This window comes from Microbacterium sp. STF-2 (assembly GCF_034650155.1).
Taxonomy (GTDB): Bacteria; Actinomycetota; Actinomycetes; order Actinomycetales; family Microbacteriaceae; genus Microbacterium; species Microbacterium maritypicum_A.
The window spans coordinates 228457-285074 of the sequence record NZ_JARKMW010000001.1 but is presented as its reverse complement, the minus strand read 5'-3'; the positions used below and the strand labels follow the sequence as shown (position 1 = coordinate 285074).

Below are 56618 nucleotides of genomic sequence, written 5' to 3'. Positions count from 1 at the left end.
CGCGTCAGATTCCTCAGGGTGACGTGCTGATCATCGGCGGAGGGGATAGCGGTACCCAGGTCGCCGGCGAGCTCGCTCACTCCCACGTCGTCACTTTGTCGACCAGATCTCGCCACCGGCACGGCGGACGCACCGCGCTCCCGCCCAGGGGCACCGTCCGCTCGTCTTGGTTCCGACGCCAGTCACCGACACCTGCGAGCGACGAACGACTCGACAAGCTGCTTCGGAGCGGGGTCACGTTCGCACCTGGTTCGATCGGCGTTGACGGTCAAGATGTCTTGTTCGCGGACGGTACGCGAGTGAAACCTCAGTCGGTGATCTTCGCCACCGGCTACCTACCCGGCGACCAGTGGCTTCCGCAGAGCGTGCGTGACGGGGCGCATCGCCGCCTACGACGGGGCATGACGACTATGCCCGGTCTGTTCGTGGCCGGTCATCCCCGGCACGGAAGGCACGGATCCGACACGTTCATCGGCGCGCAGCGGGACGCATCCGCGATAGTACGTCGAATCATGAATCGTCCCTGACACACAAGGAGAAGCGTATGGGAGCCGAACACAGTCACACCCCGGCGAGCACGCCTCGGCGGCGACTGATCATCGCCTTCGCGATCACGTCGACCGTCTTCGTCACCGAGGTGGTCGGCGCCGCGATCACGGGAAGTCTCGCGCTGCTTGTCGACGCTGCGCACATGCTGACGGACGTCATCGGCCTCTCTCTTGCGGTGACCGCCGCGCATCTCATGAACCGACCGCCCTCGGCGCGCCACACCTGGGGTCTGCGACGAGCCGAGGTCCTGGGTGCGCTCGCCCAAGCGGCGTTGCTTCTCGGAGTCGGGATCTTCGCCCTCGTGGAAGGCATCAGGCGACTGTTCGAGCCTCCGGAGATCGCCTCTGGCAGCTTGTTGTTCTTCGGCATCGTCGGCTTGCTCGCCAACGTCGCCTCTCTTCTGGTTCTCATGAGCGGCCGCAAGGCCAACCTCAACATGCGTGCCGCCTTCCTCGAAGTCGTCAATGACGCTCTCGGATCCGTCGGCGTGATCACCAGCGCCATCCTGATCGCCACGCTCAACTGGTATCGCGCTGACGCCATCGCCGGCATCCTGATCGCCCTGCTAATCATCCCGCGTACATTCATCCTGCTGCGCGCGTCCGGGAGCGTTCTGCTGGAGTCCACGCCTCCCGGACTTGACCTGGACGCTGTGAGAAAGCACCTCGAGGAGTTACCGCACGTCGTCAGCGTCCATGACCTCCACGCCTCCCAGGTCTCGACAGACCTTCCCACCCTGACGGCGCACGTGGTGATCAAGGACCAGCTGTCACAAGAGGACTCCGCGGCACTGCTTCGCTCGCTCCAGGAGTGCGTTGCCGAGCACTTCCCCGTGAGCGTGGAGCACTCCACGTTCCAGATCGAACCGCAATCCCACCCCGAAGAGCACACGACTCACGCGTGACAGCCCCCGTCGCGCCGTCAACGATCATCTATCGAAGGAGAACCATCATGAAATGCCCCGTCGACGGGACCGCCCTGCTCATCACGGACCGCTCAGGCGTAGAGATCGACTACTGCCCTCAGTGCCGTGGCGTGTGGCTGGACCGAGGTGAACTGGACAAGATCATCGATCGTGCCGCTGGCGCGATGCCTGCGCCCTCGGACGACCGTGGATACTACCCGCCCAGCGGCGATCACAATCGTGATCGCGGGCATGACCGCGGCCACGGTCACGATCGCAATGGCCGCAACGGTCGACGGCGTCGGGAAGGGTTCCTGGGTGACCTGTTCGACTTCTGAGACCCTCAGATCCCCTGTATGGCCCCCCGTCGTGTCCCGACGACGACGAACCCTCCTCGCTCTCATCGTGGTTGCAACGCTCGGCGTTGCGGCCCTGTTGGCAGGAGTGGAAAGTGCAGCTGCCAGCACGACTGCACCAACCGGCGACGTCACGACAGTCGCACCGTCGCCGACCGCGACGCCGCCGACCACGGCCTCCCCGTCACCGACGCCATCGCCATCCGAGACCCCCGACCGGTCGCATGAGAAGCGGAACGGAGAACAGGGCGTGCAGCGGGACGACCTCGGCTTCGCGGGCCTCCTGGTGGTCATCGCCTTCGCGTTCATCTTGACCATGGGCGCCTCCGGCGTCCTCTTGGCCGGCCGTGCTCGCCGCCGCCGAGACCGGGCCGAGGCGGCGGCGGCCGAGAAGGAGACCGGCGATGCGTAGGACGATTCCCCGGTATGCGGTCGCGTTCGTGGTTGCCGGGCTCGTGGTGCTGATCGATCAGGCAAGCAAGGCTGCAGCTCTCGCCGGTCTGAGCGAGACAGAGCGTATCCCCGTGCTGGGCGACCTGCTCGGTCTGCAGCTCGCGTTCAATCCCGGCGCTATCCTCTCCTTCGGCTCGGAGGCGACCTGGGTGCTCACCGTAATCGGCGTGGCCGCGGTGGTCGTGCTGTTCATCGGTGCCCGTCGCTCGCGTACGACGTGGTGGGCGGTCGGGATCGGCTTCATCCTCGGAGGGGCAATCGGCAACGTGCTGGATCGTCTGCTCGCGCCTCCAGGATTTGGTCGAGGTCACGTAACCGATTTCCTCGCCTACGGGAACTGGTTCATCGGCAACCTCGCAGATGTCGCGCTCGGGATCGGCTTCGTGATCCTGGGGTGCGGGCTCTGGATCCGGAGGCGGAGGATGGCGCACAGAGACGTGGGAGAGGCCCAGAGCGCGGGGGCTGGGATGAGAGGATCATGACGCCGAAGAAGCGCACCCCCTCCGTCTATCAGCGCAATGCTCTCGCCCCGAGCCTGATCGCTGCCGCCGTGCTGTTCCTCGCACCGGTATTGCTGACCAGCAGCTGGTCAACGGTCGTGCTGTTCGTGACGGCGATCCTGGCGATCATTGTCGGCTGGTTCGCCTTCCAGGCGCGGCAGTGGTGGTGGATACCCGTGTTCGTCGCCGTCGCGGTGATCTGGAATCCCGTGCTCCCATTCCCCTTCATGGGCCCCGTCTGGATCGGGGTGCAGCCCGCCGCTGCGGTGCTCTTCCTCGTCGCGGGCAGCTCGATCAAGGTCCTGAGGTCGTGACAGCCGCAAACGTCGCCTGCCGCGTCGTGCTGCGCTCCGGGCAAGCTGCGCAACAAAAGGAGGCTGCGACACCGCGATGACTCTGGCTCGCCCGCCCGTGCACGTCGCCGGAGCTGTCCGCTCTGGTGGCGACGTTCACCGTGCCCGGCGACGTCCATCGACGATGCGCGCGGGGCTCGTCGACATCCAAGTCGTGGAGTCTGTTCGATGAGCCCCTGGATTCCGGATTCTCCTCCGACGTTCGCCGACTATGTCGCCGTGCTCCCGGGGCCGTTCCCAGTGTTGCCGGTGCTAGCGGCGGTCCTGGCGGTTGCATACCTGGCAGGTGCGATCCGCCTGTGGCGCCAGGGGCGGCGGTGGCCGGTGTGGCGCACAGTCAGCTTCCTCCTGGGATGCGTGCTGCTCGCCGGTACCACCGGCCTTGGCGTCGAGGCTTACGGGTATGCGCTGCTGTCGGTGTTCATGTTCCAGCAGTTGACGCTGATGATGGCGATCCCTCCTCTGCTGGTCCTCGGCTCCCCCGGGACCCTCCTTCTGCGCGCCACCCCTCACCGTGGGATGGGACGGGGTCTTCTCCGAACGGCACACGCAGGCTTGCGGAGCCGTGCAGCCAGGTGGGTGCTCAGCCCGTGGCTGGCCCTGCCGATCTATCTTGCGGCGTTCTACGGTCTGTACCTGGCAGGCCTCGCTGATCGCATCCTCGCCACCATCGAGGGTCACGTAGCCCTTGAGGTCGCATTCCTCGTCGCCGGGGTCCTTTTCACCCTCCCTGTGCTCAGCTCAGACCCGCTGCCGATGCGGCTCAGCCACGGCGGTCGGGCGATCGATGTCTTCGCTGAGGCCGCCCTGCACGCGTTCTTCGGCGTCTTCCTGATGATGGCGACGACCATGCTCGTCACCCAATTCGTTGCGCCCACCGAGGCTCTCGGTCTCGATCCGCTCGAGGACCAGCGCCTTGCCGGCGGACTGGCCTGGTCGTACGGGGAGGCTCCCACCCTCCTGATGCTCGTGTACGTGATGCACCGATGGTTCCGCGAGGATACAGCCCGTGCTGCGGCGGAGGATCGGTATGCGGATGTGCACGGCACGAGCGAACTGGATGCGTACAACGCCTATCTCGAGTCGCTGCGTAAGAAGGACGCCTGAGAATGATGACGACCGCTGCGCTCCCCCGGCCCAAGCCGCCCCGAGCATCTCCTACAGCCCACTCCTCGGGACTTCCCGACACGCCGATGCTGCGTCTGCGCACCGCGCTGCCCCTCGCCGTCGTCGCAGGTGTCCTTCTCGATCTGTCCACTCCCGATGTGGGATGGTGGCCGCTCGCATTCATCGGCGTCGGGCTCTCCCTGGCGACTCTGATCGGACGAAGCATCGGGGGCGCCCTTGCAGTCGGGCTCCTGTTCGGCGCCAGCTTCTACACCCTCCACCTCGCCTGGGTGGGCGAGTTCCTCGGGCCCGTCCCCCGTCTCGCCCTTTCCGGGTTGGAGACGCTCTTACTGGGACTCGGAGCCATCCCTCTCTCTTTCGCCTATCGATGGACACGCCGCCTCCCGCCCCGTGGCGCGATCCAGCTCGCCGTCGTGTCGGTGATGATCGGGGGGCTGTGGACTGCCCGGGAAGTCGCCGTCGGCTCCTGGCCGTACAGCGGGTTCCCGTGGGCCCGCCTGGGGATGACCCAGGTCAATGGTCCGTTTCCGGAGGCTGCGTCGTGGATCGGCGTCACAGGGCTCTCGTTCCTCGTTGCCGTGACATCTGCCGCGCTGGTGCAGTGGATTCGCGCCGGCGGGCTAGTCTTCCCGCAAGGATCCCTCTTCCCCGTCGTCATCATCGGCGTCCTCGCCGTGACACCCCAGTTCCCGACCACCAGCGCCGGGACCTTCACCGTCGGGTGGGTGCAGGGCAACGGCCCTTCCGGATACTTCGATGACAAGTCACCGGGAGATATCCTCCGTGCCTACTCCTCGGCGACCGCGTCGCTGTATGGGAAGCAGACGGATCTCGTCGTGTGGCCGGAGGGAGCCGTCGACTCCGATCCGCTCCGCGATCGCGACACCGCTACGACGCTGGATCAGATCGCTACTGCCGCGGGATCACCGCTCCTGGTCAACGCCGCAACCACCCGCGAAGAGAAGACCTTCAACACCTCGATCCTATGGACGCCCGGGGCTGATAAGCCTCAGCTTCACGACAAGGTGAACCCAGTGCCGTTCGGCGAGTACGTCCCAGATCGGTGGCTGTATGAGAAGATCGCACCGGATCTCGTGCGGCTCATCCAGCGCGAGTACACCCCCGGGACGAACCCTCCCATCATCACCGTTGGCACCACCCGTGTGGGCCTGGCGATCTGCTTCGACGTGATCTTCGACGACGTGATCCGCGCCGGCGTCGAGGGCGGAGCGGAGCTCTACGTGTTCCAGACCAACAACGCCGACTTCCGCGGCTCCGACGAGAACCTGCAGCAGCTCGCCTTCGCGCGAATGCGCGCGATCGAGACAGGAAGAACGGTGATCAACGTCTCCACCGTCGGCACCAGCCAGGTCATCGATCCCACGGGGACAACCATCCAGTCGATCGGCGTCGACGTCGCCGCCGCCGACATCACCGAGGTTCAGCTGCGGACCGGTCTGACGGCAGGCGTCATTCTCGCTCCGTGGCTGTCCGTGCTCATCCCCGTGGCGGCGCTCACGCTCGTTGCCGCCGCCGGAGTACTCGATCTTCGTCGACGCCAGCCCGATCGTCGACCCCGCCCGCTGAAGAGGAGAACCACCCCTTGACTGTGCCCCGCACCCACGACGCGGCTCCCGAAGTACGTCTGCGCCGAGACCGCATCGCCAAGCCGGAACCTCACGCCGCCTCCCTTGTCGATAAGAACCGACCGCTCACCCGCGCTGACCTGCGGCGACGACGAGCGGCATCATCCTCCGCCGTGAGCGAGCAATCCGTCCGCACCTCGGAGGAGGAACGGATCCGGACCGTCTCCATCCCGGCGAGCGAAGCCGTGACCGAGACCGAGACCGTATCGACGACCTCTGCATCCCACCCCGCCACCGTGAGATCGCCGCGCATGACGCTTTCTGCCCCCGCAGGCAACCATGCGCGCCGCGTCAGTCGGAAGCTGGCCGCCATCGGGGCTCTGGTTGTAGCAGGGACGTTCACCGTCGGGATGACCTTTCCCGCCGCCGTCGTCGGCGGCCAGGCTTTAGGCGCCGCGACCCGGTACAGCGCCCCTGCGCAGGCCGCTCAGGTGCCAGACGATCAGATCCAGGCCTTCGTCACTCCCGGCGAGGTCCGCACCGAAACGTTGGACAGGCAGAGCGGCTTCAGCGTCGCGTCCACGGCGGATATCGCGGCAGTGGCGGGTATCAGGCACTTCACCGGAAGCAACCCTGTCGACCCGGACGCCGCCGTGCAATGGCCATTCCCCGTCGGCGTCCCCACCTCTTCCAACTACGGCCCCCGTGGTGGCCGGCAGCACGAGGGCGCCGATTTCACCCCCGGGGAGGGAGCAGAGATCCAGGCTATCGCCGGTGGAGTGGTGCGCATCGCCACCGAACAAGGAGGCGCCTTCGGCGTGACCGTGTACATCGAGCACGTTGTCGACGGTCAGACCGTCTTCAGCCGATACGCCCACATGCAGTACGGATCGCTGAAGGTATTCGAAGGACAGAACATCGGCGCTGGCCAAAAGCTCGGTCTCGTCGGCAACACGGGCAGAAGCTTCGGGGCGCACCTGCACCTCGAGATCACGACCGATGACGGGAAGGTCAACCCTGTGGCATGGCTGCAGGAAAAGACGCGCGACTAGTTGTAGTGTCCAGGGACGTTGTTTGATCTGGTTGCCGTGACATGACGAGAACCTCCGGTCAGAGTCGAGCTGCTTAGACACCCGCTCAAGTCCCGGAGGTTCTCGTGTCTCTCGGTAATGCGGCGCTGACGCCGCGCCAACGTCTGAGTATCGCGCAGTTGATCATCGACGAGGGATGGACGGTCGCGGCGGCGGCCGACTACTTTCGCGTCGGATGGCCGACCGCTCAGAAATGGGCGCGACGATATGTCGAGCTCGGTGACGCCGGCATGGCGGATCGGTCCTCCCGACCTCACTCGCATCCGTACCTGGTCAAGAAGATCGTCCACTTGCGCATTCGTAAACGATTCGGCCCTGTTCAGATCGCCGGTCGACTCGAGATGTCGCGCTCCACCGTTCACGCTGTCCTCACCCATTGCCACCTCAACCGCCTTACGCACGTCGATGTGAAGACCGGTGAGCCCGCCCGACGTTACGAGCATGACCACCCGGTCTCGCTGATCCACGTCGACGTGAAGAAGCTCGGCAACATCCCCAACGGCGGCGGCTGGCGCTTCGTCGGCAAGCAGCAAGGCGCCAGGAACCGTCAATCCACACCTGGTCTGGCTCGAAACACGCGCCGTCACGAGATCCTCGGCTACGCGTTCATCCACACCGTCATCGACGACCACTCCCGCGTTGCCTATGCGGAGATCCACGACGACGAACGCGCCGAGACAGCCATCGGCGTTCTCCGACGCGCGGTCTCCTGGTTTGCCGACCACGGTGTCCGCGTCGAGCGCGTCCTGTCCGATAACGGCTCGGCCTACCGATCCCACGCCTGGAAACGCGCCTGCGCGGACCTCGGCATCGCACCAAAGTTCACTCGCCCACGCCGTCCACAGACCAACGCAAAGATCGGGCGCTTCCACCGCACCCTCGCCGACGGCTGGGCCTACGTGAAGCACTACAACTCCGAATCAGCCCGCCGCGCAGCCCTCCCACAATGGCTGCACTTCTACAATCATCACAGGCCCCACACTGCCATCGGAAAGCTCCCACCGATCACCCGGCTCTCAAACAACCTGCCTGGACACTACAACTAGTCGGCACCTCTTCGGACGCCGCTGTGCCAACACTCCGACCCTGCCTCCGTCCCCGCCTGTGGCCAAATTCTCATCCACCGAGTTCCCCTCGACCGGACGACGTTCGCGGGTCGACGCCGTCGGTACTGGCTCCCGGAAGGTTGGCGAGGATTCCGGAAGGCGATGACGGACTGTTGGACGACAAAGATCACCGCGCCGATCGCAAGAACGACGAAGCCGTCTTTCCGTGATCAGGGCCGCTGCGATGCTCCCCGCAATGATGCACAACGCATACGCGGATGGTGAGGGGCCGATCTGGAAGCTTGCCCAACTCGGGTCGGGACTGGGGATGCTGGCAGGCAGATGCATGGAGACTCTCATCGTCGGCGGGTGCGACCGCCTAAGCCGTGGAGTGATTTCTCCACCGCTCCGTAGCCATCGGCCCCCAATTCGCCGGTGCAGATGCAGCCCGTTTCATCCATGACGCGCGGGTATGTGCCACGTCCACTCAGTCTGCGACTGTCCTAGCCGCTTCGCCGGAACACGCTCATCTCATGTCCAGGTATGCTTAGAGAGATGCTCTCGATGTCGCCCGATTCCCGACACGAGAGCAGCCGTCGACGCGCATCGATAACGAGTCTCATTATCAGCGTCTGCGTTGCGCTTCTCTTCGTACTGGGCGTCGCGTGCTCGAGCTCCCCCAGTGTTGAAGGCGCTGGCGCTTCCCTCTCTAACCTTCTCTTCCAAGTCGAGCAGACGGATGCGGATCTGGTGTCCGCCTCGAAGGTGACAGAGACAGATAGCATCCTAAGCACATCGGGCGGGTTTGGTCCGCTCATGACACCGATGATGTGCATCCTCGGCGTCATGTGTGGTCTACTTTTCACAGTCCTCGCGATTCGCTTGTACCGACGCCCAGCCCTCCCCGATCGAAGACTGGCCGCGATTCTCGCACTGTCGCTAGTTGTACTTCCCCGTGAGGTTGTGAACGCGTTCTGAGGGGGTCTGCCCGCCGATGCCGGTGTGGGGTCGGTGGTGATTGTAGTGATGCAGCCAGGTCTCGTATGCGGCGGCGCGCTCGTCTTCGCTGGTGTAAGTGGCTGCGTAGGCCCATTCGGCTGCGAGAGTGCGGTTGAAGCGCTCGACCTTCCCGTTCGTCTGCGGTCGGTAGGGCCTGGTCCACTTGTGCTTCACTCCCTCGCCGAGAGCGTCCGCGAAGACGTGCGAGCGGTAGCACGCACCGTTGTCAGTCATCACCGCGGTGACCGTCACCCCGAGGTCCTGGAAGAACGCGTTGGCGCGGACCCAGAATCCCGCGGCGGTCTCCTTGCGTTCATCGTCGAGGATCTCCGAGTACGCCACCCGGGAATGGTCGTCGACCGCGTGATGGAGGTACCGGTAGCCACGGGAGCCTGCTGCTCCCTGCCTGGCTGCCTTGTCCCGGACCGAACCCGCAGCGCGGTCTTGGGTAGATCCTCGGCCGTGTGCGCGCCAGCCGCCGCCGTCGGGGATGCGACCCTGCTTCTTGATGTCGACATGCACCAGCTGGCCAGGGGCTGCGACTTCGTACCGCTTCGGCTTCGGTCTGCGCACCGGCAGCCCGGTGGCCTGGTCGATGTTCGCCAGCTTCGGCATGCCGTAGCGGGCCAGCACCCGACCCACCGTCGCCCGTGCCAGGTGCAGGTGATACGCGATCCGGTGCGGGCCCCACCGGCGGGTGAACCGCAGCGCGACGATCCGGTGCTCTGTCTTCCGTGGCAGCCGGTTCGGAGACGAGACCGGCCTCGAGCTACGGTCAACCAGCGGCTGTCCGGCCCGATACCGATCTACCCATCGCTTCACCGTTGCAGGCGAGCACTGGAACCGTTCTGCCGCCCGCCGCAACGACCACCGTTCATCAACGACGAGAACAACAAGACGACGACGACCCTCCGGCGTCAAAGGCGCGTTAGCGTGGGACACGAAGACCTCCGCGGTCAGGATGCGAGTGTGGTAACCCACATCCTGCCCGGAGGTCTTCGCTACCTCAGCCGTTCACAACCTGTCGGGGAAGTACAGCTAGATGCCGGCGTCGGTGAGCCGGGAGAAGGCGCGATCGAGGATCTGAGCCGCTTCCGGGTCGACTTCTTTGAGTTCGTGGATGTAGTGCTTCTTGGTGATGCGCGAGTCCGTGTGACCGAGCACTTTCGCGGCGAGTTCGGCTCCACCGCCTTCGTTGACCACGGAAGCGACGGTCTTCCTCAAGGAGTACGGGGTGAGGAGGTCCACGTCGATTCCGATCCGTGTGAGCAGGTCTCGGTGCTGATTGCGGAATTCACGGAAGAGGCGGTCGATATAGTTCACCGACATCGGTGTGCCCTTCTTCGTCGCTATGAGCAGCTGATCGGGGTTCGGCTTGTACGAGGCGACCAGGCGCCGCAGCACCGTGTCTGCGTACTTGGGCACGCTCATCGTGCGCTGCTGCCCACGCCCCTTCGGGTGATCCTTGCGGATGTTCTTGTGCTTCTTCGTGCGGTTCACGTTGCCGGTGACGGAGACCTTGGCTGACTCGCTCAACAGGTGGACATCGTCGAGCGACAGCCCCAGCACCTCACCGGGACGCAGCGAAGTGCCGAGCGTGATGAGGAGGAAGTCCTCCATCACGCGGACGTTGGGCTTGCTGCCGCCGAAGCGACCCGGACCTTGCTTCCCCTCCCAGTCCCTGATGAGCGCGATGATGAGCAACAGCTGGTCCTCGTCCAGCTGGATCTTCTTCCTCGGTGCGTTGTTCTTCAGCTTGGGCACGTCGTTCATCGGACTCGTGTCGATGACTCCGTTGAGCGCTGCGAAGGTGAGCATGCCGGACAGGGTCTTCCGCGTCACCGATGCGAAGCTGTAGCTGCGTTCCCGGGCAAGGCGCTGCAGCAGGTTGTGGATGAACCCCGCCGAAAGGGAGCCGATTGGCACCGCCCCGATGTACGGGAGGATGTTGTTCTTGACCCTGTTGTGGTAGGCCTCACGACTCGACTGCTCCAGCGAGTCCTCCGGCCGCAGGTCGATGTCAGCGAGCCACAACGCCGCCAGCTGCTCGGTGGTCGAGACCTTGGTGAGGGGTACGAACATCCCTGCCCAGACCTGATTCGCCTTGACCCTGACCGCGTCTTCGGCTTCCTCGAAGCTCGTGCCCCATGCCTCGAGCAGATGGAGCTCTCCGACGCCGTCACGGACGCGCGCCCGGCTTCGGTATGCCCCGCCAACCTCGCGAGTGGAGATCTTGCCGAGCTCACCCGGTGCCTTCTTCGGCCTAGGCAACGCTCTGCCCCGAGATGTAGTCGCGGATGGACTCAGCCGTCCAGCGGAGGTGCTTGCCGATCTTGATCGGCACCGGTCCCGTGTTCGTGGAGCGCCATGCCTCGACGGTCCGTGGCGAGACACCGAAGTACTCGGCGACCTGTTCCTTGGTCAGCAGAGCAGGGAGCTCGACCTTCCCGAGTGCGCCGATCCCGTTGTCTGCAGTTGCCTTCTTCTTGCCCATGCCGAGCACATACCCGGTGTCATCCAGATTCTGTGCGCGGGCGCGCGTACCAACACGTAGGCGTTGCTCGCCTCCCCCGGCCAAACCCCCGATTTGGGGGTTTTTGGTGAGTAAAAGGTGAGTTGAGCCGCGTCGACGGTTTCGGTCGTACATGGGAGAAGGCGCCCCATCCCTTGAAAATACTGGGATGTGGCGCCTTCTGTTGGCTCCCCGGCTTGGACTCGAACCAAGAACCTGCCGGTTAACAGCCGGCTGCTCTGCCAATTGAGCTACCGAGGAATGTGCACCGCTGAGCGGGCAACTCGACAAGCTTAGCAAACTCCCGGACCTGTTCACGACACCGGGGCGCCGTTCGCGGATGCCGGGCGTGTCGGGGTCAGTGGCGCGAATCCGCCTCCGCGTTCGGCACCCACAGCAGGTCCTTGCCCACGCCGCGCGCGACGACATGTCCGTTGCGGAGCATGAGCGTCTCGGCGTTCAGCTCGCGGATGAAGTCGGCGTCATTGGTGACGAGGAGAGCGGCCATCGACTGCTCCTTGCGACGACGGGTGATCGCATCGAACACGACCGGCCGCACCTCGAGGTCGAGATTCGCGAGCACCTCGTCGGCGATGAGCACCTTCGGCTCCAGGACGAACGACCGCGCGATCGCCACGCGCTGACGCATGCCCGCACTGAGCTCGTAGGGGAACTTCGCGGCTGTTCCGAGAGGAAGGTGCAGCTCGTCGAGCAGAGTGGCGACGCGGATCGAGAGCGCCTTCGTGTTCACCCGCCGCTCGCGCATGAGGATGGGCTCCGCGATCACCTCGTTCACGGTGAGTCGCGGCGGCAGATCGGCGCCGGCGCCCTGCGGTACGAATCCGGTGCGGTAGGTGAGGATCCGATGCTTGCGACCCGGGCGACGCACATCCACCCCGCACACCTCGGCGCGCCCGCCGACGACCTTGACCGAGGGATCGGTGGAACCGGCGAGAGCGGCGACCAATGTCGATTTGCCCGAACCCGTGGGGCCCGCGACGCAGATGAGTCCGCCCGGGGCAAGGGAGAAGGTGACGCCGTCGACTGCCCGAGTCGGGATCCCGTGGCCGATGCGGTCGATCACCAGATCGGAGCAATCGATCGCGTTCGTGGATACGGGCCTGCGGGACATGACTCCATCCTGCCCTCTGGGCGATGCCGGTACGCGTTACGACTCGGCGAAGCGCTGACGCTCTGCGTCGATGTCGCGCAGACGCATCCGCAGCGCGCGACCACCGTCGGAATCGGCGGGCACGCGCTGCACCGCACCGAGGAGCTCCTGCTTCTCGTGCTCGAGCTGGCGGAGCACGAGCCTGCGGGCGAGGTCGGCCACGGTGGCGACGGCCCGCTCTTCCGTCCGCTCCGGGAACGGCGTCATCAGCAGCTCCCCCGCGAGCGAGCGGTAGGGCTCGCGGACGCCGTTCACGGCCTCGGTCACCCAGCCGGCCCTGGTGCGGTCGGGAGCCGCGGCGACGGCCTCGCGCACGGCATCCAGTGCCGGGGTGCGGAACGGCGCCTCCAGAGCCCTGTTGAGGAGGGCCTGATCGACCTGATGCCCGTACTGCAGGGCTCCCATCAGCGCATCGCGTTCGACCGCGACGTCGGGGCTGCGGGGCAGGGTCGCGAGAGTGACCGGAGCGACGAGGGGAGCGCCGGTCACCGAGTCGATCTGCGGAGCCTCCCGACGCACCTGATGCGGTGCAGGTCCCCCACGAGCCGCGCGTTCGACTTCACTGCGCACCTCGGTGGGATCCATCCCGAGCCGACGCGCCAGCACACGCTCGTATCCCGGCCGGAGGAGCTGGTCACGGATCTCGGCCACGATCGGAGCGGCGGCCCGCAGAGCCCCGACCCGACCCTCGACCGTCGAGAGGTCGAAGCCACTCAGCTTGCGGTCGATCGCGAACTCGAACATCGGCTGCTTCGCGTCCATCAGTCCGCGAACCGCGGCGTCTCCGCGCTGAAGACGCAGATCGCACGGGTCGAGGCCGTCGGGCGCGACGGCGACGAAGGTCTGCGCGTTGAAACGGTCGTCCTCCGTGAAGGCACGCAGCGCGGCCTTCTGCCCCGCCTCGTCACCGTCGAACGTGAAGACGACCTCACCGGATGCGTTGTCGTCACCCATCACCCGGCGCAGCACCTTGATGTGATCGGTGCCGAAGGCCGTGCCACATGTCGCGATCGCCGTCGTGAGACCGGCGAGGTGACAGGCCATCACGTCGGTGTATCCCTCGACCACGACCACACGGCGAGGGTCGCCGCGAGCGATGTCGCGCTTGGCGAGGTCGAGTCCGTACAGCACCTGCGCCTTCTTGTAGATGGGCGTCTCCGGGGTGTTCAGGTACTTGGGTCCCTGGTCGTCGTCGAAGAGCTTGCGCGCGCCGAATCCGATGGTCTGCCCCGAGACATCCCGGATCGGCCACACCAGACGCCCGCGGAAGCGGTCGTAGACCCCGCGCTGCCCCGTGGAGACGAGACCCGCATTGCTCAGCTCCTCGCGGGTGAACCCCTGTGCGGTCAGGGCCTTGAGCATCCCGTCCCAGCCGCGCGGAGCGAAGCCGACTCCGAAATGCGCCGCAGCTCCGGCGTCGAATCCTCTCTCACCGAGAAAGCGCCGTCCGGCCTCCGCATCGGGGGTGAGCAGCTGCGCACGGAAGAACTCCGCCGCCGCGGTGTTCGCCGCGTACAGCCGGCTGCGGCCGCTCGTCTCGGGGGCTGCTCCCCCGTCTTCATAGTGCAGTGTGTACCCGATACGCCCGGCGAGACGCTCGACTGCTTCCGTGAAGCTGACGTGATCCATCTCCCGCAGGAAGGAGTAGACGTCCCCCGACTCCCCGCATCCGAAGCAGTGGTAGTACCCCACCTGCTGGCGCACATGGAAGCTCGGGCTCTTCTCATCGTGGAAAGGACACAGCCCCTTGAGCGACCCGACACCGGCCGACTTGAGAGCGACACGCTCCCCGATGATGTCGGCGATGTTCGTGCGCGCCTTCACCTCATCGACATCGGCCTGCCGGATCCGGGGCATCAGTGCGCCCTTTCGGCGACGGGCAGCCGCTCGGCGTGCGCCTGGGCTCCAGGGCGGGCGTGACGGGGAGTCCAGATCCCGACCTCGGCCGGATCGATCTCGCCGACGAGGCGGTTGTGCCAGTCGATCGCGCTCTGGTCGGTGAGGCTCGCGATCTGGTCCACCACGACTCTGGCGCGTTCGGCGTCGTTCTCCGCCGCGACGAAGTCCGCGGCGAACGCGGGCTCGAGCACATCGGACCCGGCGGACCACAGCGCGTCGGTCGACCAGAGGGCGTCGGCGAGTCTCTTCAGCACCCGCCGCTGCTCTTTGTAGACGCCCTTGCGGGCTTCGATCGTGACGATCGCCTGCCCCATGATGCCCTTGAGCACGGCGATCTCGATCTCGATCACTCGCGGGACGACGACATGGGCGTTGTAGCGGACGAGTGCTGTCGTGCCGTAGGCCTCCGTGGTCGCGGAGACCGAGGCTCGGGCGAAGCGTCCGATCAGATCGCTCGTGAGGTTCTTGAGACGGGCCAGTGCCTGGCGGGAGCGGTCGAACGACGAGAGCCACATCGGCTGCGACGCGAGGCGGTAGAGCGCATCGGCGAGTTCATCGCGAGTGAAGTCGTATCCCACCCACTGCTGGATCCGTCCGACGAGGGCGTCGTGCTGACGGGGGTCGGCGAGCTGAGCGACGTCGACATAGCCGTTCACGATGGCGTCCTCGAAGTCGTGGACCGAGTACGCGATATCGTCGGAGAGATCCATGATCTCCGCTTCGATGCAGCGGAGACGCCCCGGCGCCCCTTCGCGCATCCAACGGAAGACAGCCTCGTCCTCGGGGTACACCCCGAACTTCAGCCGACCACCCGGGTCCGGCACCGGACTGTCGACCGTCCACGGGTACTTGCACGTGGCGTCGAGGCTGGCACGGGTCAGATTCAACCCCACGGAACGGTCGTCGTCGTCGAGGACCTTCGCCTCCAGCCGCGAGAGGATGCGCAGGGACTGGGCGTTCCCCTCGAAGCCCCCGATGGGCTCTGCCCACTCGTTGAGAGCTCGTTCGCCGTTGTGACCGAAGGGAGGATGCCCCAGGTCGTGGCTCAGGCACGCCGTGTCGACGACATCCGCCGAGACGCCGAGGGCGACAGCGAGCTCGCGCCCGACCTGAGCCACCTCGAGGGAATGCGTCAGCCGGTTGCGGGCGAAATCCGCGGTGCTGGCGGGACTGAGCACCTGCGTCTTCGCGGCGAGTCGGCGCAGCGCGGCGGAGTGCAGAACACGGGCACGATCGCGAGCGAAATCGTTGCGCTCGGAACGATGGGTTTCGGCGAAGAAGCGTTCGGCGTCTCGCGCGTCGTAGCCGTCGGCGCGCAGGCCTGCCTTGGGGTCAACCGCCACTGTTCTCGATCTCCGCTCCACGCATCATCTCCGAGGTGTCGGATGCGATCTCCCGCGACTCCAACCACTTCTCCGGCAGGGCGGTGCGCTTCGGGTGTCCTGCTCGACCGCGCTGCCCCTCGGCGTCCGCACCGGGATAGGGCGCCGTGTGATCGAGCCGGCCGAGGAGGTCGTCGATCTCGGCGAGGCTGGATGCCGTGGCGAGTCCGGTGCGGATGTCGCCCCCGACCGGGTAGCCCTTGAAGTACCAGGACACGTGCTTGCGGATATCCCGGCACCCGCGGTCCTCATCCTCGAAGAACTCGACCAGCAGCTCGGCGTGGCGACGGAAGGCGTTCGCGACGAAGCCGAGTGTCGCATCGACGGTCTTCCCCTCCCCACCGAAGGCCGTGGCCAGCTCGCCGAACAGCCACGGGCGTCCGAGGCAGCCACGCCCGACCACGACACCGTCGCAGTCGGTCTGCGCCATCATGCGCACGGCGTCGTCGGCCGACCAGATGTCGCCGTTGCCGAGCACCGGGATGCTCGTGACCGCCTGCTTCAGCTCGCCGATCGCGTTCCAGTCCGCGAACCCCGAGTAGAACTCGCCAGCGGTCCTGGCGTGCAGCGCGACCGCGGCCGCCCCCGCATCTTCAGCCGCTCGCCCTGCATCGAGGAAGGTGAGGTGGTCTTTATCGATGCCCTTGCGCATCTTCACCGTGAGAGGGATGTCGCCTGCGGCTTTCACCGCCTGGTCGACGATGTCGGCGAACAGCTTCGACTTCCACGGCAGCGCCGCTCCCCCGCCGCGGCGTGTGACCTTCGGCACCGGGCACCCGAAGTTGAGGTCGATGTGGTCGGCGTGGTCCTCGGCGACGATGATGCGGACGGCCTCGGCGATGGTCTTCGGGTCGACGCCGTACAGCTGGATGGACCGCGGCGTCTCCGACTCGTGGTGGCGGATCAGTCGCATGGTGGTCTCGTTGCGCTCGACGAGAGCGCGCGAGGTGATCATCTCGCTGACGTACAGCCCGGCGCCGTACTCACGACACAGTCGCCGGAAGGCGGTGTTGGTGATCCCCGCCATGGGTGCGAGGACGACCGGCACGTCGAGATCGATCGGACCGATGCGAAGGGGGCGGGCAGGTGCGGTGGCGAGAGTCATGTCCCCTCTATTCTCCCAGACGCGGAGCCCACGGGGATGCGGCGATCTAAGCTGTGAATATGACCGAATCCGCGCTCCGCACGATCCCGTTCACCGACGCGAAGGGCGAGGAGAAGACGCTCGACGATCTCGGTGCCGACGTGGTGCTGGTCGTGAACGTCGCCTCCAAGTGCGGCCTGACGCCGCAGTACGAGCAGCTCGAGGAGCTGCAGCGTCTGTACGGCGACCGCGGGTTCACGGTCGTCGGCTTCCCGTGCAACCAGTTCTTCGGCCAGGAGCCCGGCTCGGTGGACGACATCCTCGAGTTCTGCTCGACGACGTACGGCGTCACGTTCCCGGTCAACGACAAGGTCAAGGTGAACGGCAAGAACGCCGCGGAGCTCTACAAGGCACTCAAGGAGACCCCGGACGCCGGCGGAAAAGCCGGACGGGTCGAGTGGAACTTCGAGAAGTTCCTCGTGCTGCCGGATGGGGACGTCCTGCGCTTCCGCCCGAAGCAGAAGCCGGACGCCCCCGAGATCGTCAGCGCCATCGAAGCCGCGCTGACCCGCTAGATCGAGCCGAGCGTCGGACGGTCAGACGGCTGCCGTCTCCGTCTCGGCTTCTCCGCGCTTCGACCAGAGGTCGCGGAGGACGTTCTCGAACGCCGCCGGTGGCTGCGCCCCGCTGATGCCGTACTGGCCGTCGACGACGAAGAACGGCACACCCTGGATGCCGTAGGCGCGGGCCTGGGCCTGATCCTGACGAACCGCCGGCAGGTACTGCTCGCTCTCGAGCGCCGCGCGAGCGCGATCTGCGTCGAGGCCGACCTCGGTCGCGAGCTCGACCAGGTCGTCGATACGGCCGACGTGCTTGCCTTCGGTGAAGTAGGCGGACATGAGCCGCTCCTCCAGCTCGTGCTGCAGGCCCTCGGCCTTCGCGAAGTGCAGCAGCTCATGAGCCTTGACCGTGTTGGTGTGCTGCAGCAGGTCGAAGCGGTACTCGAGTCCCGCGTTCGCGGCGACACCGGTCACATTCGACAGCATCTGCTCGACCTGCTCGCGCGGCATTCCCTTGTGCCCGGCGAGGAAGTCGATCTCGTCGCCGTCGAAGTCGACGGGGGTGTCGGGCGAGAGCTCGAAGGAGTGGAAGGTGATGTTGACCTGCGGTGCGTCCTCGTCGGCGGCGACCGCTTCGAGACCCTTCTCGAGGTTGCGCTTGCCGATGTAGCACCAGGGGCAGGCGATGTCGGACCAGATGTCGATGGAGATGGGTTCAGTCACACTCTCATGCAACCGCATGCGCCTATGAGCTATTCCGAGGCAGCCACAGCTCGCGGGTAGGCTTCTCGGATGCTCTCCGCCGACGACCCGCTGCCGCTCCGGCCGGAGCGGGTTCTGGTGGCGGGCGTCTCCGGCTCGGGGAAGACGACCCTGTCGCGGCGTATCGGCACGATGTGGAGCCTGCGCCACGTCGAGATCGACGGTCTGTTCCACGGACCGAACTGGGCTCCTCGCCCCGAGTTCCTCGACGACGTGCGCGCCTTCGCGTCCGACGACCGTTGGGTCACCGAGTGGCAGTACACGAGCAAGGGCACGGATGCGATCCTCACGCCGCGCGCGCAGCTCGCCGTCTGGCTGGACTATCCCCACCGCGTCGTGCGCGCCCGTCTGATCCGGCGCACGCTCGCCCGCGGCATCCTGCGACTCGAGCTCTGGAACGGGAACCGCGAGAAGGGACCGTGGAACCTGCTGAACCGCGATCCCGAGGAGAACATCCTCGCGTGGCAGACGGCGACGCTCCACAAATGGAGCGAGCGGTTTCCGGCCCTGCAGGAACACTTCCCCCACCTCGTCGTCGTGAGGCTGCGCCATCCGCGGGAAGCCGAGAGGTGGCTCCGGGCTCAGGCCGAGGCCTCCGGCGTGTCGATCGCGCCGCCGAAACGACGATCGCGCGACAGGTAGATACCGATGGCGCGCCACAGCTCCTCACGCGAGAAATCGGGCCAGAGGGTGTCGAGGAACACCATCTCGGCGTAGGCCGACTCCCACAACAGGAAGTTCGAGGTGCGTTGCTCCCCCGAGCTGCGCAGGAACAGGTCGACGTCCGGCATGTCGGGCACATACAGGTTCCGGCGGATCATCTTCTCGGTGATCGCCTTCGGCTTCACCCGCCCGGCGGCGACATCCTCGGCGATCGCCCGCATCGCATCGACGAGCTCCACCCTGCCGCCGTAGTTCACACACATGGTGAGGGTGAGCACGTCGTTGCCACGAGTGAGCTGCTCGGCGTGCTGGAGCTCCTTGATGACGCTTCCCCACAGACGCGGCTTGCGTCCGGCCCAGCGGATCCGCACGCCCCATTCGTTGAGCTGATCACGGCGTCGGTGCAGCACGTCGCGGTTGTATCCCATCAGGAAGCGGACCTCCTCGGGAGAGCGCGCCCAGTTCTCGGTCGAGAACGCGTACACGGAGAGATGCTTCACCCCGGCCTGGATCGCGCCGGCGACCACATCGAGAAGCACCTCCTCCCCTGCCTTGTGACCTTCGATCCGGTTGAGACCCCGGCGGTTGGCCCAGCGGCCGTTGCCGTCCATGACGATCGCCACGTGCTCCGGCACGGCCCGGAACGCAGGGGGATGCACGCCGGTCCAGTCCAGCGGGCGATAGGCCACGGCGTCCTTGTGCGTATACGGCTTCGGGCTCACCGTTCTCCTTCCGAAGGGATGTCGGACACGTGGGCGAGGGAGCGGATCCCGCGTTCCAGATGCCATTGAGCGTAGGCGGAGACCAGGCCGGACGCAGCGGCCGTGTCGGCGGGCGAAGACCCGTCGATGACGTCCCACTCGCCGGCGATCAGCGCCCGGAGCAGCGCCAGGGTCTTCTCGGCGACGCGGGGGCTCCCGGCAGGGGCGCAGTTCTGGCAGACCAGTCCGCCCAGCTGCGCGACGAACCGGGAGTGCGGACCCGGAGTGCCGCAGCGCGCGCATTCGTCGAGGGAGGGCGCCCATCCGGAGAGGGACATCACCCGCAGCAGATACGAGTCGAGGATGCTGCGGGCGACATGCTCTCCGCGGGACAGCGCACGCAGCCCGCCGACGAGGAGCAGGTACTGGTCGGGCGTCGCCTCCGAGTCGCTCAGGCGATCGGCCGTCTCGACCATCGCGTTGGCCGCCGTGAACCGGTCGTAGTGCGCGGCGATGTCCGTTCCGTAGGAACCGAGCGACTCGGCCTGCTGCACGATGTCGAGCGAGCGGCCTTGATACAGCTGCACGTCGGCGACCATGAACGGCTCGAGTCTGGCCCCGAACTTCGACGAGGTCCGGCGCACGCCCTTCGCGACCGCGCGAACCTTGCCATGACGCCGCGAGAGCATGATGACGATGCGATCCGCCTCACCGAGCTTGTGGGTGCGCAGGATCACCGCTTCGTCTCGATAGGTGGGCACCCTCCGATTATCCTCCGTGCGCGAGAATGGAGGCGTGACCGAACCGCTCTTCACCATTCCGCTGTGGGCGGACCTCCTCGGCGTCGGCCTCGGTGGCGTCCAGGGCGCGATGTTCGCATCGGGGTTCCAGGGGCAGCGTCGACTCGACTGGCTCGGCGTCTCGATCATCGGCATCATGATCGGGATGGGTGGCGGTCTCATCCGCGACATCCTGCTGGGACAGACGCCCGCCACCCTGCAGAATCAGTGGTATCTGGTCACCGCCGGCGGGGCGGCCCTGCTCGGCATGCTGCTCGCGGGCCTCTTCACCCGGCTGAACACCGTGATCGTGGTCCTCGATGCCGTGGTGATCGGCATGTTCGGCGCCTTCGGGACGAGCAAGGCCCTCGCATTCGGGATCCCCGAAGTCCCGGCGGTCTTCATCGGCGTCTGCGCCGCGGTCGGTGGCAGCGTGCTCCGCGACATGCTCATGGGGCTTCCGACCGCGATCATGCACGTCGGTTCGCTCTACGCGGTCGCCGCGGGGGCAGGATGCACCTTTATCGTGATCGCCGTCGCCCTCGGAATGCCGATCACTCTCGCGGCGGTCATCGGCATCGCCGTCACCGCCGTCATCCGGGTCCTCGCCGTCACGTTCGACGTCTCCCTGCCCGAGCAGCGGCGCATCTACCGCCGCAAGGTGGCCGCAGAGACCGGCGCGATCGCGATCGTCAAGCCCAGCGCCGACCTCTGAGAACCAGCACGACACGCTCTCAGCGCGGCGAGGAATCCGAGACGATGCCGGCGAGCCCGTCGATCACCCGTGCCACACCGAAGTCCCATGCGACGTCGGCGTCGTAGGGGCCGTCCATCGCTTCGCCGGCTGCTTGACCGACCGCCTGAGCAAGGGGGAAGTCCGCGCCGAGATATCCCGTCACGCGCGGCGCGGCATCGGCCCAGAACGGCCCGAAGCGCTCCCGCTCTGCACTCCCGCGCATTCTCGCCGCCGTCGCCCTCACGAAGTCGAGGACGAAGGACAACGCCGCGTCACGCTCGACAGCAGACAGTCCGGCGTCATCGAATGCCCGCAACTCGCGGTCGTACTTCGCTATCGTTCCCGGACCCACGACGACTCGAGCATCATCGACGTCCAGCAACCACGCATGGGCGCGGAACAGGGCGAGATTCTCATCGACCACGCGACGCACGCGGGCTCGCCACCCCGCTCCGTCCGCCGGCGACGTCACCATCCTCGCGTGCGCCTCGTCGACCATCAGGACGAGCAGGTCCGCCCGACTGTTGACGTGCGTGTAGACGGACATCGCCGTGAGGTCGAGCGACTGCGCCAGCGCACGGATCGTCACCGCCTCGGCCCCACCGGCGTCCGCGAGTTCGATCGCCCCGGACACCACGGCGTCGACGGATACGCGAGAACGCGGCCCGCGACGCCCGTCCGCTCGCTCGGACGCGTCCTTGCGCCAGAGCAGGTCCACGAGATTCTTGGCCATTTCGGAATACCCTCCCGCGTCGACAACTTAACTCTGTACGTTGTACGTAGTTTATGACAGGAGAACCGTGAACATCACTCAGACCGCCATCTCGCTCAACGTTCCCGACGTCGCCGCCTCGGCGTCCTTCGCCAAGACCCACTTCGGCTTCGAGGAGGCGATGTCCGCCGAGGGATTCGTCTCCCTGCAGCACCCGGACTCGCCACCGAACATCATCTTCCTCGAGACCGGACTGAGCACGTTCCGCCCGCAGGAGATCTCCGGCTCCGCAGGGGAAGGCACCCTGGTCGTGTTCGTCGTCGACGACATCGACCGGGAGTTCGCGCGCATCTCCGACGCCGGAGCGCGGGTCATCACTCCCCCGGAGACCGAGCCGTGGGGTGAGCGCTACTGCCAGTTCGCCGATCCGAACGGTCTCGTCTGGCAGCTGGTGCAATGGGTCGCATAGCCCCCTGACCAGAGGTGCACACACAGACGACGGCGGCCGGGATCCTCGGGGATTCCGGCCGCCGTCGTCGAGACGCATCGATCAGACCGCCGCGAGCTCCTGCTGACGCGTGCGGATCGAACGGTTCACACCCGACACGATCGCCTTGAGGGACGCGGTCGAGATGTCGCCGTCGATGCCGACGCCCCACAGACGCTGATCGCCGACCTGCAGCTCGACGTAGGCTGCCGCCTGCGCGTCGCCACCGGCGCTGAGCGCATGCTCGACGTAGTCGTACACCGTGATGTCGAAGCCCTGCCCACGCAGCACCTCGACGAAAGCGGCGACAGGCCCGTTGCCGTTGCCGGTGACGGACACCTGCTGATCGTCGTCGCGCAGGACCACGTCGAGGGCGACGTCGCCGGACATGTCACTGCGGGTCTGCGTGGCGAGGAGCTCGAAGCGTCCCCACTTCGCCGCCGTGTCGACCGCCGGAAGGTACTCGTCGTTGAAGATCGACCAGATCTGCTCGCTCGTGACCTCTCCACCCTCGGCATCCGTCTTCGCCTGCACGACGCCCGAGAACTCGATCTGGAGCTTGCGGGGCAGATCGATCGCGTGGTCGGCCTTCAGCAGGTAGGCGACACCGCCCTTGCCGGACTGCGAATTCACGCGGATGACGGCCTCGTAGGAGCGACCGAGGTCCTTCGGGTCGACGGGCAGGTACGGTACGGCCCACTCGATGTCGTCGACCGTCACACCCTCGGCCTCGGCACGCACGGCCATGGCTTCGAAGCCCTTCTTGATCGCGTCCTGATGCGATCCGCTGAAAGCGGTGAAGACGAGGTCGCCCGCCCACGGGCTGCGCTCCGGCACCGGCAGCTGGTTGCAGTACTCGACCGTGCGCTTGACCTGGTCGATGTCGCTGAAGTCGATCTGCGGGTCGATACCCTGCGTGAAGAGGTTGATGCCCAGCGCGACGATATCGACGTTGCCCGTGCGCTCGCCGTTGCCGAACAGGCATCCCTCGATGCGATCGGCGCCGGCCATGTAGCCGAGCTCAGCCGCTGCGATCGCGGTACCGCGGTCGTTGTGCGGGTGCAGCGACAGGATCACGTTCTCGCGGTGCGCGAGGTGACGGCTCATCCACTCGATCGAATCGGCGTAGACATTGGGCGAGGCCATCTCGACCGTGGCGGGTAGGTTGATGATCACCTTGCGGTCGGGAGTGGGCTCGAAGACCTCGATCACCTGGTTGCAGATGTCGACGGCGAACTCGAGCTCCGTGCCGGTGTAGCTCTCGGGCGAGTACTCGTAGTAGACCTTCGTGTCGGGGATGGTCTTCTCGAACTGCCGGCACAGGCGCGCCCCCTCGAGCGCGATGTCGATGATGCCCTGTTTGTCAGTGCGGAAGACGACCTCGCGCTGCAGCACGCTCGTCGAGTTGTACAGGTGAACGATGGCCTGCTTGGCGCCGGCGATCGACTCATAGGTGCGCGCGATGAGGTGCTCACGCGCCTGCGTCAGCACCTGGATGGTGACGTCGTCCGGGATCAGGTCCTCTTCGATGAGCTGACGGACGAAGTCGAAGTCGGTCTGGCTCGCCGAGGGGAAGCCGACCTCGATCTCCTTGTACCCCATGCTGACGAGCAGCTCGAACATCACGCGCTTGCGCTCGGGCGACATCGGGTCGATCAGGGCCTGGTTGCCGTCACGGAGGTCGACCGCGCACCAACGGGGCGCCTTGGTGATGCGGGCGTCGGGCCAGGTGCGGTCAGGCAGGTGGACGTTGATCTGCTCGTGGAACGGCCGGTACTTGTGGATCGGCATAGCGGACGGGCGCTGAGTGTTCTGCATGATGGGGCTTCTTCTCTTCGTCAAGATGAACGGGCCAACACAAGCGCCGCGACGAGGAAGGCCCTAGCTTTAGGACTCGTCGCGGCAGCTAAGAAGAAGCAGACCGCCGAAAGGCATGAGGTCATGCTAGCAGGGATGCGATCGCGGTACCGACGTGTCTGAGACGATCCGGATCCCACCGACGCTCGTCGGTATGAGCACATCGCAGCGTCGCCTGTCCATCGCCGCCGCCTCAGGCGTCGCCCTCCTGTTCCTGAGCGCATGCACGACGGGCCCCGGCACCTCGCCGGCTCCGACGAGCACGACGGCGTCGTCCGAGCAGCGCATCGAGGACGCCCGGCCCGATCTCCCCGAAGGGCGCGTGATCGGGGTGGGTACGGTGCTGGACGTGGGTGGCGACGTGCAGCTGTGCATGGGAGCGATCATGGAGTCGTCTCCTCCGCAATGCTACGGCGTCCCCGTCGACGGCTGGTCCTGGGACGACGTGGAGGGTCGCGAGTCCAGCGGGGAGACGACGTGGGGTGCATACGCCGTGTATGCCACCTACGACGGCGAGCGACTCACGAACACCGATCCGCCGATCATGCTCGCACTCTTCGACCCGATCGCCCCGGAGGATCCGACGGACGGTGTCGACGGCACGACGCCGCCTGGAGAACTCAGCCGCATCCAGGACGACATCTCGGCCCGCCTCGGGGATGAGGCGGTCACGCTCCGCACCGATCGCGGTTACGTGTGGCTCGATGTCGTCTGGGATGACGGGACGATCCAGGATGCCGCGGACGCGGAGTACGGAGACGGTGTCGTGATCGTGACGTCCGCGCTCCGGGAGATCGACTGAGCGCCCGCCGTCGTGTGCGATCATTTCCACATGCATAGACCTCCGGTCGCGATGCGATGAGAATCGAGTTGCTCATCGGCGGGTTCGCCATCCTCATCGGCATCCTCGCGTCGATCCTGTCCCGGCAGACCACCGAGCTCATCATCGCGGGGAACTACGTGATCGGATCACATCGCGGATCCGTGGCGAATGCCACGCAACGACCATGGATGACACGACTGATCGGCATCGCTTTCGTGATCGTCGGAGCAGCCCTCGTGGTGTACGGCGTCGATGACGCGCCTGGTCCCCGCCCCGCTCCTGCTGAGCAGTGGGAGCTCATCCTGCCGCTCGTGTCCTCGGGTGTTCTGGGAGCCTTCGGGCTCGGCGTCCTCGCCTCACGACGCCGCCTCACCGCCCTTGCCGCCGAACGGTTGAAGGTGAATGGTGCTGAGATCTATGAGGGCGATCAAGCGGAGAGGAGTGCCCGCACGATCGTGTTGACGTTCGGTATCTGGATCTTCGTCGTCTCCGCATTGATTTCTGCGGCCGGGATCATCTTCTACCTGCGGGCCTGAGCCGGAGGACGCTGAAGCAGCGGACACACATCGGACAGACAACGCCCCTGCACTAGGGGATCAGAGCGATCTTGCCGCCGGGATGGCCGGTGGCGAGAAGCCGATGCGCCGCCGGTGCGTCGGCCAGGGGGAAGGTGCGGGCCAGAGGGACCACGAGATCGCCGTTCTGCGCCAGCGCGACCAACTCTCCCCGCACCTCGTCGCGGAAGCGGGCGCTCTGAGGCATCGACCCGGCGATGAAGCGGATGCCGTCACCCTCCGCGCGACCCGCGGCGGCTATCGTGACGATCCGTCGACGGTCGGTGACGAGTTCGAGGGACGCGTCCACGGCTTCCCGCGTTCCCGCCGTGTCCAAGGCCGCAGCGATCGGAACATCCGCAAGGTCGCGGACTCGGCCGGAGAGCCCGGGGCCGTACTCCACAGGGACGCCCCCGAACCCTCGGACTTCGCCGAAGCGGGCTGGGCTCGCCGTTCCGATGACGCGGATGCCGCGGAGCCGCGCCTGCTGCAGCACGCTCACGCCGACGGCGCCGGACGCGCCGTGGAGAAGGATCGTCTCCCCTGGTGCCGCAGCGGTGACGGCGAGCATCTCTGCGGCCGTGGTGCCGACGAGCAGCAGATTCGCGGCCTCGGGGTGCGTGAGCGTCGACGGCTTGGCGAACACCTTCTCGGCGGGCACGGTGATCTCGGTCGCGTAGCCCCCGCGCACGCGGAAGGCGATGACCTCGTCGCCGATGTCGACGGCCCCCGAGCCTGTCCTGGTGTCCGCGCCGATGGCCGAGATCTCCCCCGAGACCTCATACCCGATCGGGACGGGCAGCTCGATGCCCGTGCGGGGAGCCGCGACATGCTTCGCGTCTGCGGGGTTCACCCCCGCGGCGCGGACACGGATCGTGACCTCGCCGGGTTCGGGAGTGCGCAGCTCATGCTCGACGAACGCCCAGGTCTCGGGCGGGCCCCACACCGGCGCGGTCCACTGCCACGCGCGGAACGGATCAGTCGAGGCCACGGTGCGCGATGCTTCTCAGAGGACGCAACGCAGGTTCGTGACGGTGCCCGATACGTTGGACCAGTTGCCCGCGTAGATGGTGGCGAGCACCGATGATCCGTTTCGCGCCTGCATGTAGCCGGAGGTCCGTGCATTCGCGGCTGACCTGGTCACGAAGCTCGCTGGCACGGCGTTGACGGTGCACGAACTGAAGCTCAGGATGCTCCCGCCGAGTGACGCGAGATTGAATGCGCAGGTCTTGCCGGTCGCGCAGCCGCCGACTGTGCGCGCGGAGATGCTGGACGCGCCGCGGATCTGCAGCTCCATGCCGAGGTCGGGCCACACCGCTCGCGTCGCATCGATGACGATGCCGCCCGGCACCTCTTCGAGCATCGCGGTGACGGCAGGATCGACCTCACGATCGCCCGGGTCTGCGGCCATCGCCGGAGTCGCTCCGAAGGCGACGAGCAGCCCGAGGACGATCGCCGCGAGAGCAGTCGAGCGCTTCATCGGAACACATCCTCCTCCACGTCCCACATCTGATACGAGATGATCGAGCCCGCAGCGAAGAGCTCGTCGGCGATCAGCACGGTGCGCTCCACTCCGACGATCCTTCCCGTGTCGCGGGACACCAGCACCACGTCGCTCACCGCCCCATCGGGCGACTGCACACGGATGCCGTCGACGGGTCGCCCCAGCCGATCCGTCGTCGTTCCGAGCGCCTGACCGCCGCCGGCCTCCTCGAGGAGGAGCAGCAGCTCGCGGTGCTGCGCATTCGTCAACGTCCATTGGCCGAGGACGGAGGTGAATGCGGTCTCCACGTCGAATGCCGTCGGGTCGTCCGGCATGCCGAACGCACGGAGCATCGCCACCATGTCGTCGTGCGTCTCGCCGGGCACAGCGGTCCAGGGAGTGGTGAAGTCCCCCGGTGCCATCACCAGATCGTTGACCACTCTTCCGCTGCTGGTGACCTCTGCAGCATTGCTCGCCGCCGCGTCCGAGGGGTCGTACGGAACACCGTCGATGGTGGTCGCACGTCCGGACCCGTCCGGTTCCCACGTGAGCGTCGAAAGCTGGGGAACGACGGTCGTGGTCTTCGAATCGACCTCGACGTTGAACCCCCAGGAGGCGGTCCTGACCGATCGCACCGGCTCACCGGGACCGGGGCTCTCGGCGAGGCTCGCTTCGGCCCCGTCGACGACCTGAGCGACAGTGACCGAGCCGTCGAACTCGAGCGGTGACGGCATCCCGGCCACCGCCGCCCCCTGCGGGGAGAGCACGGCGAAGGCCAGAGCCGTCGAGGCTGCGACCGCGGTCAGACCGGAAGCCCAGCCGAGTGCACGCCGACGGCGACGCCTCGGTGCGGTGCTCGTGCGGAGGATGCGGTCGCGAGTCGCGAGGGCCCGCGCGTCGGGCGCAGCGTCACGTGGAGTCGGTGCGGGATCGGCATCGCTCAGCATCCGTTCGAGCACGGCGTTGTCAGTCATCACCCGTCGTCCGCCCCTCCAGGCCCAGCTCCGCACACAGGCGATCCTGCGCGCGTCCCAGCGTCTTCCGCACTCGCAACTCGGAAGCGCGCAACAACTCCGCGATCTCCCCCACCGTGAGTCCGTCCCAGTACGTGAGCATGATGATACGCCTCTGACCTGGAGTGAGGACAGCCAAAGCCCGCAGGACCGCGAGGCGACTGTGCTGATCCGGTCCGCCCTCTTCGCCGGAGAGCCCCAGATGCACAGCGTCGAGCGCCCCGTAGGGCGTCGACGCCCGGCCGGAACGAGCCCGCAGCCGCCGATCCGTCGCCCGCAACAGCCAGACACGGCTCGGCGGTCGTGCAGGTCTGAGCTTGGTCCAGGCGAGCAGGAACACCTCGGAGACGATCTCGGTGACCTCGTCCTCCGCGCCGACGACGCCCTCGATGTGATGCCGCACTGCTGCCCAGTGCTCATCGAACACTCGGGTGAAGACCTCGTTGCGCAGCGGATTCGGGTCTTCGCTGCGACCACTCATGTCGCCGGGGTCGGCGGCCTGCCCGCCGCCATCGACGTGATACCGGATGTCATCTCAGAATCCGAGCCTGCCGAGCTGCTTCGGATCGCGCTGCCATTCCTTCGCGACCTTCACATGCAGCCCCAGGAAGACGCGCGTGCCGAGCAGCTCCTCGATGCCGACGCGCGCTCGCGCCCCCACCTCGCTGAGTCGCTTGCCCTTATGCCCGATGATGATCGCCTTCTGACTGTCGCGCTCGACCACGATCGAGGCGTGCACGTCGGTGAGGTCCGTGCCCTCACGGAGCGCGATGTCGTCGATGACGACGGCGATCGAGTGCGGGAGCTCGTCACGCACCCCCTCCAGGGCGGCCTCTCGGATCATCTCGGCGATCCGATCCTCCTGCGACTCGTCCGTCGTGATGCCCTCCGGATAGAGTGCCGGCCCCTTGGGCATCAGCGTCAGGATCTCGTCCGAGAGCACGTCGAGCTGCTCGCGCGTCAGGGCGGACAGCGGGATGACAGCGGCCCAGTCCTCACGCAGCGAATCGACCTCCAGGAGCCGCTCGGTGACCTCATCACGAGCGGCAGCGTCCATCTTCGTCACGATCGCGATCTTCTTCGCACGCGGGTAGCCATCGAGCGAGGCGGCGATCCGTCGATCCCCCGGACCGACCTTCTCGTTCGCGGGCACGCAGAAGCCGATGACGTCGACGTCGCCCAGCACCTGCTCGACGAGATCGTTCAGCCGCTCGCCGAGCAGCGTGCGCGGCTTGTGGATTCCAGGGGTGTCCACGATGACGAGCTGACCCTCGGGACGGTTCACGATGCCGCGGATCGCCCGACGCGTGGTCTGCGGCTTCTCGCTGGTGATGGCGATCTTCTCGCCGACGAGGGCGTTCGTCAGCGTCGACTTCCCGACGTTGGGGCGGCCGACGAATGTCACGAACCCGCTTCGAGTGTCGTCAGTCATCGTCTCGATCTCCTTCATCCTGCGAAGCGTCGGGTTCCCCCGCCGCACGTTCCACGAACACCGTCGCGATACCTCTGCCACGGCCGCGCGATGCGCCACCCGTGAGAACCAAACCTTCCACGGTGGCCGTTGCACCGGGCTGCGGAACCTGTCCCAGCGCTTTGCCGAGCAGCCCACCGATCGAGTCGACATCCTCGTCCTCGAGCTCGAGACCGAAGAGATCGCCGACGTCCTCGAGCGAGAGACGGGAGCTCACGCGGTATCGTCCGTGACCGAGATCGACGAACTCCGCCGACACCTGATCGTACTCGTCCGAGATCTCGCCGACGAGTTCCTCGATCAAGTCCTCCAGCGTCACCAAGCCCGAGATCCCGCCGTGCTCGTCGATCACCAGACACACATGCACGGCGTCGCGCTTCATCTGCTGGAGAAGGGTCTCGGCGCGCATCGACTCGGGGACGAAGGTCGCCGGGCGCGCGATCGGCCGGATCGAGGCCGCGCGCCACGCGCTGTCGTCACGATAGGCGAACTGCACGAGGTCCTTGAGATAGAGCACGCCGACGACGTCGTCCGCATCGTCATCGACGACGGGCATGCGCGACACACCCCGGTTCAGGAACAGCGACATGGCCTCATCCGTCGTCGCCGTGGCATCGACGGTCACCATCTCGGTGCGGGGCACCATCACGGCGCGGACGAACTGATCGGTGAAGTCGAACACCGAGTGGATGAGATTGCGGTCGTCCTCCTCGATGAGGTCGTTCGACGCCGCCTCGTCGACCATGCTGAGCAGCTGGTCCTCACTGGTGAAGGAGCTGCGGCCGGTACCCGGCGTGACGCGGTTGCCGAGCACGACGAGTCCCTGGGCGAGGGGGCCCAGGAAGATACGGAGTCCACGCACGACCGAGGCCGTGCCGCGGATCATGCCCTCAGCGTGCTGGCGCCCGAACGAGCGCGGGCTCGCCCCCACGAGAACGAAGGTGATCGCGGTCATCAACAGGGCGGCGGCGAGCATCGCCCACCAGTTGTTCTCGATCAGGATGGTGAACGCCACCGTCACGAGCACGGCGGCTGTGACCTCTGCCAGCACGCGGATGAACGCCACGGCGTTCACGTGCGCATCGAGGTCCGCGGCGATGCGACCCAGAGCCTTGGCCCTGCGCCCTTCCGTCGCCATGTCGGCCAGACCCGCCCGTGACGTGACACCGTATGCCGCATCGATCGCGGACATGAGACCGCCGAAGGCCACCAGCAGCACGGCGGCGATCAGCAGGAGAGCCGCGGTCATCGCCGGCGTTCAGCTGCGGCGAAGCCCTGGATCAGTTCCTTCTGCAGCCCGAACATCTCACGCTCCTCGTCAGGTTCGGCATGATCGAATCCGAGAAGGTGAAGCAACCCGTGCGTGGTCAGCAGGATCAGCTCGTCCATCAGAGTGTGTCCTGCGGCCTGCGCCTGCGCTTCCGCGACCTGCGGGCAGAGGACGATGTCGCCGAGCAGACCGGGAGCGGTCGGGCGATCCTCGGTACCGGGGCGCAGCTCGTCCATCGGGAAGCTCAGCACGTCCGTGGGACCGGGCTCATCCATCCACTGCACGTGAAGAGCCTCCATGGCGCCCTCGTCGACGAGAACGATCGCCACCTCGGCGTCCGGGCTCACGTGGAGCTGTGCGAGGTTGAAGTCGGTGAGTCGCTGCAGCACGGTCTCATCGACGTCGATGGCCGACTCGTTGTTGATCTCGATCATGAGAGTCCTCGTTTCGGGGCGCGATCACGCGGTCCTGGTCGTTGCGCTCCTCGGCGCTCGGCACGATTGGCGAACTCGGCCGCCTGTTCGCGCTCGAACCGCTGCGCGGTGCGCTTCTCGTCGTACTCGCTGTACGCGTCGACGATGCGGCCGACCAACGAGTGGCGCACCACGTCATCGCTGGTGAGGCGGGAGAAATGGATGTCGTCGATTCCGTCGAGCACACGGGTGACCAGACGGAGACCGGATGCACCCTGCGGAAGATCGACCTGCGTGATGTCGCCGGTGACGACCATCCGCGTGCCGAAGCCGAGGCGCGTGAGGAACATCTTCATCTGCTCGGGAGTCGTGTTCTGCGCCTCATCGAGCACCACGAAGGAGTCGTTGAGGGTGCGGCCGCGCATGTAGGCGAGCGGGGCGACTTCGATCGTGCCCGTCGCCATCAGTCGCGGCACGATCTCGGGGTCCATCATCTCGTTCAGCGCGTCGTACAGCGGGCGCAGGTACGGATCGATCTTGTCCGTGAGGGTGCCGGGGAGGAACCCGAGCCGCTCCCCCGCCTCGACGGCGGGACGGGTGAGGATGATGCGGGTCACTTCCTTGCGCTGCAGGGCCTGCACCGCCTTCGCCATCGCGAGATAGGTCTTGCCCGTACCGGCGGGACCGATGCCGAACACGATCGTGTTCTCCTCGATCGCGTCGACGTACTCCTTCTGACCGAGGGTCTTCGGACGGATCACCTTGCCGCGGGTGGTCAGGATCGCCTCGCCCAGCACCTCGCTCGGACGCGGTCCGCCCTCCTGACGCAGCATGCGCGCGGAGCTCGACACATCGCTCGGGGCCAGGTCGTGCCCCGCCCTCGTCATGGCGAGGAGCTCGTCGACCAGCGCTTTCGCCTTCGCGACCGCATCGGTGCTGCCGCCGAGCGTGATCTCGTTGCCGCGCACGAGCACCTGGACGCCGGGGTGCTCCTTCTCGAGCATCCGCAGAAGCCGGTCCTGGGGCCCGAGCAGCTGCACCATCGCGACGCCGTCGGCGTAGATCTTCTCGACGGCCTCGGGAGGCTGACCTCCCCGGCTGCGCTCCTGGGGTTCGTGGTTCTCAGGCACCGACGCTCTTCTCGGTCAATCCGCCGCCCAGCACATGCGCGTGGACGTGGAACACGGTCTGCCCGGCGTTCGCGCCGGTGTTGAAGACGAGGCGGAAGTCGCCGTCTTCGGTGTGCTCCGCGGCGAGCTCCCCCGCGAAGGCGATCATGTCCGCCAGCAGAGTGGCATCCCCGGCAGCGAGCTCGGTCACGTCGCGGTACTCCGCGGTCTTCGGCACCACGAGCAGATGCACGGGCGCCTGCGGCGCGATGTCGCGCAGAGCGAAGAGGCGGTCGGTCTCGCCGATGATCTCGGCAGGGATCTCCCCGTTCAGAATGCGCGTGAAGATCGAGGGTTCCGTCATGCCGTCAAGTCTACTGACCACAGCACGCTCGCAGTCCGGTGCGCGTGGGCAGGCGGGCGAGTCGCGTTCACCATCGTCCGAGTGCGACCGACAGCACGGCGATCGCGGCAGGCCCTGCCGTCGAGGTGCGCAGCACGGTATCGCCCAGGAGCACGCGCTCGGCCCCCGCCTCCGTCAGGCGGTGGAGCTCCTCTTCGGAGATCCCGCCTTCCGGCCCAACGACGAGCACCAGGTCACGGCCGTCCGTCACGATCTCGGACAACCGCACGGGGGCCGTCGGGTCGAGGAGCAGAACACGCTGCGAGCTGACGCGCTCGGCGAGCTGCTTCGTCGAGACCGGCGCGACCACCTCCGGGACCCACGCGCGGTGCGCCTGCTTCGCGGCCTCGCGCACGATGCTCGCCCAGCGCTCCCTCCCCTTCACCGCCTTCGGACCTTCCCAGCGCGACACGCTGCGACTCGCCTGCCAGGGCACGATCTCGTCGACGCCGAGCTCGCACGCGGCCTGTACGGCGAGCTCATCGCGATCGCCCTTCGCGAGCGCCTGCACCAGGACGATCCGCGGACGGGGCGCGGGACGCTCGACGCGCTCTGCGATGCGCACGTCGACGCGAGCGGGCGACACCTCCTCGGCGACACCGGCCAACCTCACTCCGGCACCGTCGCCGACCGTGACGGCCTCGCCGACGCGAAGCCGTCGTACGACGGCCGCGTGCTTGGCTTCGGCTCCGGTCAACGACACGATGTCGCCGACTCCGGCATCGGTCGACGAGTCGACGAGGAAATGCAGGGCCATGGTCAGTGGCTGCGGAAGCGGTCGCGGAGCTTCGAGAACAGTCCCTGTTGGAACTGCGCGAGCTGGGGCTCCGGCGACTTCGTCTTCTTGGCGAAGTCCTCGATCAGGGCCCGCTGCGCGGAGTCCAACCTGGTCGGGGTCAGCACCTGCACGCCGACCCGCAGATCGCCGCGCTGAGTCCCTCGGAGCGGCGTGATGCCGCGGCCCTTGATCGAGAGCACGTCGCCGGACTGCACACCGGCACGGATCTCGAGGTCCACCTCACCGTCCAGTCCCTGGATCTTCGTCTCCGTGCCGAGGATCGCATCCGTCATCGACACCTCGAGCGTGGCGAGCAGGTCGTCGCCCTCACGGCTGAACGCCGCGTGCGGGTTGACCGTCACCTCGACGTACAGGTCTCCGTTCGGTCCGCCCGCCTTGCCGACCTCGCCGGAACCGGGAAGCTGCAGACGGAGCCCCGTCTCGACGCCGGCCGGGATGTCGAGCGACACGGTACGGCGCGAACGCACGCGGCCCTGGCCACCGCACGTGCCGCAGGGGTAAGGGATCGTCGTGCCGTAGCCCTCGCACGTGCCGCAGGGCTGAGAGGTCACGACGTTGCCGAGCAGGCTGCGCACCTGACGCTGCACGTGACCGGAGCCACCGCAGATGTCGCAGGTGACCGGAGAGGTGCCCTCCTGGCAGCAGGATCCCTGACACGTCTCGCACAGCACCGCGGTGTCGACGTCGATGTCGCGGTGCGCACCGAACACCACATCGCCGAGGTCGAGGGTCACGCGGACGAGGGCGTCCTGGCCACGCTCGCGACGCGAACGCGGACGCGCGCCACGTCCGCCGCCCTGCGAGGCCCCGAAGAACGTCTCGAAGATGTCGCCGAAACCGCCGAAGCCGCCGAAGTTCCCTGCTGCACCGTCTCCGCCGCCCATGTCATAGCGCCGGCGGGAGTCGTCGTCGCTGAGCACGTCGTACGCATGCGTGACGAGCTTGAACTTCTCCGCCGCGTCCTCTCCCGGGTTCACATCCGGGTGCAGCTGCCGGGCGAGGCGCCGGTACGCCTTCTTGATCTCATCGGTGGAAGCGTCTCGGGACACCCCGAGAACCTCATAGTGGTCCGCCACAATCGCCTTTCTTGCGTGTGTCTCGGTGGCGACCGCGTCAGCGGCCGGCCTCGTCTTCATCGAGCATCCGCGACAGGTAGCGGGCCACGGCCCGCGCTGCGGCGAGGTTGCTCGGGTAGTCCATGCGCGTCGGTCCCATCACTCCGACGCGCGCCGTGCCGCTCGGGGCGGCGTAGTTGCTGGCGACGATCGACGCCTCGCCCAGGCCGAACGGGGCGTTCTCCGTGCCGATGCTCGCGGCGAGTCCGTGCTCGTCAGTCACCATCTCGCTCATCAGACGCAGGAGCGTCACCTGTTCCTCGATGGCTTCGAGGAGGGGGTGGATGCTGCCGCGGAAGTCCTGCTCCCGGCGCGCGAGGGTCGCCGCTCCCGCCATCACCAACCGCTCCTGGCGGAACCCTCCGAGTTCGTCGACGATCACCGCAGCAAGCGTGCGCAGCACGGCATCCTGGGGCTTCTCCTCGGCGACCAGCAACGCCTGCAGCCGATCGGATGCCTCCCCGATGCCCTGACCGGTGATCGACGCGGACAGCCGTGCGCGCAGCACAGCCATGTCAGCGTCGTCGATCGGCTCCGGGAGGACGGCCATACGCTGCGAGACCCCGCCGGCATCGGTCACGAGCACGATCAGAAGCCGGTTCGGCGCGAGCGCGACCAGCTCGACGTGCGTGACATGCGCGCGGGCGAACGAGGGGTATTGGGCGAGCGCGACCTGGCCGGTCAGCTGTGTCAGCACCCGCACCGTTCGCGCCATCAGGTCGTCGAGGTCGGCCGGCTCGCCGAGGAAGGACTCGATCGCCGAGCGCTGAGCCGACGAGAGCGGTCGCAGCTGGGCGAGGTGGTTCACGAAGACGCGATAGCCCTTGTCGGTGGGCACACGGCCGGACGAGGTGTGCGGAGCCGTGATGAGCTCTTCGTCCTCGAGCAGCGCCATGTCGTTGCGGATCGTCGCCGCCGAGACGCCGAACGAGTGCCGGTCGACGATGGAGCGGCTGCCGACGGGTTCGTGGGTCTCGACGTAGTCCTGCACGATCGCTCGGAGAACCTGGAGTCCTCGCTCTGTGACCATCGCCCTTCCCTTCCGCTGGCACTCGGACGTTCAGAGTGCCAATCCTACCCCGTGCAGCTCGGGATTCTCCGTACCGCGGACGCACGACCCTAGGATGACGCTCATGACCACCTCGCCCCAGGCCACCCTGTCGAACGGCCTCGTCCGCGGCACCGAGGAGGCCGGGGTGGTCCGCTACCTCGGCATTCCCTATGCCCAGGCGCCGTTCGGGGAGAACCGCTTCCGCACACCGCAACCCGTCCCGGCCTGGGAGGGCGTGCGAGAGGCGACGCAGTTCGGGCCGACACCACCCCAGGTCCCCTACGCCGGAGCGATCGGCGAGCTGCTGGGATCTGTGCGCATCGACGGCGACGACATCCTCACCGCGAATGTCTGGGCTCCCGCTGATGCCTCGGGCGCGCCTGTCCTGCTCTGGATCCACGGCGGCGCGCTCGAGCGAGGGACCGCCGCGCTGCCGCTGTACGACGGCACCGTGTTCGCCGCGGCAGGCCTCGTCTTCGTCTCGATCAACTACCGACTCGGTTCGGAGGGCTTCTCGGTGCTGGACGGCGCCCCGCGGAATCTCGGCCTGCGCGATGCCGCCGCCGCTTTGGAGTGGGTGCACCGAGAGGTCCAGGCGTTCGGCGGCGACTCGGCGCAGATCACCGCCATGGGCGAGTCGGCCGGTGGCGCGATCGTGGCCGGTCTCCTCGCGCGGGACACCTCCCGTGAACTGATCAGCCGCGCGATCATCGAGTCCGGCCCACTTCACGCCCAGACCGCGCGGAAGGCAGGAAGAGTGACCGCGCAGATCGCGAAGCGACTCGGTGTGCGGGCCGACCGTGAGGCCTTCGCCGCGCTGACACCCGACCAGCTGCTGGACGCGCGCACGGCGCAATCGGCGGGATCGTCACCCCTCGCCGGGGCGCCGGGGTTCCAGTTCGCGATCGATGCCGAGAGCCTTCCCCGCTCGCCGCATGAGGTGCTCGGGGAGATCGACACCCCGCTCCTCATCGGCAGCAACACCGACGAGTATCGGCTCTGGTTCCCGCCGGAGGCGCTGGCCGCCATCGGCGGGATGAAGCTGCAGGCCGCACGGCTGCTGTCACGCATCCCCCGGCGCGCGGTGACCGCGTACCGATCCGCATTCCCCGACGCGAGCACCGGGGAGATCTTCGGGCAGCTCGTCACGGACATGATGCTGCGTGCGCCCCTCAGCCGTGTGGCGGCGGCCCACCCGGACACGACCTACGTCTACGAGTTCGCCTGGCCGAGTCCGGTGCGTGACCTGCGGGCGGCCCACGCACTCGAGCTCGGGTTCGTGTTCGATCGGCTCGATGATGCCGAGGCCGAGCGACTGGCGGGTCCCGATGCTCCGCGCCGGCTCGCCGCCGAGATGAACGCCGCCTGGGTCGGGTTCGCGACCGCCGGAGACCCCGGGTGGCCCGCCTATGGGCCGGACCGCCGGACGCGTGTCTTCGATGCGGACAGCGCGACGGTGACGCAGCGGCGGACAGCGGGCATGGATCTGCTTCCCGGATGATTCCGAGAAGGAATCAGTCGGTCAGCTGGCGGACCACGGCATCCGCGAGAAGACGGCCCCGCAGTGTCAGTTGGATGCGCCCCTGCAGCGCTGCAACGGGGTCGACGAGCCCGTCGGCCATGAGCCCGGCGACCCTGCTCCGGTTCGCACTCGGCACGTCGTCGACGGCGATGCCCTCACGGATACGACTGAGCAGCAGGATGCGCTCGAGCGTGCGCGACTCCTCGTCCGGGCGCTCGGTGCCGGCTGCCGGAGACTCGGATGCCGAGAGACGCTGCGCGTACGCGGCCGGGTGCTTCACGTTCCACCACCGCAGGCCGGCGACGTGGCTGTGCGCACCAGGACCGAAGCCCCACCAGTCGCTCCCCCGCCAGTACGCGAGGTTGTGCCGCGACCGGCGATCAGGCGTGCGCGCCCAGTTGCTCACCTCGTACCAGTCGAAGCCACCGTCGGCCAGGCGCGCATCGGCGAGCTCGTACATGTCGGCCTGCAGGTCGTCGTCCGGCGTCGGCACCTCGCCGCGGCGGATCTGGCGGGCCAGCTTCGTACCGTCCTCGATGATGAGCGCGTACGCGGAGATGTGATCGGGTTCGAGCGCGAGGGCAGCATCGAGAGAGGCCTCCCAGTCGGACAGCGACTCCCCCGGTGCGCCGTAGATCAGATCGACGCTCACGGCGAGACCTGCATCCTTCGCGGCGGCGACGGCGGTGCGCACGTTCTCGGGGCGATGGGTGCGATCGAGCGCGGCGAGCACATGGGGAACGGCGGACTGCATCCCCACCGACATCCTCGTCACCCCGGCGTCCGCGAGAATGCGGGCCACCTCAGGTGTCACGGTGTCGGGGTTCGCCTCCACCGTGACCTCTGCACCCTCGGCCAGGCCGAACGCGTCGGTCGCCGCGTCGAGCATGCGTGCGAGGTCACCCGCGGGAAGAAGGGTGGGCGTACCTCCGCCGAAGAAGACCGTGTCCATCGGCCGCTGTGCCCCGGCGTCGTCCAGCACACGACGGGCGAGGGCGATTTCGGAGATCAACGTGGATGCGTAGTCCTCCTGCTTCGCCCCGCGCAGCTCGGTCGATGTGTACGTGTTGAAGTCGCAGTACCCGCAGCGCACCGTGCAGAACGGAATGTGCAGGTATGCCGAGAACGGAACGGCCGTGTCGATCGCGAGGTCGGACGGCAGGCGCCCGTCCGCTGGCGCGGGATCTCCGAGGGGAAGCGGTCCCGCCATCAGAGCGGGGTCGCGTAGAGCGGAGAGATCGCCCGGAGGTAGCGCGCGAAGAGCTCACGACGACGACGCTTCACGAGCGCGGGAATCGTGCGGTAGAGAAGACCGTTGGGCGCATCGAAGGCCCGGACGGTGAACCACACCTCGTCGTTGTCTTCACGCCAATCCACGTCGAACGACTCCTCGCCGCTGACGACCGATCCGCCGACCGTGCCCAGGACGAACCCGACACGTCGGGTCTCCTCGGTGACGGAGATCACGCGCAGCTCGGAATCGGCGCGCATGCCGGCGACGCGTCCGCGAAGGTGCAGGGTCATCCCCGCCCCGACGAACGGCATCCCCTCGGCGTCGTACCGCGGCTCGACGTCTCGCTTGCTCGGAGCGATCGGGTTGCCTTCCGCGTCGAAGCTCACTCCGGCGTAGGCAGGTCCCGGCGCGGGTCGCACGTCCTCGACCGAGAGGCCGGCCGCACGCTGCGCCGTCCACGACAGAAGCGCTTCGCCAGCCGTCTGGAACCGTTCGACCCCACTGCCGATGCGCCAGGATTCCTCCGCCGGGATGCTGCGCTCCGGTGGGTACTGCATCAGGTCGGGCGCATGGGTCGCACCCACGGCCGCATAGTCCACCGTGTCGTCTCGGAAAGTCCCGCGCCGCATGACTTCCACCCTACTTCGCGTTACCTGAGCGAACACCCCCACGCGCCGCGGGACGTCACATCCCCCGGGCGCGATCGGGTCCGACTACTTCTTGTCCTTGCCTTCGACGTCGCCCGAGAGCGCGGCGATGAACGCCTCCTGAGGGACCTCGACGCGGCCGACCATCTTCATGCGCTTCTTGCCCTCCTTCTGCTTCTCGAGAAGCTTGCGCTTGCGGGTGATGTCACCGCCGTAGCACTTGGCGAGCACATCCTTGCGGATCGCACGGATGGTCTCGCGGGCGATGATGCGCGCACCGATCGCCGCCTGGATCGGCACCTCGAACTGCTGGCGAGGGATGAGCTTGCGCAGGCGCTCTGCCATCATCGTGCCGTAGGCGTAGGCCTTGTCGCGGTGCACGATCGAGCTGAAGGCGTCGACCTTCTCGCCCTGGAGAAGGATGTCGACCTTGACGAGGTCGGCCTCCTGCTGACCGGACGGTTCGTAGTCGAGCGACGCGTAGCCCTGGGTCTTCGACTTCAGCTGGTCGAAGAAGTCGAACACGATCTCGCCGAGGGGCATGTTGTAGCGCAGCTCGACGCGCTCCTCCGAGAAGTACTCCATGCCGAGCAGCGTTCCGCGGCGCGACTGGCACAGCTCCATCACGGTGCCGACGTAGTCCTTCGGCAGCAGGATCGCGGCCTTGACCATCGGCTCCGACACCGAGCCGATGCGCCCGTCCGGGTACTCGCTGGGGTTGGTGACGGTGACCGTCTCGCCGGTGTCGCTCGTGAGCACCTCGTAGATCACGCTGGGCGCTGTCGTGATGAGGTCGAGGTTGAACTCGCGGGCCAGACGCTCGGTGATGATCTCGAGGTGCAGCAGCCCGAGGAACCCGCAACGGAAGCCGAAGCCGAGCGCGACCGAGGTCTCCGGCTCGTAGACGAGCGAGGCGTCGGAGAGCTTCAGCTTGTCGAGCGCCTCGCGCAGCTCCGCATAGTCGCTGCCGTCGATCGGGTACAGGCCCGAGAAGACCATCGGCTTCGGGTCGGTGTAACCGGGAAGGGCCTCGGAGGCCGGCTTCCGGGACGTGGTGATCGTGTCACCGACCTTCGACTGACGCACGTCCTTCACACCGGTGATGAGATAGCCCACCTCGCCGACGCCGAGTCCCTTGGTCGGGGTCGGCTCGGGGCTCGACACGCCCACCTCGAGGGCCTCGTGGTTCGCGCCGGTCGACATCATCTGGATGCGCTCGCGCGGCGAGAGGCTGCCGTCCACCATGCGTACGTACGTGACCACTCCGCGGTAGGCGTCGTACACGGAGTCGAAGATCATCGCGCGGGCCGGAGCATCCGCGTCTCCGGTCGGGGCGGGGATCTCCTGCACCAGTCGGTCGAGCAGATCCTCGACGCCGACGCCGGTCTTGCCGGAGACGCGAAGGACATCCTCGGGTTTGCCGCCGATGAGCGAGGCCAACTCCTTCGCGTACTTCTCCGGGTCGGCGGCCGGCAGATCGATCTTGTTCAGCACCGGGATGATGTGGAGGTCGTTCTCGAGCGCGAGGTAGAGGTTCGCGAGCGTCTGCGCCTCGATGCCCTGTGCCGCGTCGACGAGCAGGATCGCTCCCTCGCAGGCCGCGAGCGAACGCGAGACCTCGTACGTGAAGTCGACGTGGCCGGGGGTGTCGATCATGTTCAGCGCGACGGTCTGGCCATCGAGTTCCCATGGCATCCTGACCGCCTGGCTCTTGATGGTGATGCCGCGCTCACGCTCGATGTCCATGCGGTCGAGGTACTGCGCGCGCATGTCGCGATCGGAGACGACTCCGGTGATCTGGAGCATGCGATCGGCGAGCGTCGACTTGCCGTGGTCGATGTGGGCGATGATGCAGAAATTACGGATCTGCGCAGCCGGCGTCGCAGCAGGCTGAAGAGGGGTGAGAGCGCGTGGGGACATGTCCACTCGATTGTACGGTCAGGGGAGGCTAATCCCCGATTCGGCCATACCGGTGATAGTCTCCCGAAGTTGCCAGGGAAAATCCGTGACACCGGATCCCGCAAGCGATAAGACTCCGTCACATACCCCGTGATGGTCGTCGCATCGCAGAGTTCGGTGGATGGCGATTGTGTATCCAACTGACTCAGCGTTGCGTCGGCAGATCCCGAGCGCGTCTGTAGAAGAGAAAGACTGACCCCTTTTGATCAAGTACCTCCTGCGCCGAGCACTCGGCTGGCTGCTGATGATCGTGGTCGCCACGAATCTCACGTTCTTCCTGGCGTGGGGCTTCCTCGATCCGCGCAGCAACTACGTGGGACGGCGTCCCCCGCTCTCCCCCGAGCAGATCGACAACGTCCTCACCCCGCGCAACCTCAGCGACACCGTTCCCCTGATCGAGCGGTGGTGGAACTGGTTCAGCAGCATCCTGTTCCGTTGGGACTGGGGCGTGAGTCCCACGGGTCAGTCCGTCAACGAGCAGGTCTCGTATCGCATGTGGGTCAGCGCGGAGCTCGTCCTCGGCGCGACGATCATCGCCGCAGTGCTGGGCATCTGGCTCGGTGTCTACACCGCCTCCCGCCAGTACAAGCTCGCCGACCGCATCGGTCAGGCGACCTCGATCATCACGATGAACGTGAACATCATCGTCGCGGGTCTCGCCGTGGTTCTTCTCGCGATCGCCCTCAACGAGTGGACCGGGGTCCGCATCTTCTACGTCACCGGCTCCTCGAGCCCGGGCGTCACCGGCTTCTTCCCGGTGCTGGTGGACACCCTGCAGCACCTCACGCTGCCGACCATCGCCCTCGTGATCGTGGGCTACGCCCAGTACCACTTCCTGCAGCGTTCGCTCCTGCTCGACAACATCAACGCCGACTATGTGCGCACCGCACGCGCGAAGGGTCTCACGAAGGCGCAGGCCGTGCGCAAGCACGCCCTGCGGACGTCGCTCATCCCGGTCGCGACGCAGGTCGCCTTCACCATCCCGACGATCTTCACCGGCGCGATCCTGACGGAGCGGATCTTCGCCTGGCAGGGCATGGGACGGTACTTCCTCGACACCATCAACAACAACGACATCAACGGCGTCGTCGCCGTCGCCGCCTTCGGCGCCGTGCTGACGGCGATCGGCGCGGTGCTCGCCGACATCGTCGTCGTCGTTCTCGACCCGCGAGTGAGGGTGAGCTGATTATGACCACCGATATGATCGACCCCCTCGTCGAGCCGCCGGCCGCGCCGCCGACCGCCGACCGCGCCTCGGGCAAGTCGTTGTCCAAGTGGACGCTCTACACCCGCCGGTTCATGCGCAACAAACCGGCCGTGGGTGGCGTCGTCGTCCTGCTCGTGCTGATCCTCTTCTCCACGCTCGGACCGCTCCTCTCGCAGTACCAGGTCGACAGCATGGACTTCCTCGCCCTGAGCCAGCCGCCGTCCGCTGCGCACTGGTTCGGCACCAACGGCGCCGGCAACGACACCTACGTGCAGACCGCCATCGGCTTGCAGCGATCCCTCATGATCGCGATCACCGTCTCGGTGGGCACGACGATCCTCTCGGCGCTCGTCGGGACCGCGGCCGCCTACTTCGGCGGCTGGTTCGAGCGCATCGCTCTCCTGGTGATCCACTTCATGATGGTGGTCCCCACCTTCCTCCTGCTGTCGATCGTCTCGAACGACTCCGGCGGAGTGTGGTGGGTCATCGCGTTCGTGATGATCTTCGTCAGCTGGTTCTTCCCCGCGAGGATCATCTGGACCATGACCCTGTCGCTGCGTGAACGCGAGTACGTACAGGCCGCTCGGTACATGGGTGTCCGGGGACTGCGCATCGTGACGCGTCATCTCATCCCGAACATCGGCTCGCTGCTGGTGATCAACTTCACCCTCGGCATCGTCGCCGCTGTGACGACCGAGACAGGCCTGTCGTTCATCGGCTTCGGCGTGAAGATTCCCGACGTGTCGCTCGGCTCGCTGATCGGCGAGGGCAGCTCGTCCATCGTCAGCGCACCATGGCTGTTCTACTTCCCCGCATTGGTCCTCACCTTGCTGACCGTCTCGATGGCGCTCATCGCCGATGGACTGCGCGATGCTCTCGATCCCACCTCGGCTGCAGGAGGCCGCGCATGAGCCCTGTACTGTCCGTCCGCGACCTCAGGGTCAGCTTCGCGTCCGAGGCCGGCCGTGTCGACGCCGTCCGTGGCGTCTCCTTCGACCTGGAAGCGGGAAAGACCCTCGGCATCGTCGGCGAGTCCGGCTCCGGAAAGTCCGTCACTTCTCTCGCTGTGATGGGTCTGCTCGACGAGAACGCCAAGGTCACCGGCTCCATCGTGTTCGACGGCCAGGAGCTTCTCGGCAAGACCGACACGCAGCTCTCCGCCATCCGCGGCAACGGCATCTCGATGGTCTTCCAGGATCCGCTCACCTCGCTCACCCCGGTCTACACGATCGGCGCCCAGCTGATCGAGGCGCTGACGGTGCACCGCAATCTCAGCATCAAGGAGGCGACCGCACGTTCGATCGACCTTCTCAAGCTGGTGGGCATCACCGAGCCCGAGAAGCGGATGAAGTCGTTCCCGCACGAGTTCTCGGGCGGCATGCGCCAGCGCGTCGTGATCGCGATCGCGATGGCGAACGATCCGAAGCTGATCATCGCCGACGAGCCCACCACGGCTCTCGACGTCACGATCCAGGCGCAGATCCTCGACCTCATCGAGAAGGCGCAGGCCGAGACGGGTGCCGCCGTCATGATGATCACCCACGACATGGGTGTCGTCGCCCGAACGGCCGACGACGTGATGGTCATGTATGCCGGCAAGCCCGTCGAGCAGGCGCCCGTCCGCGAGCTGTTCCACCAGACCCGGATGCCGTACTCGATCGGTCTCCTCGGCGCGATCCCTCGCGTGGACAAGGCCGAGAAGGAACCGCTCACCCCCATCAAGGGCAACCCGCCGCTGCTGATCAACCTTCCGGACGCGTGCCCGTTCGCGGACCGCTGCCCCATCGTCATGGACGCGTGCCGCACCCGTGAGCCCGAGCTGCTGCCCGTGCTCACCGGTGGCGGCGAAGAGCACCGTGCCGCGTGCATCCGCGCGAACGAGATCACCGACGGCGGCCTGCTCGGTGGTCTCCCGGTGTACCCGGTGCGCGAGGCACCGGAGAGCGAACTGACTCGACTCCCCCGCGAAGAACGACCGATCACGCTCGAGGTGAAGAACCTCACCAAGACGTTCCCTCTGCTCAAGGGGGCTTTCCTGAAGCGCAAGGTCGGCGAGGTGCACGCGATCAAGGGCATCAGCTTCGACGTGCGCGAAGGTGAGACCCTGGCCATCGTCGGTGAATCCGGCTCCGGCAAGACGACGACGCTGCTGCAGATCATGGACATGGTGAAGCAGACCGACGGCGACATCGTCATCGCGGGAACAAGCGTCAACGACATCCACAGCCACAAGGTGGAGCGGGCACTGCGCCGCGACATCCAGATCGTGTTCCAGGACCCGATGGGAGCCCTCGACCCGCGTATGACGGTCGCGGACATCATCTCGGAGCCGCTCTCGGCCATCGGCACCCCGAAGGCCGAGGCGCACCGCCGTGTGAAGGAGCTGATGGACCTCGTCGGACTCAACCCGGCGCACAGTGATCGCTTCCCGCAGGCGTTCTCCGGAGGCCAGCGTCAGCGCATCGGCATCGCCAGGGCGCTGTCGACGAACCCGAAGATCCTGGTGCTCGATGAGCCGGTCTCGGCGCTCGACGTGTCGATCCAGGCCGGTGTGATCAACCTGCTCGACGATCTGAAGGTCAAGCTCGGACTGTCCTACCTCTTCGTGGCGCACGACCTGTCGGTCGTCCGTCACATCGCCGACCGGGTCGCCGTGATGTACCTCGGCGACTTCGTCGAGCACGGCGACGTCGACGACGTCTTCGACAACCCGCAGCACCCCTACACGAAGGCGCTGCTGTCCGCGATCCCGGTCCCGGACCCCGACATCGAGCGCACGCGTGAACGGATCGTGTTCGATCCCGCCACGGTGACAGCGCGGCCTGCGGCCTCATGAGCAGACCACGGATCACCGTCCGATAACGGTTAGCCGATATTCACTCGCCGCCCGGACATTCGAGGATCCGGCGAACTATTCTCCCCTTATGACACGCCGCAAGGCGAAAGGAGCACCATGAAGCAGTACAAGCTGATGGGAGCGCTGGCACTCACCGGCGCTTTCGCACTCGCGCTCAGCGGGTGCGCTACCGGCAACACCGGCAGTAGCGACAAGGGCGACAACGGCGAAGCAGCCGAGGTCGAGATGGCGAACTACAACCCGCAGCCCCGCGAGAACCTCAAGGAGGGTGGTGACGTCAACTTCGCCATCCGCGAGGTTCCGGACCAGCTCAACGCGTTCAACAGCGACGGCAGCGCCGACACGGCTCGCGTCGCCGCCTGGTACACGCCGCAGATCATCCTGATGAAGCCGGACGGCACGCAGTACAAGAACGACAACTACCTCTCCGAGTGGAAGAACGAAGTGAAGGACGGCAAGACCGTTCTGACGTTCACGTTCACCGATGAGGCGCACTGGAACGATGGCACCGACATGGATTGGACCGCCATCGACGCCACGTGGAAGGCGAACCGCTCCTACGACGAGGGCTTCAACCCCAACGCGACCGACGGCTATAAGGACATCGAGTCCGTGGAGCAGGGTGACACCCCCAAGACGGCCATCGTCACCTTCAAGGGCGAGTTCGCGTGGCCGCAGATGCCGTTCAACAGCGGCGTCCTGCACCCGGCTCTCGCCGACCCGACGAACTTCAACGAAGCGATGATCGACAACCCGCACCCTGAGTGGGGCGCAGGTCCGTACACCGTGGACGAGTTCGATGCCAATAAGGACTACATCTCGTTCAAGCCGAACCCCGAGTGGTGGGGCGATGCACCGCTGCTGGACAAGGTCACGATGACCGGCATGGACGCCCAGGCCGGCGTCAACGCCTTCAAGAACGGCGAGGTCGACATGGTCGAGACGGGTTCCCAGGAGCTCATCGACCAGGTCAAGGACGTCGACGGTGCGAAGGTATACCGCGCGCAGCAGACCGCCAACACGATCCTGCAGGTCGACTCGACCAAGCCGCAGTTCGAGGACGTCAAGGTTCGCGAGGCGTTCTTCAAGGCCGTCAACATCGATCAGCAGAAGCAGATCGCCTGGAACGGTCTCGGCTACTCCGAGGACCCGGCCGGCTCGCTGACCCTGTACTCGTTCCAGCCCGGCTACAGCGACTCCATGAAGGAGGCCGGCTGGAAGTTCGACGTCGAGGGCGCCAAGAAGCTGCTCGACGAGGCCGGCTGGAAGGAAGGCTCCGACGGCATCCGCGAGAAGGACGGCGTCAAGCTCTCCGTCGTGTACCCGATCTGGAGTGACTCCGCCACGCAGAAGGCCCTCGCGCAGTCGCTGCAGGCTCAGGAGAAGGCGATCGGCATCGACGTCAAGGTCGAGGTGCGGCCCTCCAGCCAGTTCTCCGACGACTACACGTCGAAGAACTGGGATGTCTCCGGGCTCCGCTTCACCGCCTCCGACCCGTTCGGTGCGGCATGGTTCTGCCAGCTGTACTGCTCGGACTCCGGTCTCAACCTGTCGGGTGTCGGCGATGCCGAACTTGACGCCGAGATCAAGGACAAGGTCGAGTCGCAGACCGACCCCGAGGCACAGACCGCTGCCGCGATGAAGCTCGAGCCGGAGATCTACAAGCGCTGGGGCCTCATCCCGCTGTACAACGGCCCGCAGATCTACACCGTCAAGGAAGGCCTGGCGAACCTCACGCCCGAGCCCTACGTCGGTCTGGACCTGTTCGGTATCACCCCGGTCGAGAACGTCGGCTGGGAGAAGTAACACTCTCTGACACACATGGTGTCGAAGCGGGGTCGGTGGTTCATCCACCGGCCCCGCTTCAGTTGCGTAGACGGCCCCCTCCGACGACGAACCAGGACTTCACACCCGCTCTATTGGTATCTCAATACACCGTTGCCGGGAGACTTCCGTACGGATCGTCGCGAATGCAATGTTCTATGTACTCAGTTCATGGATCGAGCAGATCGGAGTGTCATGTCGAAGGCCAAGAAGAACATCGGGATCACCGTGAGCGGAGTCAGTCTCGCGTTCATGATTTCGTTCGCGACGGCTGCTTCAGCCTCAGCGAGTTGGGAGATCGAGAACCCTGGAGGACATACCGGCGCCGCGACAGGCGGATTCAGTCGGTGCTACACCCCGGGGGGCCAGGCGTACATCTGCCCGAGATAGTGCGCTCACCAAGAATTCGAACATCCAGCCGGTCGAGAACGTCGGCTGGGAGAAGTAACACTCTCTGACACACATGGTGTCGAAGCGGGGTCGGTGGTTCATCCACCGGCCCCGCTTTCCTTATGCTGAACCCGTGAGCGTCCAGATCGTCTTCGTGCACGGTATCCGCACGTCCGCCACCATGTGGCGGTCACAGGCGGCCTACCTCGAGGAGCGCGGCTACGCCTTCACCGCCGTCGACCTCCCGGGGCACGGCACGCGGATGCAGGAGGACTTCACCCTCCACGAGGCGCTGCACACCATAGATGAGGCGGTGCGCACCGCGGCCGAGAAGGGCCCCGTCCTGCTGGTGGGGCATTCGATGGGCGGATTGCTCTGCCTCGCGTACGTCGGGGGCGCGGAGCAACCTCCCGTCGCGGGGCTGATCGCGGCGTCCTGCACCTCGATCCCCCACGGTGCCGGGCTCGCGGCCTACCGTCTCTTCACTCGAGCCGTCGATGCCCTTCCCGACCGCGGGATGTGGCTGACCGGCCGGATCCTCGAAGCCACCGTGCCTGTGGAGACCCGGTCCGACTTCGCCGCCGGCGGCTACGCGCTCGACACCCAGGACGCCGCGCTGCGCAGTCTGGCCGCGCTCGACATCGCCGCGGCGATCCCTCGCATCACGATTCCGCTCTGGTTCGTGAACGGGCAGTACGACCAGCTGCGGCTCAACGAGTCACTGTTCCGACGGCTCGCCCCGCATGCCGAGCTCATCATCGTGCCACGCACGACGCACCTCGTCACCGCGACGCGGCCGCAGATCTTCAACGCCGTGCTGCAGCTCGCCATCGCGACCGTGGAGCGTGACGCCGCGCAGGGAGTGGCGCCTGACCCCTCGAGTTCATGACGCCCTGGCCGGCTGCCGCGCGAACGCCGTGAGCAGCCCGCCGACGAGGGAGAGAACCGCCGCCGCGACGAACACGAGCCAGAAGCCGCCGACCAGCGCGACCAGTCCCGCCCCCAGCACAGGGCCGATGAGCTGCCCGAGCGCGGCTGTGACGTTCACGATCCCGAGGTCCCTCGCATGGTCCTGCTCGTCCGGCAGCAGGTCGGCGGCGAATGCGAGGCCCACCGTCGAGAACGCGCCATAGCCGAGGCCCATCAGCGCGGCGGCGACCATCGTCATCTCGAACGTCGGTACCAGCGCGATCGCCACCCCCGAGGCCGCCTGCACGACCGTCGCCGCCACCGTGAGCGTCCGGCGATTCCCTGTCCGGTCGGAGACGATCCCCGTGATCACCGAGGCGATGACGACGAACACCGTGTAGACGACGATCAGCAGCAGCAGGTTGTCCTGGGCGATGGCGCTGGGCTGGCCGAGGCCGTGCAGCAGGAAGAACAGGAACAGCGCGGTCCCGAGCGCGTTGCCGACGTTCGTCACCAGGCGCCCGGACAGCATCCAGGCGAAGTCGCGATCGCGCAGTGAGTCCAGGTGGCGGCGTCCGATCCGTTTCGGCCGCATCGCCTCCGTGGTCGGTGGATCGGGCAGCAGCAGCGCCGCCGTCGTACCGACCACCGCGATGATCCCGGCGAGCAGGAGATAGCCTTCCCGGAGCTCGAGACCGAGCAGGACAACGAGGCCGACCCCGACCACGATGCCGACAGCCTGGCTGGACCCGACCGCGGCGGAGGCGGCCCCGCGCTGTGTCGTCGGCAGCTGGTCGGCGATCAGCGCGGTGAAGGCGGCGGACGACACCGCCACGCCGATCGACACCCCGACCCAACCGGCGCCCACGGCCCATGGCCCTTGCGCGTAGCCGGTGAGGACGAGGCAGACCGCGGTGAACAGCACACCGCCCAGCGCCCACGGACGCCGACGGTGGCGGCCCGCAGCCGCGCCGTCCGAGAGCGCGCCGGCCGCCGGTCCCGCGATGATCCCGGCGAACCCGCCGATTCCGAGAACCAGTCCCGAGGAGACGACGCCCCGGATCCAGTCGTCCTGCGGGGTGTCGAGCTGCAGCGGCAGGAGCAGCTGCACCGGCGTGAGCTGCACGGTCCAGATCGCCAGCCACGCGAGCGTGAACAGCGACATCCAGCGCGCACCCGCGCGGACCGGGCGCGTTCCGGTCGCTTCGGTCATCTCGCCGCCTCCGTCGTGGCAGCGGTCGCATCCGTCCGCGCGCTCTCGATGATCCCGCGGTACCAGTCGTACGACGCCTTGGGCGTCCGTTCCCCCGTCTCGAAGTCGACGTGGACGAGTCCGAAGCGCTGAGTGTAGCCGTCAGCCCACTCCCAGTTGTCGAGCAGCGACCACACCGTGTACTCCTCCACCGGCACCCCCGCATCGATCGCCTCCCCTACCGCGGCGATGTGTCCCGCCAGATAGGCGATCCGATCGGCGTCATCCACGCGGAGGGCGCGCTCGGGTTCCGGGAACGAGGCGCCGTTCTCGCCGATGATCACGGGCGGCATCTGCGGATGCCGGGTGTGCAGGTCGATCAGGAGATCGCGCAGCGCGCTCGGCATGATCGGCCATTCCGGACCGAACCCGGTGACCGGGACTCCCGGAGTGGGCACGATGTCGAACGGGATCGGGCTCTCCTGCTCGGCGGCGGTCACCGTGGTCGGGTTGTAGAAGTTGATGCCGTAGAAGTCGATCGAGCGTCCTATGGCCTCGAGGTCGCCGTCCTGCACAGGCATCGGGGGCAGGCCGAGTGATTCCAGGTCGGGGTATGTTCCGGCGAGGAGGGGTTCGCTGAAGATCCGGTTGTGGATCAGATCGTAGACCGCTGCGGCCTGGTGGTCTTCAGCGGTGTCGGCCAGCGGCAGGACCCGAGTGTGGTTGTTGACCAGTCCGACCGATGCGGCACCACGCTCCCGCAGAGCGGCTGCCGCGCGAGCATGGGCGAGCAGTTGATGGTGAGCGGTCGGCAGCGCGCCGAAGAGGAGCTGCTTCCCGGGCGCAAGCGCGCCGACCGCGTATCCCTGAAGCGTCATCATGGCGGGCTCGTTCAGGGTGTACCAGTGCTGCACCCGGTCGCCGAGACGATCAGCCACGATGGCCGCATAGTCGGCGAAGCGCTCCGCGGTATCGCGCTCGAGCCAGCCGCCGCCTGCTTCGATGAGACTCGGCATCTCCCAGTGGAACAGGGTGGGGAACGGGACGACCCCGGCATCGAGGAGGAGATCGACCAGGCGCGAGTAGTGATCGAGGGCCGACGCGTCACCGCGGCCGAGGCCGTCGGGCTGCACGCGAGCCCACGGGATCGAGAACCTGTAGCGGTCGAGACCCAGGCCCGCCGCAAGGGAGACATCATCCTCGGGGCGCCGGTAGCTGTCGCACGCGGGATCCGCCGTCGATCCGTCGACGATCGCTCCCGGTCTCTCGAGGAAGTCATCCCAGATGGAACGACCGGATATCCCGGTGGGGCGCGACCCCTCGATCTGGAACGCTGAGGTCGCGGCGGACCAGCGGAGCCCGGCGGGCGCAGACAGGCGAGGGAACGCGGGGGTCATGGGGCTCCTTGACATCAGTGTCGAGATAGTGATGATTCTGCACCCGGTACCATCGAATGCGCGACTGCGTCTCGCATTCTCCTCGTCGTTTCGCGTCAACAGCCCCTCTGCTGGTAGACTCGACTCTTGGCTTGCGTGTGGGTTCTTCCCTCACGACCGCTGTGCAGCAGCCCTCTTCTGCTGCCGGCATTCCGAACACTCCTGTACAGAAAGCGTCCACACGTGGCAAACATCAAGTCGCAGATCAAGCGCAACAAGACCAACGAGAAGGCGCGCGAGCGTAACAAGGCCGTGAAGAGCGAGCTCAAGACGGTCATCCGCACCACTCGCACGGCCGTCTCCGCCGGTGACAAGGCCGCCGCAGAGGCCGCCCTGAAGAAGGCTGCCGTCAAGCTCGACAAGGCCGTCAGCAAGGGTGTCCTGCACAAGAACCAGGCGTCGAACCGCAAGTCGGCTCTCGCCAAGCAGGTCGCTTCCCTCTGAGCCGAAGCTTCTGAGAAAGGCCCGTCCCGTTCCTCGGGGCGGGCCTTCTTCATTGCCTCGGAGCGTCCCGGCAGTCGAATCCGACTGGCCACTCTCGCTCGACTACTCGCCGAACGGCTGACGAGTGGCGATGACGGTGACCATGCGCTCCAGCGCGAAGATCGGGTCGCGTGCCGCACCCTTGACCTCGCCATCGGCCCTGGCAGTGGCCTGGATCGCCATTCCGAGTGACCGCTCGTTCCAGCCGGCGAGATCGCGGCGTGCGCGGTCAACCTGCCAATCCTTCATCCCCAGACGCTGAGCGAGCTGGCGGCTCGGCTCGCGGTTGCCGGCGACTCGTGCCATGGTGCGGAGCTTCATGGCGAAGGCCGCGACCATCGGAACCGGGTCGGCGCCCGACGAGAGAGCATGACGGAGGGCGATGAGGGCCTCGCCGTAGCGTCCGGCGATGGCCGTGTCGGCGACGACGAACGCCGACACCTCGACCCGACCTCCGTAGTACTTGGTGACGATGTCTTCGGAGATGTCGCCCTCGACGTCTCCGATGAGCTGCTGGCAGGCCGCGGCGAGCTCGGTGAGGTCGTCGGCGAAGGCCGAGACCAGGGCTCGAAGAGCCGGTGGCGCGATGCGCTTCTTCGCCGCGCGGAACTCGCCGGCGGCGAAGTCGACTCGGTCGCTGTCGCGCTTGATGGCCGGGCAGGCGATCTCGATACCGCCGCCGTTCCCGGCACGGACAGCGTCGAGCAGCTTCTTGCCTCGCACGCTGGCGCCCGTGTGGCGAAGGATGACGGTCGCGCCCTCCTGCGGGTTGTCGAGATACGACACCGCTTCCTGGATGAAGGCATCGGAGCACTTCTCCACGCCGGAGACGCGGACGAGACGCGGTTCCCCGAACAAGGACGGCGATGTGAGGGAGAGCAGCGTTCCGGGCGCATAATCATCGGCCCGCACGTCACTCACTTCGAGCGCGGGGTCCTCGGCACGGAGGTAGTCGCGAACACCGGCGATCGCGCGCTCGGCGCAGACCTCTTCCGGGCCCGACACGAGCACGATCGGAGCGGGGTGCGGCTCACGCCAGGAGACCTGCGGGATCTTGGTGGGCTTCGCGCCGCCGCGGGAAGGGGTTCGCGAAGCTGCCATGGATCCAGCCTACCGGCGGTCGCCGACATGGTTCCGCTCCTTCGAGGCTGATCCGAGCGGCTCATCCGGCAGGCTTCTCCGTCCAGACCTGCAGTTCGCCGTCGCGAAGACCGAGCAGAATGCGCCCCCGTTCGTCGGTGCGCAGCACATGTGCACCGGTCGCCGCCAGGAGATCGAGGGTCTCGGAACGTGGGTGCCCGTAGTCGTTGTCCGCTCCGACGCTGAACAGCGCCACCCGGGGCCGCATCGCCTCGTACAGACCGGGATCCTGGTCGGCGCTGCCGTGGTGCGCTACCTTGACCACGGCGTACGGCATCATCCTCGCCGTACGCTGCAGCATGCGCTGGGGCGCGGCCGAGAGGTCGCCGAGATAGATCGAGCGGGGCACCTCTCCCCCGTCGAACTCCATCACCACGCTCGCATCGTTGCCATCGGGAAAGGCAGCGGATCGGCGCAGCGGCCAGAGCACACGCCACGCCGCCTCGCCGAGCATCCCCTGCTGACCTTCCGACGCCGCGTGGACGCGTGCGCCTCCATCGACGAGGTCATCGAGGAGACGTCGATCGGCGTCCTCGGCGATCGGACCGTGCATGACCACGTCGACACGACCGCGCACCGCCTCAGCCCCGCCGACGTGATCGAGGTCGAAGTGGGTGAGGACGAGAAGGTCGATGCGCTCGACGCCGAGCGACCGCAGACATGAGGCCAGTGGCTGGGGCTCCGGCCCCGTGTCGATCAAAGCGACCTGAGTCGCCGAGCGCACGAGCACCGCGTCACCCTGCCCGACATCGCACGCCGCGACGGCCCAGGCGTCGGGGGTCGTCGCCGTGGCGAGGGGGCCGTCGAGAAGCGCACGAGAACCGGCGAGCGACAGTACCACGACGACGATCACCGCCGCACCGCGACGTCCCCAGGCAGCCGCCCGCTGCACACGTGAGCCCGGCTGATGCGTGGGGGCACGCATCAGCACGATGGCGATCGCCGCACTCACCACCGCCACCACCAGGGCACTGCCGAGGCCTGGCGGTACCAGGACCTGCGCGCCCGGCAGCTGGGCCGTGGTGGTCGCGGTCATCGCGATCCACGCCGCGGGAAGCCACGCCGAGGCCGTCAGCAGGTCAGCGAGCACCGGCAACGGAGCGGCGAGGCAGGCGAGGAGCCCGATCACCGTCGCGACCGGGGCTGCGGGCCCCGCGATCAGGTTCGCGGCGATACCGACCAACGACTGCTGTTCCGCGAACAGGGCGATGATCGGGCCGCACGCGAGCTGCGCGGAGAGCGGGACCGCGACAGCGAGCGCGACGGGGCGCGGCATCCCCCGAGCCAAGCCGCGCGCCAGAGGTGGGGCGAGCAGGATCAACGCACCCGAGGCGACGACCGACAGCGCGAACCCCGGCGTCGCCGCCAGCCAGGGGTCCGCAACCAGAATCGTGGTGGCGCACAGCGACAGCATCCCGGCCCCGGCGCTCGGCTTCCCCGACAGCACGGAGAGCATCCCCACCGCCGCCATCACCCCTGCCCGGATCACACTCGGCTCGGGAGTCACCAGAACCACGAACCCGGTCAGGCCCACGAGTGACAGGACGACACGCAACCGGCGGCCGCCTCCGCACAGTGCCGTCAGCCAGAAGATCGCGCCGACCACGATCGCGCAGTTCGCTCCGCTGACCGCAGTGAGGTGACTGAGCCCGCTGGTGCGCATGTCGTCGTTCAGCTCGGCGGTGACGGCGCGCGTGTCGCCGACCGCGAGTCCGGGAAGCAGCCCGTTGCCCGGTTCCGGCAGGCGTAGAGACCGTTCGACGAACACGCTCTTGATCGTCGCCGCCGCACCGAAGACACCAGGCGCGGGCGAGATGACCTCGGCGTCGCTCGCGAAGACGACCAACGCTGAGCGCTCCACGGCATCCGTCGCCGATGACTCGCCCACGACCCGAACCGTCGCGCCGAGGTCGAAGCCCTCGGCCGGGACGACCCCCAGGCGCACCGGGGCGGCGGACGCCACCGCACGGCCCGGCGGCCCGAGCGTCGATGTCACCGCCTCGAACCACAGCCGCCCATCGCGTCCGATCGATGCGGAGGACGTCACCTCGGCCGTGATCTCGACCACGCGAGCGTCCCACCCCTTCGCCGCTTCCCGCTCGGGGACGGCGAACCCGACCGATACCGCCGCAGCCGCCATCGCGGCCAGCACGACGACGGCGAGGCCCCCGAGTGCCCAGGACTCTCCATGGCGGTTTCGACGGTGCACGACCGATGCCAGCACGCCTACCGCCCCGAGCCCGCACACGGCGGCGCACCCCCACGCGACCGCAGGGAACATCACACACAGCAGCGCGACGCACCACACCGCCACCGCGAGCGGCACGAGCCGGAGGTCTCGTCCCCTCACACCCTGACCCCGTCGCGCAGGCCTGCGACCAGCTTCTCCCCGATGCCGGGAACCGCCAGGAGGTCATCCACCGAGGCGAACCGGCCGTTCTCCTCCCGCCAGGAGATGATCCGCTCCGCGAGTGCCGGACCGATACGCGGGAGCGTCTCCAACGCCGCCTGATCCGCGGTGTTGAGGTCGATCCGGTCATCGTCCGGTGGCGGTGCGACTTCGCCGGGCCCACCCGCCATGGCTCCGGCTGCCGGCACGACGACCTGCTCTCCGTCTTCGAGCATTCGAGCGAGGTTGACCGCGGCCAGGTCGGCCTCGACGGTCGTTCCTCCTGCAGCCGCCAGCGCATCGACGAGCCGTGCGTCACGATCGAGCACATAGAGTCCGGGCTTCTCGACAGCCCCGAGAACGTGCACGTAAAGGTCATCGGTCGCTTCGGGGCCTGCGCCTGTTCCCGTACTCGTGTCTTCGAGCGGCACCGATTCGACAGGCGCGGCCTGCCCCCGCATGATCCCGAGCCCCACGGCAGCCGACAGCACGACGAGAGCCAGCACCACCGCCGCTCCGATGCTCAGACGCAGTCGGCGCCGAGGTGGGAGGGGTGCCTGCGGAGATTCCATCCGGCCACGCTAGGCGCGGTCGATCCTCCGGCCGGGCGGCATTCGCCCCTGCCGGGGACAACCCCGTGCGAGGAGACTTCCGTGGAGGACAGGCGATCAGCCCGTACGTCGATCAGCCCTTGACGACGAAGCTCACGATCTTCGGAGCACGCACGACGACCTTCACGATCTCGCGGTCGCCGATCGACCGGATCACGCGCTCGTCGGCGCGGGCCAGAGCCTCGAGCTCCGACTCGCCGATACGCGCCGAGACCTCGAGCTGGGCGCGCACCTTGCCGCCCACCTGCACGACGGCGGTGATCGTGTCCTCGATCAGCAGTGCCGGGTCGGCGGAACGCCACGTCACCAGGCCGACGGAAGGCTCGTGTCCGAGGATCTCCCACATCTCCTCCGCCGTGTGCGGAGCGATGAGGTCGAGCATCACGGCGATCGTCTCCGCGGCTTCGCGGACGGCGGGGTCAGCCGCGCCGGCGGCACCGTCGATCGTCTTGCGGGTGACGTTCACGAGCTCCATCAGGCGCGCGACCAGCACGTTGAACTTCGTCTGCTCGACCAGCGCGGGCGCTTCGGCGAGCAGCTTGTGCGTCGCGCGTCGCAGCGCGGAGTCACCGCCGTCGAACACCACGTCGACCGGGCTCGACACCTCACCGGCGATGCGCATCGCGCGCGCCAGGAACTTCTGGGCGCCGGTCGTCGAGACGTCGGCCCAGTCCTTGTCGTCCTCCACGGGACCGGCGAACGCCAGCCCCACACGCAGGGCGTCGGCGCCGTGGGCGTCGAGCTCCTCCTGGAAGAGCACCAGGTTGCCCTTGCTCTTGGACATCTTCTGCCCGTCGAGCAGCACCATGCCCTGGTTGATGAGGTTCGAGAACGGCTCGGTGAAGTCGATCAGCCCCATGTCGAACAGGACCTTCGTGATGAAGCGCGCGTACAGCAGGTGCAGGATCGCGTGCTCGACACCACCGATGTACGAGTCCACCGGTGCCCAGCGCGCCGCCTGCGCCGGATCGAAAGCCACCGTGTCGCTGTTCGGCGAGAGGAAACGCAGGAAATACCACGAGCTGTCGACGAACGTGTCCATCG

General features: G+C 67.0%; 56 protein-coding genes and 1 tRNA gene (2 of these 57 only partly in view). 23 read left to right on the top strand and 34 right to left on the bottom strand.

What is annotated here, in order from left to right:
• From MicroSTF_RS01385 to MicroSTF_RS01340, 10 genes are all read left to right on the top strand, one after another.
• On the top strand, positions 1-527 hold the 3' portion of the coding sequence (locus MicroSTF_RS01385) for an NAD(P)-binding domain-containing protein (RefSeq protein ID WP_259977652.1). 502 nt of this gene lie to the left of the window's left edge; 527 of the gene's 1029 nt are visible here — the last part of the coding sequence; its start codon lies off the left edge, out of view; the stop codon is at positions 525-527.
• A gap of 17 nt (positions 528-544) precedes the next feature.
• Positions 545-1453 carry a cation diffusion facilitator family transporter gene (locus tag MicroSTF_RS01380; protein ID WP_259977653.1) on the top strand — a complete coding sequence of 303 codons (909 nt, stop codon included), beginning with the start codon at positions 545-547 and terminating at the stop codon, positions 1451-1453.
• Between the two features lie 47 nt (positions 1454-1500).
• On the top strand, positions 1501-1791 hold the full coding sequence (locus MicroSTF_RS01375) for a zf-TFIIB domain-containing protein (RefSeq protein ID WP_259977655.1): 291 nt from the start codon (positions 1501-1503) through the stop codon (positions 1789-1791).
• A gap of 268 nt (positions 1792-2059) precedes the next feature.
• Positions 2060-2221: a hypothetical protein gene (locus tag MicroSTF_RS01370; RefSeq protein WP_259977657.1), complete on the top strand. Its 162-nt coding sequence runs from the start codon at positions 2060-2062 to the stop codon at positions 2219-2221.
• A complete protein-coding gene (locus tag MicroSTF_RS01365) occupies positions 2214-2744 on the top strand; it encodes a signal peptidase II (protein WP_021200787.1) in 531 nt (176 codons plus the stop codon). The genes MicroSTF_RS01370 and MicroSTF_RS01365 overlap by 8 nt, the downstream gene beginning before the upstream one ends.
• Entirely contained in the window at positions 2741-3076 is a 336-nt protein-coding gene (locus tag MicroSTF_RS01360) for a DUF6804 family protein (RefSeq protein ID WP_021200788.1), read from the top strand. The genes MicroSTF_RS01365 and MicroSTF_RS01360 overlap by 4 nt, the downstream gene beginning before the upstream one ends.
• 207 nt (positions 3077-3283) lie before the next feature.
• Positions 3284-4222, top strand: a complete 939-nt coding sequence (locus MicroSTF_RS01355; protein WP_259977659.1) for a cytochrome c oxidase assembly protein — start codon at positions 3284-3286, stop codon at positions 4220-4222.
• Between the two features lie 2 nt (positions 4223-4224).
• Positions 4225-5850: an apolipoprotein N-acyltransferase gene (lnt, locus tag MicroSTF_RS01350; protein WP_322953048.1), complete on the top strand. Its 1626-nt coding sequence runs from the start codon at positions 4225-4227 to the stop codon at positions 5848-5850.
• Positions 5851-6074: 224 nt separating this feature from the next.
• Positions 6075-6881 carry a M23 family metallopeptidase gene (locus MicroSTF_RS01345; protein WP_152525919.1) on the top strand — a complete coding sequence of 269 codons (807 nt, stop codon included), beginning with the start codon at positions 6075-6077 and terminating at the stop codon, positions 6879-6881.
• 104 nt (positions 6882-6985) lie between these two features.
• Complete coding sequence (locus MicroSTF_RS01340; protein WP_021200792.1) at positions 6986-7966, top strand: IS481 family transposase; 981 nt, start codon at positions 6986-6988, stop codon at positions 7964-7966.
• A gap of 939 nt (positions 7967-8905) precedes the next feature.
• Here MicroSTF_RS01340 and MicroSTF_RS01335 read toward each other — a convergent pair.
• The 8 genes from MicroSTF_RS01335 to dusB all read right to left on the bottom strand — a co-directional run bounded on the left by MicroSTF_RS01335 (position 8906) and on the right by dusB (position 17034).
• Positions 8906-9907, bottom strand: coding sequence for an IS481 family transposase (locus tag MicroSTF_RS01335; protein WP_322953043.1), 1002 nt, complete (start codon positions 9905-9907; stop codon positions 8906-8908).
• A gap of 96 nt (positions 9908-10003) precedes the next feature.
• On the bottom strand, positions 10004-11236 hold the full coding sequence (locus tag MicroSTF_RS01330; RefSeq protein WP_288967741.1) for a tyrosine-type recombinase/integrase: 1233 nt from the start codon (positions 11234-11236) through the stop codon (positions 10004-10006).
• A complete protein-coding gene (locus MicroSTF_RS01325) occupies positions 11229-11459 on the bottom strand; it encodes a helix-turn-helix transcriptional regulator (protein WP_167540717.1) in 231 nt (76 codons plus the stop codon). The genes MicroSTF_RS01330 and MicroSTF_RS01325 overlap by 8 nt, the downstream gene beginning before the upstream one ends.
• 203 nt (positions 11460-11662) lie before the next feature.
• A tRNA-Asn gene (locus tag MicroSTF_RS01320) sits at positions 11663-11738 on the bottom strand.
• Between the two features lie 97 nt (positions 11739-11835).
• Positions 11836-12609 carry an ATP-binding cassette domain-containing protein gene (locus MicroSTF_RS01315; RefSeq protein WP_029265019.1) on the bottom strand — a complete coding sequence of 258 codons (774 nt, stop codon included), beginning with the start codon at positions 12607-12609 and terminating at the stop codon, positions 11836-11838.
• A gap of 36 nt (positions 12610-12645) precedes the next feature.
• Positions 12646-14505 (bottom strand): DNA primase, encoded by a 1860-nt coding sequence (gene dnaG, locus MicroSTF_RS01310; protein WP_029260226.1) that lies wholly within the window; start codon positions 14503-14505, stop codon positions 12646-12648.
• Positions 14505-15890 (bottom strand): deoxyguanosinetriphosphate triphosphohydrolase, encoded by a 1386-nt coding sequence (locus MicroSTF_RS01305; RefSeq protein ID WP_322953038.1) that lies wholly within the window; start codon positions 15888-15890, stop codon positions 14505-14507. Before MicroSTF_RS01305 ends, dnaG begins: the two co-directional genes overlap by 1 nt.
• On the bottom strand, positions 15880-17034 hold the full coding sequence (dusB, locus tag MicroSTF_RS01300; protein WP_021198588.1) for a tRNA dihydrouridine synthase DusB: 1155 nt from the start codon (positions 17032-17034) through the stop codon (positions 15880-15882). Before dusB ends, MicroSTF_RS01305 begins: the two co-directional genes overlap by 11 nt.
• A gap of 59 nt (positions 17035-17093) precedes the next feature.
• Between dusB and MicroSTF_RS01295 the strand changes: the two genes are divergently transcribed.
• The gene (locus MicroSTF_RS01295) at positions 17094-17588 is read left to right on the top strand and encodes a glutathione peroxidase (protein ID WP_021198587.1); all 495 of its coding nucleotides are present in this window, start codon (positions 17094-17096) and stop codon (positions 17586-17588) included.
• Between the two features lie 21 nt (positions 17589-17609).
• Here the strand turns inward: MicroSTF_RS01295 and MicroSTF_RS01290 are convergent, their stop codons facing one another.
• Positions 17610-18296, bottom strand: coding sequence for a DsbA family oxidoreductase (locus tag MicroSTF_RS01290; protein ID WP_021198586.1), 687 nt, complete (start codon positions 18294-18296; stop codon positions 17610-17612).
• Positions 18297-18365: 69 nt separating this feature from the next.
• Here MicroSTF_RS01290 and MicroSTF_RS01285 point away from each other — a divergent pair, with 69 nt between their 5' ends.
• Positions 18366-18977, top strand: coding sequence for an AAA family ATPase (locus MicroSTF_RS01285; RefSeq protein WP_322953034.1), 612 nt, complete (start codon positions 18366-18368; stop codon positions 18975-18977).
• Here MicroSTF_RS01285 and MicroSTF_RS01280 read toward each other — a convergent pair.
• Together MicroSTF_RS01280 and recO are read right to left on the bottom strand one after the other, a co-directional pair.
• Complete coding sequence (locus tag MicroSTF_RS01280) at positions 18917-19720, bottom strand: isoprenyl transferase (protein ID WP_021198584.1); 804 nt, start codon at positions 19718-19720, stop codon at positions 18917-18919. The two genes, MicroSTF_RS01285 and MicroSTF_RS01280, sit on opposite strands and share 61 nt — an antisense overlap.
• Positions 19717-20460, bottom strand: a complete 744-nt coding sequence (recO, locus tag MicroSTF_RS01275) for a DNA repair protein RecO (RefSeq protein ID WP_021198583.1) — start codon at positions 20458-20460, stop codon at positions 19717-19719. Before recO ends, MicroSTF_RS01280 begins: the two co-directional genes overlap by 4 nt.
• 34 nt (positions 20461-20494) lie before the next feature.
• Between recO and MicroSTF_RS01270 the strand changes: the two genes are divergently transcribed.
• Positions 20495-21193, top strand: coding sequence for a trimeric intracellular cation channel family protein (locus MicroSTF_RS01270; protein WP_021198582.1), 699 nt, complete (start codon positions 20495-20497; stop codon positions 21191-21193).
• Positions 21194-21212: 19 nt separating this feature from the next.
• On the opposite strand, the gene MicroSTF_RS01265 is transcribed toward MicroSTF_RS01270, so the two are convergent.
• Complete coding sequence (locus MicroSTF_RS01265; RefSeq protein ID WP_322953029.1) at positions 21213-21947, bottom strand: TetR/AcrR family transcriptional regulator C-terminal domain-containing protein; 735 nt, start codon at positions 21945-21947, stop codon at positions 21213-21215.
• A 67-nt stretch (positions 21948-22014) separates the two neighbouring features.
• Here MicroSTF_RS01265 and MicroSTF_RS01260 point away from each other — a divergent pair, with 67 nt between their 5' ends.
• Positions 22015-22395, top strand: a complete 381-nt coding sequence (locus MicroSTF_RS01260) for a VOC family protein (protein WP_029260223.1) — start codon at positions 22015-22017, stop codon at positions 22393-22395.
• Between the two features lie 81 nt (positions 22396-22476).
• Here MicroSTF_RS01260 and leuA read toward each other — a convergent pair whose 3' ends face one another.
• On the bottom strand, positions 22477-24231 hold the full coding sequence (gene leuA, locus MicroSTF_RS01255) for a 2-isopropylmalate synthase (RefSeq protein ID WP_029260222.1): 1755 nt from the start codon (positions 24229-24231) through the stop codon (positions 22477-22479).
• A 193-nt stretch (positions 24232-24424) separates the two neighbouring features.
• On the opposite strand from leuA, the gene MicroSTF_RS01250 reads away from it, so the two are divergent.
• Entirely contained in the window at positions 24425-25072 is a 648-nt protein-coding gene (locus tag MicroSTF_RS01250; protein WP_322953024.1) for a hypothetical protein, read from the top strand.
• A gap of 56 nt (positions 25073-25128) precedes the next feature.
• Complete coding sequence (locus MicroSTF_RS01245) at positions 25129-25629, top strand: hypothetical protein (RefSeq protein ID WP_322953023.1); 501 nt, start codon at positions 25129-25131, stop codon at positions 25627-25629.
• A gap of 52 nt (positions 25630-25681) precedes the next feature.
• On the opposite strand, the gene MicroSTF_RS01240 is transcribed toward MicroSTF_RS01245, so the two are convergent.
• From MicroSTF_RS01240 to hrcA, 12 genes are all read right to left on the bottom strand, one after another.
• Positions 25682-26638, bottom strand: coding sequence for a quinone oxidoreductase family protein (locus tag MicroSTF_RS01240; RefSeq protein WP_416338457.1), 957 nt, complete (start codon positions 26636-26638; stop codon positions 25682-25684).
• Between the two features lie 15 nt (positions 26639-26653).
• Positions 26654-27127: a hypothetical protein gene (locus tag MicroSTF_RS01235; protein ID WP_029260218.1), complete on the bottom strand. Its 474-nt coding sequence runs from the start codon at positions 27125-27127 to the stop codon at positions 26654-26656.
• Positions 27124-28104, bottom strand: a complete 981-nt coding sequence (locus tag MicroSTF_RS01230) for a hypothetical protein (protein WP_029260217.1) — start codon at positions 28102-28104, stop codon at positions 27124-27126. Before MicroSTF_RS01230 ends, MicroSTF_RS01235 begins: the two co-directional genes overlap by 4 nt.
• Positions 28097-28624: an RNA polymerase sigma factor gene (locus tag MicroSTF_RS01225; RefSeq protein ID WP_021198573.1), complete on the bottom strand. Its 528-nt coding sequence runs from the start codon at positions 28622-28624 to the stop codon at positions 28097-28099. The genes MicroSTF_RS01230 and MicroSTF_RS01225 overlap by 8 nt, the downstream gene beginning before the upstream one ends.
• Before the next feature lie 54 nt (positions 28625-28678).
• Positions 28679-29575, bottom strand: a complete 897-nt coding sequence (gene era, locus MicroSTF_RS01220) for a GTPase Era (RefSeq protein ID WP_322953019.1) — start codon at positions 29573-29575, stop codon at positions 28679-28681.
• Positions 29568-30863 carry a hemolysin family protein gene (locus MicroSTF_RS01215; RefSeq protein WP_322953017.1) on the bottom strand — a complete coding sequence of 432 codons (1296 nt, stop codon included), beginning with the start codon at positions 30861-30863 and terminating at the stop codon, positions 29568-29570. Before MicroSTF_RS01215 ends, era begins: the two co-directional genes overlap by 8 nt.
• On the bottom strand, positions 30860-31318 hold the full coding sequence (ybeY, locus tag MicroSTF_RS01210) for an rRNA maturation RNase YbeY (protein ID WP_021198570.1): 459 nt from the start codon (positions 31316-31318) through the stop codon (positions 30860-30862). Before ybeY ends, MicroSTF_RS01215 begins: the two co-directional genes overlap by 4 nt.
• A complete protein-coding gene (locus tag MicroSTF_RS01205) occupies positions 31315-32340 on the bottom strand; it encodes a PhoH family protein (RefSeq protein ID WP_208323627.1) in 1026 nt (341 codons plus the stop codon). The genes ybeY and MicroSTF_RS01205 overlap by 4 nt, the downstream gene beginning before the upstream one ends.
• A gap of 79 nt (positions 32341-32419) precedes the next feature.
• Positions 32420-32770: a histidine triad nucleotide-binding protein gene (locus MicroSTF_RS01200; protein WP_021198568.1), complete on the bottom strand. Its 351-nt coding sequence runs from the start codon at positions 32768-32770 to the stop codon at positions 32420-32422.
• A gap of 67 nt (positions 32771-32837) precedes the next feature.
• Complete coding sequence (locus MicroSTF_RS01195; RefSeq protein WP_322953015.1) at positions 32838-33566, bottom strand: 16S rRNA (uracil(1498)-N(3))-methyltransferase; 729 nt, start codon at positions 33564-33566, stop codon at positions 32838-32840.
• Between the two features lie 2 nt (positions 33567-33568).
• A complete protein-coding gene (gene dnaJ, locus MicroSTF_RS01190) occupies positions 33569-34684 on the bottom strand; it encodes a molecular chaperone DnaJ (RefSeq protein WP_322953013.1) in 1116 nt (371 codons plus the stop codon).
• A 37-nt stretch (positions 34685-34721) separates the two neighbouring features.
• Positions 34722-35753 (bottom strand): heat-inducible transcriptional repressor HrcA, encoded by a 1032-nt coding sequence (gene hrcA / locus MicroSTF_RS01185; RefSeq protein WP_029260211.1) that lies wholly within the window; start codon positions 35751-35753, stop codon positions 34722-34724.
• A gap of 103 nt (positions 35754-35856) precedes the next feature.
• Here hrcA and MicroSTF_RS01180 point away from each other — a divergent pair, with 103 nt between their 5' ends.
• A complete protein-coding gene (locus MicroSTF_RS01180; protein ID WP_322953010.1) occupies positions 35857-37275 on the top strand; it encodes a carboxylesterase/lipase family protein in 1419 nt (472 codons plus the stop codon).
• A 13-nt stretch (positions 37276-37288) separates the two neighbouring features.
• Here MicroSTF_RS01180 and hemW read toward each other — a convergent pair whose 3' ends face one another.
• From hemW to lepA, 3 genes are all read right to left on the bottom strand, one after another.
• The gene (hemW, locus tag MicroSTF_RS01175; protein ID WP_292761746.1) at positions 37289-38506 is read right to left on the bottom strand and encodes a radical SAM family heme chaperone HemW; all 1218 of its coding nucleotides are present in this window, start codon (positions 38504-38506) and stop codon (positions 37289-37291) included.
• The gene (locus MicroSTF_RS01170; RefSeq protein WP_017830360.1) at positions 38506-39159 is read right to left on the bottom strand and encodes a DUF1990 family protein; all 654 of its coding nucleotides are present in this window, start codon (positions 39157-39159) and stop codon (positions 38506-38508) included. The genes hemW and MicroSTF_RS01170 overlap by 1 nt, the downstream gene beginning before the upstream one ends.
• An 84-nt stretch (positions 39160-39243) precedes the next feature.
• Entirely contained in the window at positions 39244-41097 is a 1854-nt protein-coding gene (gene lepA / locus MicroSTF_RS01165; RefSeq protein ID WP_021198562.1) for a translation elongation factor 4, read from the bottom strand.
• A gap of 241 nt (positions 41098-41338) precedes the next feature.
• Between lepA and MicroSTF_RS01160 the strand changes: the two genes are divergently transcribed.
• From MicroSTF_RS01160 to MicroSTF_RS01140, 5 genes are all read left to right on the top strand, one after another.
• Positions 41339-42322 (top strand): ABC transporter permease, encoded by a 984-nt coding sequence (locus MicroSTF_RS01160; protein WP_029260209.1) that lies wholly within the window; start codon positions 41339-41341, stop codon positions 42320-42322.
• Between the two features lie 2 nt (positions 42323-42324).
• Positions 42325-43254 (top strand): ABC transporter permease, encoded by a 930-nt coding sequence (locus tag MicroSTF_RS01155; RefSeq protein ID WP_029265003.1) that lies wholly within the window; start codon positions 42325-42327, stop codon positions 43252-43254.
• Positions 43251-45179 carry an ABC transporter ATP-binding protein gene (locus MicroSTF_RS01150; RefSeq protein WP_029260207.1) on the top strand — a complete coding sequence of 643 codons (1929 nt, stop codon included), beginning with the start codon at positions 43251-43253 and terminating at the stop codon, positions 45177-45179. The genes MicroSTF_RS01155 and MicroSTF_RS01150 overlap by 4 nt, the downstream gene beginning before the upstream one ends.
• A gap of 117 nt (positions 45180-45296) precedes the next feature.
• Positions 45297-47006 carry an ABC transporter family substrate-binding protein gene (locus MicroSTF_RS01145; RefSeq protein WP_029260206.1) on the top strand — a complete coding sequence of 570 codons (1710 nt, stop codon included), beginning with the start codon at positions 45297-45299 and terminating at the stop codon, positions 47004-47006.
• A gap of 541 nt (positions 47007-47547) precedes the next feature.
• The gene (locus MicroSTF_RS01140) at positions 47548-48303 is read left to right on the top strand and encodes an alpha/beta hydrolase (protein WP_322953003.1); all 756 of its coding nucleotides are present in this window, start codon (positions 47548-47550) and stop codon (positions 48301-48303) included.
• On the opposite strand, the gene MicroSTF_RS01135 is transcribed toward MicroSTF_RS01140, so the two are convergent.
• Positions 48298-49536 (bottom strand): MFS transporter, encoded by a 1239-nt coding sequence (locus MicroSTF_RS01135; RefSeq protein WP_322953002.1) that lies wholly within the window; start codon positions 49534-49536, stop codon positions 48298-48300. The genes MicroSTF_RS01140 and MicroSTF_RS01135 overlap by 6 nt on opposite strands.
• Complete coding sequence (locus tag MicroSTF_RS01130) at positions 49533-50912, bottom strand: glycoside hydrolase family 1 protein (RefSeq protein WP_322953000.1); 1380 nt, start codon at positions 50910-50912, stop codon at positions 49533-49535. Before MicroSTF_RS01130 ends, MicroSTF_RS01135 begins: the two co-directional genes overlap by 4 nt.
• Before the next feature lie 222 nt (positions 50913-51134).
• On the opposite strand from MicroSTF_RS01130, the gene rpsT reads away from it, so the two are divergent.
• Complete coding sequence (gene rpsT, locus MicroSTF_RS01125) at positions 51135-51395, top strand: 30S ribosomal protein S20 (RefSeq protein ID WP_017830351.1); 261 nt, start codon at positions 51135-51137, stop codon at positions 51393-51395.
• A gap of 102 nt (positions 51396-51497) precedes the next feature.
• Here rpsT and holA read toward each other — a convergent pair whose 3' ends face one another.
• From holA to leuS, 4 genes are all read right to left on the bottom strand, one after another.
• Positions 51498-52535 (bottom strand): DNA polymerase III subunit delta, encoded by a 1038-nt coding sequence (gene holA, locus MicroSTF_RS01120; RefSeq protein ID WP_021198554.1) that lies wholly within the window; start codon positions 52533-52535, stop codon positions 51498-51500.
• 61 nt (positions 52536-52596) lie between these two features.
• Positions 52597-54924, bottom strand: a complete 2328-nt coding sequence (locus MicroSTF_RS01115) for a ComEC/Rec2 family competence protein (RefSeq protein WP_036330949.1) — start codon at positions 54922-54924, stop codon at positions 52597-52599.
• On the bottom strand, positions 54921-55535 hold the full coding sequence (locus tag MicroSTF_RS01110; RefSeq protein WP_021198552.1) for a helix-hairpin-helix domain-containing protein: 615 nt from the start codon (positions 55533-55535) through the stop codon (positions 54921-54923). Before MicroSTF_RS01110 ends, MicroSTF_RS01115 begins: the two co-directional genes overlap by 4 nt.
• Before the next feature lie 112 nt (positions 55536-55647).
• Positions 55648-56618, bottom strand: partial view of a leucine--tRNA ligase gene (gene leuS / locus MicroSTF_RS01105; RefSeq protein ID WP_297558543.1) — the 3' end only. 1606 nt of this gene lie beyond the right edge of the window; the window shows 971 of its 2577 coding nt (coding positions 1607-2577); its start codon lies beyond the right edge, outside the window — the gene reads right to left on this strand; its stop codon occupies positions 55648-55650.

What these genes read in the sequence shown, in the direction of transcription:
- MicroSTF_RS01380 (WP_259977653.1), top strand. Translation starts at nt 545, where the DNA reads ATGGGAGCCGAACACAGTCACACCCCGGCGAGCACGCCTCGGCGGCGA.
- MicroSTF_RS01375 (WP_259977655.1), top strand. Translation starts at nt 1,501, where the DNA reads ATGAAATGCCCCGTCGACGGGACCGCCCTGCTCATCACGGACCGCTCA.
- MicroSTF_RS01365 (WP_021200787.1), top strand. Translation starts at nt 2,214, where the DNA reads ATGCGTAGGACGATTCCCCGGTATGCGGTCGCGTTCGTGGTTGCCGGG.
- MicroSTF_RS01360 (WP_021200788.1), top strand. Translation starts at nt 2,741, where the DNA reads ATGACGCCGAAGAAGCGCACCCCCTCCGTCTATCAGCGCAATGCTCTC.
- MicroSTF_RS01355 (WP_259977659.1), top strand. Translation starts at nt 3,284, where the DNA reads ATGAGCCCCTGGATTCCGGATTCTCCTCCGACGTTCGCCGACTATGTC.
- lnt (WP_322953048.1), top strand. Translation starts at nt 4,225, where the DNA reads ATGATGACGACCGCTGCGCTCCCCCGGCCCAAGCCGCCCCGAGCATCT.
- MicroSTF_RS01325 (WP_167540717.1), bottom strand. Translation starts at nt 11,459, where the DNA reads ATGGGCAAGAAGAAGGCAACTGCAGACAACGGGATCGGCGCACTCGGG.
- MicroSTF_RS01315 (WP_029265019.1), bottom strand. Translation starts at nt 12,609, where the DNA reads ATGTCCCGCAGGCCCGTATCCACGAACGCGATCGATTGCTCCGATCTG.
- dnaG (WP_029260226.1), bottom strand. Translation starts at nt 14,505, where the DNA reads ATGCCCCGGATCCGGCAGGCCGATGTCGATGAGGTGAAGGCGCGCACG.
- dusB (WP_021198588.1), bottom strand. Translation starts at nt 17,034, where the DNA reads ATGACTCTCGCCACCGCACCTGCCCGCCCCCTTCGCATCGGTCCGATC.
- MicroSTF_RS01295 (WP_021198587.1), top strand. Translation starts at nt 17,094, where the DNA reads ATGACCGAATCCGCGCTCCGCACGATCCCGTTCACCGACGCGAAGGGC.
- MicroSTF_RS01285 (WP_322953034.1), top strand. Translation starts at nt 18,366, where the DNA reads ATGCTCTCCGCCGACGACCCGCTGCCGCTCCGGCCGGAGCGGGTTCTG.
- MicroSTF_RS01265 (WP_322953029.1), bottom strand. Translation starts at nt 21,947, where the DNA reads ATGGCCAAGAATCTCGTGGACCTGCTCTGGCGCAAGGACGCGTCCGAG.
- leuA (WP_029260222.1), bottom strand. Translation starts at nt 24,231, where the DNA reads ATGCAGAACACTCAGCGCCCGTCCGCTATGCCGATCCACAAGTACCGG.
- MicroSTF_RS01250 (WP_322953024.1), top strand. Translation starts at nt 24,425, where the DNA reads ATGAGCACATCGCAGCGTCGCCTGTCCATCGCCGCCGCCTCAGGCGTC.
- MicroSTF_RS01245 (WP_322953023.1), top strand. Translation starts at nt 25,129, where the DNA reads ATGAGAATCGAGTTGCTCATCGGCGGGTTCGCCATCCTCATCGGCATC.
- MicroSTF_RS01235 (WP_029260218.1), bottom strand. Translation starts at nt 27,127, where the DNA reads ATGAAGCGCTCGACTGCTCTCGCGGCGATCGTCCTCGGGCTGCTCGTC.
- MicroSTF_RS01230 (WP_029260217.1), bottom strand. Translation starts at nt 28,104, where the DNA reads ATGACTGACAACGCCGTGCTCGAACGGATGCTGAGCGATGCCGATCCC.
- MicroSTF_RS01225 (WP_021198573.1), bottom strand. Translation starts at nt 28,624, where the DNA reads ATGAGTGGTCGCAGCGAAGACCCGAATCCGCTGCGCAACGAGGTCTTC.
- era (WP_322953019.1), bottom strand. Translation starts at nt 29,575, where the DNA reads ATGACTGACGACACTCGAAGCGGGTTCGTGACATTCGTCGGCCGCCCC.
- MicroSTF_RS01215 (WP_322953017.1), bottom strand. Translation starts at nt 30,863, where the DNA reads ATGACCGCGGCTCTCCTGCTGATCGCCGCCGTGCTGCTGGTGGCCTTC.
- ybeY (WP_021198570.1), bottom strand. Translation starts at nt 31,318, where the DNA reads ATGATCGAGATCAACAACGAGTCGGCCATCGACGTCGATGAGACCGTG.
- MicroSTF_RS01205 (WP_208323627.1), bottom strand. Translation starts at nt 32,340, where the DNA reads ATGGTGCAGCTGCTCGGGCCCCAGGACCGGCTTCTGCGGATGCTCGAG.
- MicroSTF_RS01200 (WP_021198568.1), bottom strand. Translation starts at nt 32,770, where the DNA reads ATGACGGAACCCTCGATCTTCACGCGCATTCTGAACGGGGAGATCCCT.
- MicroSTF_RS01195 (WP_322953015.1), bottom strand. Translation starts at nt 33,566, where the DNA reads ATGGCCCTGCATTTCCTCGTCGACTCGTCGACCGATGCCGGAGTCGGC.
- hrcA (WP_029260211.1), bottom strand. Translation starts at nt 35,753, where the DNA reads ATGGTCACAGAGCGAGGACTCCAGGTTCTCCGAGCGATCGTGCAGGAC.
- MicroSTF_RS01180 (WP_322953010.1), top strand. Translation starts at nt 35,857, where the DNA reads ATGACCACCTCGCCCCAGGCCACCCTGTCGAACGGCCTCGTCCGCGGC.
- hemW (WP_292761746.1), bottom strand. Translation starts at nt 38,506, where the DNA reads ATGGCGGGACCGCTTCCCCTCGGAGATCCCGCGCCAGCGGACGGGCGC.
- MicroSTF_RS01170 (WP_017830360.1), bottom strand. Translation starts at nt 39,159, where the DNA reads ATGCGGCGCGGGACTTTCCGAGACGACACGGTGGACTATGCGGCCGTG.
- lepA (WP_021198562.1), bottom strand. Translation starts at nt 41,097, where the DNA reads ATGTCCCCACGCGCTCTCACCCCTCTTCAGCCTGCTGCGACGCCGGCT.
- MicroSTF_RS01155 (WP_029265003.1), top strand. Translation starts at nt 42,325, where the DNA reads ATGACCACCGATATGATCGACCCCCTCGTCGAGCCGCCGGCCGCGCCG.
- MicroSTF_RS01150 (WP_029260207.1), top strand. Translation starts at nt 43,251, where the DNA reads ATGAGCCCTGTACTGTCCGTCCGCGACCTCAGGGTCAGCTTCGCGTCC.
- MicroSTF_RS01145 (WP_029260206.1), top strand. Translation starts at nt 45,297, where the DNA reads ATGAAGCAGTACAAGCTGATGGGAGCGCTGGCACTCACCGGCGCTTTC.
- MicroSTF_RS01135 (WP_322953002.1), bottom strand. Translation starts at nt 49,536, where the DNA reads ATGACCGAAGCGACCGGAACGCGCCCGGTCCGCGCGGGTGCGCGCTGG.
- MicroSTF_RS01130 (WP_322953000.1), bottom strand. Translation starts at nt 50,912, where the DNA reads ATGACCCCCGCGTTCCCTCGCCTGTCTGCGCCCGCCGGGCTCCGCTGG.
- holA (WP_021198554.1), bottom strand. Translation starts at nt 52,535, where the DNA reads ATGGCAGCTTCGCGAACCCCTTCCCGCGGCGGCGCGAAGCCCACCAAG.
- MicroSTF_RS01110 (WP_021198552.1), bottom strand. Translation starts at nt 55,535, where the DNA reads ATGGAATCTCCGCAGGCACCCCTCCCACCTCGGCGCCGACTGCGTCTG.